The organism is Pseudoduganella sp. LjRoot289, assembly GCF_964252925.1.
In the GTDB taxonomy this organism is placed as follows: Bacteria; Pseudomonadota; Gammaproteobacteria; order Burkholderiales; family Burkholderiaceae_D; genus Rugamonas.
On record NZ_CAXUPN020000001.1, the window covers coordinates 6070282 to 6127952 of the forward strand.

At 65.9% G+C, this 57671-nt stretch carries 37 protein-coding genes and 4 tRNA genes (2 of these 41 only partly in view); 30 read left to right on the top strand and 11 right to left on the bottom strand.

Translation table 11 applies throughout. The features are described 5' to 3' along the window. The 4 genes from ACSQ8Y_RS26145 to ACSQ8Y_RS26160 all read left to right on the top strand — a co-directional run. Window positions 1-1251 carry the end of an indolepyruvate ferredoxin oxidoreductase family protein gene (locus tag ACSQ8Y_RS26145; RefSeq protein ID WP_436269321.1) on the top strand. Its footprint begins 2310 nt before the window's first position, so the window shows 1251 of its 3561 coding nt (coding positions 2311-3561); its start codon lies beyond the left edge, outside the window; the stop codon is at window positions 1249-1251. A 107-nt stretch (window positions 1252-1358) separates the two neighbouring features. Next, on the top strand, window positions 1359-2975 hold the full coding sequence (locus ACSQ8Y_RS26150) for a S41 family peptidase (RefSeq protein WP_436269322.1): 1617 nt from the start codon (window positions 1359-1361) through the stop codon (window positions 2973-2975). Window positions 2976-3067: 92 nt separating this feature from the next. After that, a complete protein-coding gene (locus ACSQ8Y_RS26155) occupies window positions 3068-4867 on the top strand; it encodes a M14 family zinc carboxypeptidase (protein ID WP_436269323.1) in 1800 nt (599 codons plus the stop codon). Between the two features lie 65 nt (window positions 4868-4932). Beyond that, the gene (locus ACSQ8Y_RS26160; protein ID WP_436269324.1) at window positions 4933-6252 is read left to right on the top strand and encodes a homoserine dehydrogenase; all 1320 of its coding nucleotides are present in this window, start codon (window positions 4933-4935) and stop codon (window positions 6250-6252) included. Between the two features lie 31 nt (window positions 6253-6283). On the opposite strand, the gene ACSQ8Y_RS26165 is transcribed toward ACSQ8Y_RS26160, so the two are convergent. From ACSQ8Y_RS26165 to ACSQ8Y_RS26185, 5 genes are all read right to left on the bottom strand, one after another. Then, a complete protein-coding gene (locus ACSQ8Y_RS26165; RefSeq protein WP_436269325.1) occupies window positions 6284-6580 on the bottom strand; it encodes a type II toxin-antitoxin system RelE/ParE family toxin in 297 nt (98 codons plus the stop codon). Beyond that, on the bottom strand, window positions 6570-6776 hold the full coding sequence (locus tag ACSQ8Y_RS26170; protein ID WP_436269326.1) for a CopG family ribbon-helix-helix protein: 207 nt from the start codon (window positions 6774-6776) through the stop codon (window positions 6570-6572). The genes ACSQ8Y_RS26165 and ACSQ8Y_RS26170 overlap by 11 nt, the downstream gene beginning before the upstream one ends. Before the next feature lie 80 nt (window positions 6777-6856). Beyond that, the gene (ttcA, locus tag ACSQ8Y_RS26175) at window positions 6857-7774 is read right to left on the bottom strand and encodes a tRNA 2-thiocytidine(32) synthetase TtcA (RefSeq protein WP_436269327.1); all 918 of its coding nucleotides are present in this window, start codon (window positions 7772-7774) and stop codon (window positions 6857-6859) included. Then, entirely contained in the window at window positions 7774-8172 is a 399-nt protein-coding gene (locus ACSQ8Y_RS26180) for a dihydroneopterin aldolase (protein WP_436269328.1), read from the bottom strand. The genes ttcA and ACSQ8Y_RS26180 overlap by 1 nt, the downstream gene beginning before the upstream one ends. Window positions 8173-8202: 30 nt before the next feature. Further along, complete coding sequence (locus ACSQ8Y_RS26185) at window positions 8203-8979, bottom strand: SDR family oxidoreductase (RefSeq protein WP_436269329.1); 777 nt, start codon at window positions 8977-8979, stop codon at window positions 8203-8205. A gap of 42 nt (window positions 8980-9021) precedes the next feature. Here ACSQ8Y_RS26185 and ACSQ8Y_RS26190 point away from each other — a divergent pair, with 42 nt between their 5' ends. Then, window positions 9022-10176 carry a class I SAM-dependent methyltransferase gene (locus tag ACSQ8Y_RS26190; protein WP_436269330.1) on the top strand — a complete coding sequence of 385 codons (1155 nt, stop codon included), beginning with the start codon at window positions 9022-9024 and terminating at the stop codon, window positions 10174-10176. A 132-nt stretch (window positions 10177-10308) separates the two neighbouring features. Further along, window positions 10309-11289 carry a J domain-containing protein gene (locus ACSQ8Y_RS26195; RefSeq protein WP_436269331.1) on the top strand — a complete coding sequence of 327 codons (981 nt, stop codon included), beginning with the start codon at window positions 10309-10311 and terminating at the stop codon, window positions 11287-11289. Between the two features lie 18 nt (window positions 11290-11307). Here ACSQ8Y_RS26195 and ACSQ8Y_RS26200 read toward each other — a convergent pair whose 3' ends face one another. Further along, window positions 11308-11805 carry a chemotaxis protein CheW gene (locus ACSQ8Y_RS26200; protein WP_436269332.1) on the bottom strand — a complete coding sequence of 166 codons (498 nt, stop codon included), beginning with the start codon at window positions 11803-11805 and terminating at the stop codon, window positions 11308-11310. Window positions 11806-12013: 208 nt separating this feature from the next. Between ACSQ8Y_RS26200 and ACSQ8Y_RS26205 the strand changes: the two genes are divergently transcribed. The 3 genes from ACSQ8Y_RS26205 (at window position 12014) to ACSQ8Y_RS26215 (ending at window position 17071) form a co-directional block, all read left to right on the top strand. After that, complete coding sequence (locus ACSQ8Y_RS26205) at window positions 12014-13600, top strand: DUF3369 domain-containing protein (protein ID WP_436269333.1); 1587 nt, start codon at window positions 12014-12016, stop codon at window positions 13598-13600. Window positions 13601-13821: 221 nt separating this feature from the next. Then, window positions 13822-15462: a response regulator gene (locus ACSQ8Y_RS26210; protein ID WP_436269334.1), complete on the top strand. Its 1641-nt coding sequence runs from the start codon at window positions 13822-13824 to the stop codon at window positions 15460-15462. Window positions 15463-15532: 70 nt separating this feature from the next. After that, window positions 15533-17071 carry an HDOD domain-containing protein gene (locus tag ACSQ8Y_RS26215; protein WP_436269335.1) on the top strand — a complete coding sequence of 513 codons (1539 nt, stop codon included), beginning with the start codon at window positions 15533-15535 and terminating at the stop codon, window positions 17069-17071. A 62-nt stretch (window positions 17072-17133) separates the two neighbouring features. Here ACSQ8Y_RS26215 and ACSQ8Y_RS26220 read toward each other — a convergent pair whose 3' ends face one another. Further along, the gene (locus ACSQ8Y_RS26220; protein ID WP_436269336.1) at window positions 17134-20433 is read right to left on the bottom strand and encodes an EAL domain-containing protein; all 3300 of its coding nucleotides are present in this window, start codon (window positions 20431-20433) and stop codon (window positions 17134-17136) included. Window positions 20434-20675: 242 nt separating this feature from the next. Between ACSQ8Y_RS26220 and ACSQ8Y_RS26225 the strand changes: the two genes are divergently transcribed. The 13 genes from ACSQ8Y_RS26225 to rpoC all read left to right on the top strand — a co-directional run bounded on the left by ACSQ8Y_RS26225 (window position 20676) and on the right by rpoC (window position 34627). Further along, window positions 20676-20759 (top strand) — tRNA-Tyr (locus ACSQ8Y_RS26225). A 48-nt stretch (window positions 20760-20807) separates the two neighbouring features. After that, a tRNA-Gly gene (locus ACSQ8Y_RS26230) sits at window positions 20808-20881 on the top strand. A 38-nt stretch (window positions 20882-20919) separates the two neighbouring features. Continuing rightward, window positions 20920-20994 (top strand) — tRNA-Thr (locus ACSQ8Y_RS26235). Between the two features lie 79 nt (window positions 20995-21073). Further along, a complete protein-coding gene (gene tuf, locus ACSQ8Y_RS26240; protein ID WP_436269337.1) occupies window positions 21074-22264 on the top strand; it encodes an elongation factor Tu in 1191 nt (396 codons plus the stop codon). 74 nt (window positions 22265-22338) lie between these two features. Next, a tRNA-Trp gene (locus ACSQ8Y_RS26245) sits at window positions 22339-22414 on the top strand. Window positions 22415-22449: 35 nt separating this feature from the next. Continuing rightward, entirely contained in the window at window positions 22450-22833 is a 384-nt protein-coding gene (gene secE, locus ACSQ8Y_RS26250; RefSeq protein ID WP_436269338.1) for a preprotein translocase subunit SecE, read from the top strand. Next, window positions 22833-23441 carry a transcription termination/antitermination protein NusG gene (gene nusG, locus ACSQ8Y_RS26255; protein WP_436269339.1) on the top strand — a complete coding sequence of 203 codons (609 nt, stop codon included), beginning with the start codon at window positions 22833-22835 and terminating at the stop codon, window positions 23439-23441. The genes secE and nusG overlap by 1 nt, the downstream gene beginning before the upstream one ends. A 114-nt stretch (window positions 23442-23555) precedes the next feature. After that, window positions 23556-23987 (top strand): 50S ribosomal protein L11, encoded by a 432-nt coding sequence (rplK, locus tag ACSQ8Y_RS26260; protein ID WP_436269340.1) that lies wholly within the window; start codon window positions 23556-23558, stop codon window positions 23985-23987. Window positions 23988-23989: 2 nt separating this feature from the next. Continuing rightward, on the top strand, window positions 23990-24685 hold the full coding sequence (gene rplA, locus ACSQ8Y_RS26265; RefSeq protein ID WP_436269341.1) for a 50S ribosomal protein L1: 696 nt from the start codon (window positions 23990-23992) through the stop codon (window positions 24683-24685). Window positions 24686-24997: 312 nt separating this feature from the next. After that, entirely contained in the window at window positions 24998-25531 is a 534-nt protein-coding gene (gene rplJ / locus ACSQ8Y_RS26270; RefSeq protein ID WP_436269342.1) for a 50S ribosomal protein L10, read from the top strand. A 64-nt stretch (window positions 25532-25595) separates the two neighbouring features. After that, window positions 25596-25967 (top strand): 50S ribosomal protein L7/L12, encoded by a 372-nt coding sequence (gene rplL, locus ACSQ8Y_RS26275; protein ID WP_436269343.1) that lies wholly within the window; start codon window positions 25596-25598, stop codon window positions 25965-25967. A gap of 254 nt (window positions 25968-26221) precedes the next feature. Beyond that, window positions 26222-30331 (top strand): DNA-directed RNA polymerase subunit beta, encoded by a 4110-nt coding sequence (rpoB, locus tag ACSQ8Y_RS26280; protein ID WP_436269344.1) that lies wholly within the window; start codon window positions 26222-26224, stop codon window positions 30329-30331. Window positions 30332-30403: 72 nt separating this feature from the next. Beyond that, on the top strand, window positions 30404-34627 hold the full coding sequence (gene rpoC / locus ACSQ8Y_RS26285) for a DNA-directed RNA polymerase subunit beta' (RefSeq protein WP_436269345.1): 4224 nt from the start codon (window positions 30404-30406) through the stop codon (window positions 34625-34627). Window positions 34628-34690: 63 nt separating this feature from the next. On the opposite strand, the gene ACSQ8Y_RS26290 is transcribed toward rpoC, so the two are convergent. Further along, window positions 34691-34963, bottom strand: a complete 273-nt coding sequence (locus ACSQ8Y_RS26290) for a DUF4351 domain-containing protein (RefSeq protein ID WP_436269346.1) — start codon at window positions 34961-34963, stop codon at window positions 34691-34693. Window positions 34964-36027: 1064 nt separating this feature from the next. On the opposite strand from ACSQ8Y_RS26290, the gene ACSQ8Y_RS26295 reads away from it, so the two are divergent. The 6 genes from ACSQ8Y_RS26295 to ACSQ8Y_RS26320 all read left to right on the top strand — a co-directional run bounded on the left by ACSQ8Y_RS26295 (window position 36028) and on the right by ACSQ8Y_RS26320 (window position 45959). Beyond that, window positions 36028-36630 carry an ArsR family transcriptional regulator gene (locus tag ACSQ8Y_RS26295; protein WP_436269347.1) on the top strand — a complete coding sequence of 201 codons (603 nt, stop codon included), beginning with the start codon at window positions 36028-36030 and terminating at the stop codon, window positions 36628-36630. 1 nt (window position 36631) lies between these two features. After that, a complete protein-coding gene (locus ACSQ8Y_RS26300; protein WP_436269348.1) occupies window positions 36632-36952 on the top strand; it encodes an Mpo1-like protein in 321 nt (106 codons plus the stop codon). 124 nt (window positions 36953-37076) lie between these two features. Then, window positions 37077-41321 carry a response regulator gene (locus ACSQ8Y_RS26305; RefSeq protein ID WP_436269349.1) on the top strand — a complete coding sequence of 1415 codons (4245 nt, stop codon included), beginning with the start codon at window positions 37077-37079 and terminating at the stop codon, window positions 41319-41321. Next, window positions 41318-42172 (top strand): CheR family methyltransferase, encoded by an 855-nt coding sequence (locus ACSQ8Y_RS26310; RefSeq protein ID WP_436269350.1) that lies wholly within the window; start codon window positions 41318-41320, stop codon window positions 42170-42172. The genes ACSQ8Y_RS26305 and ACSQ8Y_RS26310 overlap by 4 nt, the downstream gene beginning before the upstream one ends. Continuing rightward, complete coding sequence (locus ACSQ8Y_RS26315; protein WP_436269351.1) at window positions 42169-42786, top strand: chemotaxis protein CheB; 618 nt, start codon at window positions 42169-42171, stop codon at window positions 42784-42786. Before ACSQ8Y_RS26310 ends, ACSQ8Y_RS26315 begins: the two co-directional genes overlap by 4 nt. Next, a complete protein-coding gene (locus ACSQ8Y_RS26320; protein ID WP_436269352.1) occupies window positions 42783-45959 on the top strand; it encodes a response regulator in 3177 nt (1058 codons plus the stop codon). Before ACSQ8Y_RS26315 ends, ACSQ8Y_RS26320 begins: the two co-directional genes overlap by 4 nt. A 13-nt stretch (window positions 45960-45972) precedes the next feature. On the opposite strand, the gene ACSQ8Y_RS26325 is transcribed toward ACSQ8Y_RS26320, so the two are convergent. From ACSQ8Y_RS26325 to ACSQ8Y_RS26335, 3 genes are all read right to left on the bottom strand, one after another. Beyond that, window positions 45973-47769 (bottom strand): DUF885 domain-containing protein, encoded by a 1797-nt coding sequence (locus ACSQ8Y_RS26325; protein ID WP_436269915.1) that lies wholly within the window; start codon window positions 47767-47769, stop codon window positions 45973-45975. Window positions 47770-48095: 326 nt separating this feature from the next. Further along, complete coding sequence (locus tag ACSQ8Y_RS26330; protein WP_436269353.1) at window positions 48096-49268, bottom strand: HPP family protein; 1173 nt, start codon at window positions 49266-49268, stop codon at window positions 48096-48098. After that, window positions 49268-49753: an Lrp/AsnC family transcriptional regulator gene (locus ACSQ8Y_RS26335; RefSeq protein WP_436269354.1), complete on the bottom strand. Its 486-nt coding sequence runs from the start codon at window positions 49751-49753 to the stop codon at window positions 49268-49270. The genes ACSQ8Y_RS26330 and ACSQ8Y_RS26335 overlap by 1 nt, the downstream gene beginning before the upstream one ends. Window positions 49754-49882: 129 nt before the next feature. Between ACSQ8Y_RS26335 and ACSQ8Y_RS26340 the strand changes: the two genes are divergently transcribed. Both ACSQ8Y_RS26340 and ACSQ8Y_RS26345 read left to right on the top strand, forming a co-directional pair. Further along, the gene (locus ACSQ8Y_RS26340; protein ID WP_436269355.1) at window positions 49883-51961 is read left to right on the top strand and encodes an aminotransferase class V-fold PLP-dependent enzyme; all 2079 of its coding nucleotides are present in this window, start codon (window positions 49883-49885) and stop codon (window positions 51959-51961) included. 160 nt (window positions 51962-52121) lie between these two features. Next, window positions 52122-57671, top strand: the 5' portion of a protein-coding gene (locus ACSQ8Y_RS26345; protein ID WP_436269356.1) for a GH36-type glycosyl hydrolase domain-containing protein. It continues 3192 nt past the right edge of the window; the window shows 5550 of its 8742 coding nt (coding positions 1-5550); the start codon lies at window positions 52122-52124; its stop codon lies beyond the right edge, outside the window.

A 57671-nucleotide genomic window follows, 5' to 3' on the forward strand; every position in this document is an offset into this window, starting at 1 on the left:
GCCGCCCACGTCGAAGGCAAGGGCGCGGTGGTGCTGGACATGAGCGGCCTGGCGCAGAAGGGCGGCCCCGTCATGTCGCACGTGCGCCTGGCGGACCGGCAGTCCGACCTGCACTCGACCCGCGTCGGCACCGGCGCGGCCAACCTGGTGATCGGCTGCGACCAGATCGTCACCGCCAGCCGCGACGCCCTGTCGCGCATGGGGGAAGGCCGCACCTGGGCCGCAGTCAACTCGACCGGCGCCACCACGGCGGCCTTCGTGAAGAACCCGGACTGGCAGTTCCCGGGCGCCACCTCGCAGGGCGAGATCATGCGCGCCTGCGGTAGCGACCGCGTCGAGTTCGTCGACGCCGGCCAGATCGCGACCGCGCTGATGGGCGATTCGATCGCCACCAATATGTTCATGCTGGGCTATGCCTTCCAGAAGGGCCAGGTTCCGCTGACGGAAGCGTCGCTGATGAAGGCGATCGAGCTGAACGGCGTATCGGTCGGCTTCAACAAGACCGCCTTCAACTGGGGCCGCACCGCCGCCCACGACCTGGCCATGGTGACCAGGCTGACCACGCCGGCCAAGGTGATCGAGTTCAAGCGCACCCAGTCGCTGGACGACATCGTCAATAAGCGCGTGGAGCTGCTGACGGCCTACCAGGACGCCGGCTACGCCAGCCAGTACAAGGCTTTCGTGGACCAGGTGCGTGGCGAAGAAGCGAAATTGGGCAACAAGCAGCTGCGCCTGACCGAAGCGGTCGCGCGCTACTTCTACAAGCTGATGGCCTACAAGGACGAGTACGAAGTGGCGCGCCTGTACACCGATCCGGCGTTCAAGGAAAAGGTGGCCGGCATGTTCGAAGGCGACTACCAGATCAAGTTCCACCTGGCGCCGCCGCTGCTGGCCAAGACCGACGCCGCAGGCCACCTGATCAAGCAGGAATTCGGCCCGTGGATGATGAAGGCGTTCGGCGTGCTGGCCAAGTTGAAAGGCCTGCGCGGCACCAGGCTCGACATCTTCGGCTACACCGCCGAGCGCAAGATGGAGCGCGCGCTGATCGCCGAGTACCGCCGGACGGTCGGCGGCCTGCTGGGCAAGCTGACGGCGGACAAGCTGGCGCAAGCCGTGGCCATCGCCAGCATTCCTGAAGACATCCGCGGCTATGGCCACGTGAAGGAGCGCCACCTGAAGGCGGCCAAGGCCAAGGAAGCCGGCCTGATGGCCGCTTTCCACGCCCCGGCAGCCGCCCACCACGCGGCCTGAGCGGAGCGGTGAAGGGGGATCATGCCGCATTGCGGCGCGATCCCCCTGCTTGCAATTGCTTGCAACTCGGCGTGCGGTGGACGTTTGTTGCCGTCTATAATCGCGGAATGACCTCATTTCCAGCCAAGGCCCTGGCCGTGATGCTGTTGGCCGGCTTGGCGGGCTGCGGCAGCGGCGAATACCAGCCTCAAGCAATACCGCCAGCCAACCCGGAACCGCCTGTCACGCCGGAACCGCCGGCGACGCCGCCCATCGCGCCGCCGGTGACCCCTCCCGTCACCCCTCCCGTCACCCCTCCCGTCACTCCGCCGGTCACGCCCCCCAAGCCGCAGTTCCCGCCCATGGTGCTGTTGTGGAACCATTGCGCGAAACCGCGTTCCGGGCTCGACCCCAATGGCTATCCCCATCCGGATGTGCAGGGCACGCTCGACGACGAGCGCAACTTCCTGCGCAACTGGATCGACGAGCTCTACCTCTGGTACAAGGAGGTGCCGGCCGACCTGGTCGCGGCCGACTACAGCAATCCTGTGGACTACTTCAACCTGCTGAAGACGCCGTTGCTGACGCCGGGCGGGCGGCCCAAGGACCGCTTCCACTTCAGCTACCCGTCGGACCAGTACGCGGAAATGGCCAAGGGCTTGAACCTGGGTTATGGCGCGGCCTGGGCGCAGAACAGCGGCGGCGGCGCGCCGCGCATCTGGCGCCTGACCGGTGTGGAGGCGGGATCGGTGGCCGACCAGGCCGGCCTGCGGCGCGGCGACCAGCTGCTGACGGCCGATGGCGAGGACTTCGTCAGCGGCACCGGCGCGGCACTGGTGGCCAAGCTGAACGCCGCCCTGTTCCCGGTGAAAGAGGGGGAACAGCATCGCTTCACGCTGCAGCGCGGCGCTGCCGTGCTCGACGTCACGCTGACCTCGGGCAAGGTCGCCACGTCGCCGGTGCGCGCGGTGCAGGTGCTGGATACGCCCGCCGGCAAGGTCGGCTACCTGGTCTTCAACGAGCACATCGCCACGTCGGAAAACCTGCTGATCAAGGCCGTCACGCAGTTCAAGCAGGCCGGCGTGTCCGACCTGGTGCTCGACATGCGCTACAACGGGGGCGGCCAGCTGAGCATCGCCGCTGAACTGGCTTACATGATAGCCGGCCCGGCCAGGACCGCCGGCAAGACCTTCGAGCTGACCGTCGGCAACGACAAGCTCAAGCCGAAAGCGCCGAACCCGTTCCGCGCCACGGCGCTGGGCTACCCGGCGCCCGATCCGGCCAAGCCCGGCCAGGCGCTGCCCTCGCTGGACCTGAAGCGCGTCGCCATCCTGACGGGCCCGGGCACCTGCTCGGCCAGCGAGTCGGTCATCAACGGCCTGCGCGGCGTGGACGTGGAAGTCAGCCTGATCGGCGGCACCACTTGCGGCAAACCCTACGCGTTCACGCCGCAGCCGAACTGCGGCGTCACCTACTTCTCCATCCAGTACCAGGGTGTCAACGACAAGGGCTTCGGCGACTACGCCGACGGCTTCGCCCCGACCTGCCGCGTGGCCGACGACTTCAGCCATGCGCTGGGCGACCCGGCGGAGTCGCAGCTGTCGGCCGCGCTGCACTACCGCGCGACGGGCAGCTGTCCGGCGCCGCCGCGGGGCGGCCGCGTCAAGGCCGGCGGCGCAGAGCCGGCCGCTGCCACCATGGTGCCGGTGCGTCCGCTCGGCAAGGAGATCTCCATCCTCGATTAAGTGGATGGCGGCAGCAGCTTCCTTCCCTGTGCAGGCCCGGCTCGCACTATAATTTCCGGCTGCCATACCACTCAACTGCCGGAGCCCGATCCATGAAGCGTAATGCCCTCCTGTTAGCCCTGTCCGCCGCGATGTGCCTCGCGTATCCGCAAGCCTTCGCCGCCAAGCCTGCCGCCCCGGCGGCGTCCAGACTCGATGCGCTGCTCACCGTGGCGGAGCGCTCCGGCTTCCGGCAGACCGGCCGCTACGACGAAGTACAGCAGCTGTGCAAAGCCTTCCAGCAAGCCTACCCGAAGCAGGTGCGCTGCTTTGAATTCGGCCGCACGCCGGAAGGCCGGCCCATGCTGGCGCTGGCCGTCTCGCGCACCGGCGCGCTGAGCGCCGAGCAGGCCAGGCAGCGCGGCCTGCCGGTGCTGCTGGTGCAGGGCGGCATCCACGCCGGCGAGATCGACGGCAAGGATGCCGGCTTCCTGGCGCTGCGCGAAGCGCTCGAAGGCAAGGCCGCGCCGGGCGCGCTGGACAAGCAGGTGCTGCTGTTCGTGCCGGTGTTCAACGTCGACGGCCACGAGCGCTTCGGCCAGTGGAACCGTCCCAACCAGCGCGGCCCGGTCGAGATGGGCTGGCGCACCACCGCGCAGAACACCAATCTGAACCGCGACTACGTGAAGGCCGACGCGCCGGAAATGCAGGCCATGCTGGCGCTGGTGAACGCCTGGGACCCGCTGGCCTATATCGACCTGCACGTGACCGACGGCGCCAAGTTCCAGCCGGACGTGTCGATCCAGGTCGAGCCTGTCCACGGCGGCGACGCGGCGCTGATGCAGGCCGGCGTGGCGCTGCGCGACGCCGTCATGGACGACCTGCGCAAGGAGGGTTCCGATCCCAAGCACTTCTACATCTCCTTCGCCAAGACCGACGATCCGCAGTCCGGCTTCGAGGACAGCATGGCGCCGCCGCGCTTCTCGACCGGCTACTTCCCGATGCGCAACCGCTTCGCGATGCTGGTGGAAACCCACTCGTGGAAAGACTACCCGACGCGGGTGCGCATCACGCGCAACACCATCGTCTCGCTGCTGTCGCAGGTGGCCGAACACGGCGCCGCTTGGCGCAAACTGACGGCGGAAGCGGACGCGCGCGCGCTGAACCTGGGCAATCAGCTGGTGCCGCTCAGCTACCGCACCACGGACCGCACCCGCATGATCCAGTTCGCCGGCTACGAATACACGCGCACGCCGTCCGACGTGTCCGGCGCGCTGTGGACGCGCTACGACGAGAGCAAGCCGCAGATGTGGACCGTGCCGCTGCGCGAAGAGGTGGTGCCCAACCTGCAGGTGGCGGCGCCGGCCGGCGGCTACCTGGTGCCGGCCGCGCAGGCGGCCATGGTGGCGGCCAAGTTGCGCCAGCACGGCATCGTCTACAAGGTGCTGGACGCGGAGCTGGGCAAGGTGGAGGTGGAAGTCTTCCGCGCCGAGCAGGCCAAGTTCGGCGTGCAATCGTTCGAGGGCCACCAGGCGCTGGCGGTGCAGGGCGCGTGGCAGAAGGACGCGCGCGCCGTCGGCCGCGGCGCCTTGTTCGTGCCGATTGCGCAGCCGAAAGCGCGCCTGGTGATGACGATGCTCGAGCCGCTTGGCGCGGATTCGCTGCTGGCCTGGGGCGCATTCAACAACGCCTTCGAGCGCAAGGAATACATGGAGGAGTACGTGGCCGAGGAAGTGGCGCGCGAGCAGCTGAAAGACCCGGCGGTGGCGGCCGAGTTCGAACGCAGGCTGGCAAGCGACCCTGCCTTCGCCGCCAGTGCGGAGCAGCGCCTGGAATTTTTCGCGCGCCGCCACCCTTCATGGGACGAGCGCTTCAAGCTCTACCCGGTGATGCGCAGCGCGGTGCCGCGCTGAGCCGGCGCGGTGGGTAGCCGCCGGGTTTCATTTATAATAAGTTTTCAATTGAACAAGACTTGTATATGCAACCCATCAAAGTTGGCTTGTTAGGCGTCGGCGTGGTCGGCTCGGGCACCTTCAACGTGCTCAAGCGCAATCAGCAGGAAATCAGCGGGCGCGCCGGGCGCGGCATCGAAATCGTGATGGCCTCCGCGCGCGACACCGAGCGCGCGCGCGGCATCGTCGGGCCGGACGTGGAGGTGGTGTCCGACCCGCTGCTGGTGGTCGACCATCCCGACATCGAGATCGTGGTCGAAGTGATCGGCGGATGCACCGTCGCCAAGGACCTGGTGCTGCGCGCCATCGCCAACGGCAAGCACGTGGTGACGGCCAACAAGGCCTTGCTGGCGCAGCACGGCAGCGAGATCTTCGCCGCCGCCCACCAGCGCGGCGTGGCGGTCGCGTTCGAAGGCGCGGTCGCGGTCAGCATCCCCATCATCAAGGCACTGCGCGAAGGCCTGTCGGCCAACCGCATCGAATGGGTGGCCGGCATCATCAACGGCACCACCAACTTCATCCTGTCCGAGATGCGCGACAAGGGCCTGGCCTTCGACGCCGTGCTGAAGGAAGCGCAGCGCCTGGGCTACGCCGAGGCCGACCCCACCTTCGACATCGAAGGCGTGGACGCCGCGCACAAGGCCACCATCCTGGCCGCCATCGCCTTCGGCATCCCGGTGCAGTTCGACAAGGCGCACGTGGAAGGCATCACGGCGCTGGAGGCGGAAGACATCGCCAACGCCGAAAGCCTGGGCTACCGTATCAAGCTGCTGGGCATCGCCAAGCGCCGCGACAAGGAGGGGGAACCGCAGGGCATCGAGTTGCGCGTGCACCCGGCGCTGGTGCCGGCGCGGTGCCTCATCGCCAACGTCGAAGGGTCGATGAACGCCATCATGGTGAAGAGCGACGCGGCCGGCGTCACCATGTACTACGGCGCGGGCGCCGGTTCCGAGCAGACCGCGTCGGCCGTGATCGCCGACCTGATCGACATCACGCGCCTGGCCACGGCCGACCCGGCGCACCGCGTGCCCTACCTGGCCTTCCAGCCGGGCGCCATGGCGAGCACGCCCATCCTGGCGATGGACGAGATCCGCACCTGCTACTACCTGCGCTTGCGCGTGCGCGACGAGCCGGGCGTGCTGGCCGACATCACGCGCCTGATCGCCGCCCACGGCGTGTCGGTCGACGCCATGCAGCAGCGCCCGCGCGCCGACGCGCAAGCCGGCATCATCCTGCTGACGCACGAATGCCGCGAGCGCGACCTGCTGGCCGCGCTGGCACAAATCGAAGCCCTGCCGGCCGTGCTGGCGCCGGTGACGAAACTGCGGGTGGAAAATCTGGCCTGAAAGTAAGCAGGCGCTCGTGCCTGTCTCAAGCTTAAGGGCGACGGTGAGGAGCGGCGGCCCTGGCAACGTGCCATATTTGCAGTATCTCGACTCCTGCTTCCGCCAGCCGGTAGCTCAGCACGTAGTTGCGGTGAACGACGAGCTCCCGCACGCCATGGTTGGCTGGTTTGCCGAGCTTGGGGAAATATACGAGTTGCTGAGTTTTGCGGTCGACCGCTGCTGCGAACTTTGCCGCAGCGGCGGGATCGTCCGTGGCGATACGGTCAAGGATCTGCGTCAGATCTTCAAGTGCGGAGGCGGACCATGCGATTTCGAGCTTATGCGCCATAGCGGGCGAACACCGCGCGCACTTCGGCTGTCGATGCAAACTCTCCGCGATCGGCCGCTTCGATGGCTTTCAGCAGGGCGCGCTGCTGCGGGAGACGCCAGTCCAGATATTCGCGTAGCGCTTCAGTCCGGATGTCCTCGGCGGACTGGCCTGTCAATGCAGCCAGTTGTGCCAGATCTTCAGTCAGTTTGTCCATGATTTACTCCTAGAGTATTTCATTGTACGCCGGGATTTGCGGAGGGATTTGTGGCGGCGCAAGGCGCCGCCACGGGATAGTTACAGCTGCTGCAGCGGGATGGTGCCGGGCATGGTGGCCGGCGTCGAGCAGGGCTCTTCGTCGAAGGCGATATCGCCCAGCGGGTTGGCCAGGCCGTCGGCCTTGATGTCGGCGAAGCCGAACAGGTCGCGGTCCATCAGGTGCGAGGGCACCACCGTCGACAGGGCCGAGAAGATGTTCTCCACGCGGCCCGGGTGCTTCTTCTCCCATTCGCGCATCAGATGCTTGATCTGCTTGCGCTGCAGGTTTTCCTGCGAACCGCACAGGTCGCACGGAATGATGGGGAAGCCCTTCACTTCGGCGTAGCGCTCGCTGTCGGCTTCCTTCACGTAGGCCATCGGGCGTATCACCATGTGCTTGCCGTCGTCCGACACCAGCTTGGCCGGCATGCCCTTGAGCTTGCCGCCGAAGAACATATTGAGGAAGAAGGTTTCCAGGATGTCGTCGCGGTGGTGGCCGAGGGCGATCTTGTTGCAGCCCAGCTCGTCGGCCACGCGGTACAGGATGCCGCGCCGCAGGCGCGAGCACAGCGAGCAGGTGGTCTTGCCTTCCGGGATCAGGCGCTTGACGATGCTGTAGGTGTCCTGGTTCTCGATGTGGAAGGGCACGCCCAGCTTGGTCAGGTAGGCCGGCAGGATGTCGGCCGGGAAGTTGGGCTGCTTCTGGTCCAGGTTGACCGCGATGAGCTCGAAGTTGATCGGCGCGCGCTCGCGCAAGGTCATCAGGATGTCGAGCAGCGCATAGCTGTCCTTGCCGCCGGACAGGCAGACCATGATCTTGTCGCCGTCCTCGATCATGTTGAAGTCGCCGATGGCCTGGCCCACCAGGCGGCACAGGCGCTTGTGCAGCTTGTTGTTCTCCAGCGCGGTCTTCTCCATAGACTTGGCGCTCGGGGTGTCTTCTAGTACGGCATTCATTACACGTTATCCTTGATCTGGAACACTTCCACGCCCACGCCTTCGCAATCGGGATAGACGTCCGGCTTCATGGTCGACACGCGCACGGCGCGCACGCGCGGGTGCGTCAGCATGGCGCGCACCACGTCGTCGCACAGCGTTTCCTGCAGGTGCACATGGCCCTCGGCCATGCGGCGCGCGATGGTGTCGCGCATGAAGTCGTAGTCCACCACTTCGTGCAGCTCGTCGGCGCTCGGGGTCGACACCGCCAGCGGGATGTACAGGTCCACATTGATCAGGACGCGCTGTTCGCCCTTCTTCTCGAAATCGTGCACGCCGATGTTGATCAGCACTTCGTAGTTGCGCAGGAACAGGCGGCGGCAGTCTTGAAGCCGGGGGTGGGTCAGGGCGGACAGCATGGTTGAACTTTCAGTAAGATGTCAGAAAAATTATTTGGCGAGGAACATCACGTCGCGCGGCGAGGCCGTCAGATGCTGGCCGCCGTCGACCAGCAAGGTGGTGCCGGTCAGCGCGCGCGCGCCGGCCGCGTACAGCACGGCGGCAACGATGTCCTCCGGGGTGCTGGAACGGCCCAGCGGGGTTTGCGTATGCGCCTTGGCGAAGCCGTCTTCGCTTTGCTCGCCGGATACCAGGGTGATGCCGGGCGCGATGCCGACCACGCGCAATTTCGGCGCCAGTTCCTGGGCCAGCAAGGTCGTGGCCGTGTGCAGGGCGGCCTTGGACAGCGTGTAGGACAGGAAGTCGGGATTGAGATTGTACAGTTTTTGGTCGAGCAGATTCAAAACCACGGCCTGCGCGCCGTCCGGCGTGGCCGCGTGCAGCGCCTGCGCCAGCACGATGGGGGCGGCCACGTTGGCCGCCATGTGCGCCTCCAGCCGCGCCAGGGTGAAGTCGGCCGCGCTGTCGTAGTCGAACAGCGAGGCGTTGTTGACCACGCAGCCCACCGGCCCCAGCGCGGCGGCCGCCTGCGGCAGCAGCAGGCGCACGGCGGCCTCGTCTGCCAGGTCGCAGGGCAGGGCGACCGCGCGCCGGCCCATGGCGCCGATCTCCGCCACCACCTGCCGCGCCGCGTCGGCCGAGCGGCCGTAGTGCACGGCCACGTCCCAGCCGGCTTGCGCCATGCCGAGCGCGATGGCGCGGCCGATGCGGCGTCCGGCGCCGGTCACCAGCGCGACCTTGGCCGCCGTGTTGTCTGCCTGTGTCATGGATTTTTCCGTCGAATTCGTCGAATTGTTTAAAATGCCGGGATGTCCCTACCCGCACCTTCTAGCGACGCGCTGGCCGCGTCCCACGCCCTGCAGCACCTGATCGCCGCCGAAATCGAGCGCGCGTCGGGCGCCATTTCCTTCGCCCGCTACATGGAGCTGGCGCTGTACGCGCCCGATCTCGGCTATTACAGCGGCGGTGCCGCCAAGCTGGGCAAGGATGGCGATTTTACAACCGCCCCCGAGCTGACGCCGCTGTTCGGCGCCGCACTGGCCCACGTGGCAGCCGCTATTATCGCTCAAAGCGCGCCGCGCATCCTCGAGTTCGGCGCCGGCACCGGCAAGCTGGCCCTGGACATCCTGACCGAATTGCGCGCCGCCGGCATCGCGCTCGAGCAGTACGCCATCGTCGAATTGTCGGGCGAGTTGCGCGCGCGCCAGCAGGCGCTGCTGCGCGATTTTCCGCAAGTGGTGTGGCTGGACGGCTTTCCCGACGCATGGGACGGCGTGGTGTTCGGCAACGAGGTGCTGGATGCGATGCCGGTGCACCTGGTGCGCAAGACCGCCGCCGGCTGGCGCGAACTGCACGTCACCGTCACGCGGGGCGAGTTCGCCTACGAAGAGCACGCGCTGGACGGGGAACTGCAGCGGCAGCTGGCCCGCCAGATCCATCCGGACGACGAGGCCGAACTGCCGCCAGGCTACGAAACCGAACTGCACGGCACCGCCTGCGGCTTCATGGCCACGCTGGCGCGCATGCTGGCCAAGGGCCGGGGCGCGGCCATCCTGCTCGACTACGGCTTCCCCGGCCACGAGTACTACCTGGGCCAGCGCGACCAGGGCACCTTGATGTGCCACTACCGCCACCATGCCCACGCCGAGCCGTTCTACCTGCCCGGCCTGCAGGACATCACCGCCCACGTCGACTTCACGGCCATGGCGCTGGCGGCCCAGGACGCGGGCGCGGCCGTGCTGGCGTATATGAACCAGGCCGCCTTCCTGCTCGGCGCCGGCATCGGCGAGCTGCTGCTGCGCACGGATCCGGTCGACGCCATGGCGTATTTGCCACAGGCCAATGCGTTGCAGAAACTCCTGTCGCCGGCCGAGATGGGCGAGCTGTTCAAGGTTTTAATTGTAGGCAATAACGTCGACTTGCCGGCGGCCTTGGCCGCGGCCGACCGCAGCCACCGGCTGTGATTGCGTGAATAGCAAGCCTTTCCTGCGCGTGTTCGGTGCGATCCGCGTCCCGGAATCAGCTATGATGATCGATTCACGTGGCCTAAGCGCGGTTCCCCGTCGCGGCGCGCTTGTCGAAAAGTTAATGGAACGATGGGAAAGATACACACTCATTATGACAACCTGAAGGTGGCGCGCATGGCGCCGCAGGAAGTCATACGTGCCGCCTACAAGGCGCTCAGCCAGAAGTACCACCCCGACAAGAATCCCGGCGACGAGAAGGCCGCGCGCATCATGGCCATCCTCAACAGTGCGTACGGCACGCTGGCCGATCCGCAGCGCCGCAAGGAGCACGACGAGTGGATTGCCGCCGAGGAGTGGGAGATCGAGTGGCTGGAAAGCACGCGCCACGAGGACGGCCACCGGCCGGCCCGGCAGGGCAGCCCGGAGCACGCGTGGCCGGAACACGTGGACCAGCCGCGCGCGGTGCGCTCGGCCTGGCGCCGCAACTGGAAATGGGGCGTGGCCATGGGAGTCAGCCTGATCGTCGGCTGGGCCGGCGGCGTGGTGTCGGCCGGCCAGCCGCGCCTGCAGGCGGTGCTGGCCGCCGCGCTCGGCAACAAGAGCGAACTGAGCGCCAGCGTGGCCACTGTCGCCACGGAGGCGCCGCGCGCGGCCGGCAAGGCCGAGGCCAAGGGCGACCCGCTGGCCGACAGCTGGGCCGTGGCCAAGCCCTACGCGCCCGACAACGGCGCCGCGCGCGCGCCGCTGATCAAGGTGGTGGCCTTGTCGCAAGTGGTGCTGCCGGGCACGGCAGCGGACTGCGACAGCGAAGCCCAGGTGCTGGCGGCGCCGAACGGCGAACCGTGGCCGGCGCAGTCGGGCTATATCGAGGGCTTCCCGATCGGCAACAAGGGCGAGGACATGCAGCTGACCCTGGACAACGCCAATAACGCCTCGGCCGTGTTCATCAAGGTGTACGACCTGGACCGCAAGTCGAATGTGCGCTATGCCTACGTGCTGGCGCACGACACGCTGGTGGTCGACAAGCTGGTCGGCGGCAAATACGAAATCCGCTACCAGAACGTCGACCTCGGCGCCGACAAGGCCGGCTGCCGCCGCCGCGCGCCCTAGGGCGGGCGGCCTTGCCGGTCAGCCTTGCGCCGCCTCGATCAAGCCCATTTCCGCGCTCGACATCAGCTTGTCGATGTCGACCAGGATCAGCATGCGCTCGTCGATGGTGCCCAGGCCGACCACGTACTCGGTGCTGAACGCGGTGCCCATTTCCGGCGCCGGCTTGACCTGTTCCGGCATCAGGGTGGTCACGTCCGACACGCTGTCGACCACCATGCCCACCACGCGGCCGTTGATGTTGAGGATGATGACGACGGTGAAGTCGTCGTACACCGGCTCGCCCAGGTTGAACTTGATGCGCATGTCCACCACCGGGATGATGATGCCGCGCAGGTTGATCACGCCCTTGATGAATTCGGGCGCGCTGGCGATGCGGGTGACCGCCTCGTAGCCGCGGATTTCCTGCACCTTCAGGATGTCGATGCCGTACTCCTCCTTGCCCAGCTTGAAGGCGAGGAATTCGCGCCCGGCGATGTCGCTGCTGCTCGGGGTGCGCTTGCCTGCTGAGTCGTCCATGGTGTCTCCTTTCACTGCGTCAGCCCCCAGCCTACCCGGTTTTGCGCGTCCCTGCCCGATTTTGGCCGTCCGCGGCGATTGTTGCCAGGATGTGGCGGCCCTGCGTGGCAGGGGTTGTCAGGCTATTAAATTCTGATTATGCTGGGAACCAGACACTAAGCGCCGGGAGAGCGTATCCGCGCGACCATCGCGCGACCTGGGAGACGGCATGACCGATTCAACGATTACAGACGACAACTGGCTGCTCGACGAGGACGACGAGCCGCCAGCGGCCGGGCTGCCCGCCCCGGACCAGCGCCTGTGGCGCGTGCTGATCGTCGACGACGACGTCGATGTGCACGCGGTCACCCGCCTGGCGCTGCGCAACGTCAGCTTCAAGGGCCGCGAACTGGAGCTGTTCTCCGCCTACAGCGGACGCGAAGCGTTCGACATCCTGCGCGACACGCCGGACATTGCGCTGGTGCTGCTGGACGTGGTGATGGAAACCGACGACGCCGGCCTGCTGCTGGCGCGCCGCATCCGCGAGGAACTGCACAACGCCATCGTGCGCGTGGTGCTGCGCACCGGCCAGCCGGGCCAGGCGCCCGAGCAGCGCGTCATCATCGAATACGACATCAACGACTACAAGGCCAAGACCGAGCTGACCACGCAGAAGCTGTTTACCACGGTGATCTCGGCGCTGCGCGCCTATGAGAGCCTGAACATGCTCGAGCGCAGCCGCATCGGCCTGGGCAAGATCCTGGCCGGCGCCACCAATCTGTACCAGATCCATTCGCTGCGCGAGTTCGCCTCCGGCGTGCTGAACCAGGTCTCGGCCATCCTCGACGTGGGCGCGGACGGCGTGCTGTGCCTGATGCAGGGCGACACCGGCCCGGCCACCGTGGTGGCCGCCACCGGCAGCTACGCGGCGCTGGCCGACAACGAGCGCATGCCGACCACGCACCCGCTGTGGCCGGCCATCGCCAAGGCCTTTTCCGAAAAGAAGAGCCAGTTCGAGCATCCTGCCAACGTGCTGTTCATCCACACCCAGGAGCGCGAAGTGGCCATCTCGGTCACGCCGCCGTGGCCGCTGGCCCAGATCCAGCGCGACTTGCTGGAGGTGTTCTGCCAGCGCATCGCCGCCGCGTTCGACAACCTGTACATGTTCGGCCAGCTGCGCAAGGCGCAGGAAGCGACCGTGGTGGCGCTGGCCGACCTGGCCGAGTTCCGCGACAGCGGCACCGGCGGCCATGTGCGCCGGGTGCAGGCGCTGTCCTCGGCCATCGCCGCGCGCATGAAGGAGCGCGGCGTATACGAGGACGAGCTGACCCCGCAGCTGCTCGACATGATAGGCCTGGCCAGCATCCTGCACGACGTGGGCAAGGTCGCCACGCCGGACTATATCCTGCTCAAGCCCGGCATCCACACCCCCGACGAGCGCACCCAGATGCAGACCCACGCCCAGGTCGGCCGCACGATACTGGAGCGTGCCGCCAGCATGGTCGACGGCCCCAGCTACCTGCACTTCGGCGCCGAGATCGCCGGCTGCCACCACGAGCATTTCGACGGCCAGGGTTATCCGAACGGCCTGAAGGGACTGGCCATTCCGCTTTCGGCGCGCATCGTGGCGGTGGTCGATGTGTTCGATTCGCTGCTGCACGAGCGTCCGTACAAGGAGCCGTGGCCCTATCCGGAAGTGATGACCTACATCAAGGACCGCAGCGGCGCCCAGTTCGACCCCGAAGTGGTGCTGGCGCTGCTGGACGTCATCGAGCGCGATCCGGAACTGGGCCAGCAGCCCAAGACCGCCACGTAGTGTCATCCCGCATCGGCGGACCGCCGCTGCGGGATGCCGCCCGCTGTGGCGCCGCAGCCCCGGTTTGAGGCCGGATTCTCTCCAAATCCCACCAATTCTCCTTGCTTTCCGCGCCGCCGTAATATACTGGGTGCAAAGGCGGCCGGCTGCCGCACATCCGTGCGCCGGCGCCATCACGTGCGCCCCGCCCATGCGCAGACGGATATCGGAAGCAGAAGAATATGAAGCAACTCAAGGGCCTGGGTGCGTTGATCATCGAGCCCCATCCGGGCATGCGCGCCAGCCTGCACAATATGCTCAACCTCTGCGGCGTCAGCCGCATCGAGGACGCGAGCAGTTCCGGCCACGCGATCCGCATGCTGGCCAGCAAAACCTACGACCTGGTGCTGTGCGAGTACAGCCTGGACGGCGGCCAGGACGGCCAGCAGATGCTGGAGGACTTGCGCCACCACCGCCTGATCCGTCCCGCCACGCTGTTCTTCATGGTCACCGGCGAGGGCAATTTCAGCAAGGTGGTCAGCGCCGCCGAGCTGCAGCCGAACGACTACATCCTGAAACCGTTCACCGCCGACAGCATGCTCGAACGCATCGCGCGCGCCTTCGACAAGCGCAGCGCGCTGGCCGGCATCCACCAGCTGCTGGCCTATGGCGACCAGCGCGGCGCCATCGCCGCCTGCCTGGACGGCGAGCAGGCCCAGCCGCGCTACGCCAGCGACTTCCAGCGCCTGCGCGCCGAGCTGCACATGGAACTGGGCGAGCCGGAAGTGGCCGAACCCATCTACGCCGAGCTGTACGCCAGCAAGAGCATCCACTGGGCCCGCCTGGGGCAGGCCAAGTGCCTGTTCCTGCGCGGCGAGCTGGCCCAGTCGCAAGCCATGCTGGAGGACTTGCTGGACAAGAACAAGCGCTTCCTGGACGCCTACGACTGGCTGGCGCGCACGCACGAGGTGGAAAGCGACTGGAGCCGCGCGCAGGCGGTGCTGAGCGAGGCGGTGGAACTGTCGCCGCACGCGGTGCGGCGCTTGCGGCGCCTGGGCGAGGTGGCGCTGGAGGCGGGCGACCTGGACGCGGCCGAGAAGGCCTACAAGCAGGTGGTCAGCAAGGCGCGCTATTCCGAGTTCCGCGACCCCGAGGACCACGCGCGGCTGGTGTCGGCGCTGGTGCGCAAGGGCGACCCGGTGCAGGCCGCCGCCGTCATCCGCGACCTCGACAAGTCGCTGGCCGGGGCGCGCAACACGGCCGTGTGCAGCGCCGTCTCCTCGGCCATGCTGCACGAGTACACCGGCAACGAGGCGCGGCTGGAGGAATCGATCAATTTCGCGCTGGCCGGCTGCCGCCGCGCCAGCGGGCTGTCGAACGAGCTCAAGCTCGACCTGGCGCGCACCTGCCTGGAGGGCGGCAAGCCGGAGCAGGCCGCCGAGGTGCTGCGCGAGGTGATGCGCAACGCCGGCAGCGCGGCCGCCATGAACAAGGCCATGCGCGTGCTGGAGGACGCCGGCCAGGGCGAACTGGCGGCGCAACTGGCCAGCGAGAGCCGCCAGGAAGTGGTCGACATGGTGGCGGTGGGCGCGGCGCGCGCCAAGGAAGGCGATTACCGCGGCGCGGTGGAGCTGATGATGGAGGCGGTGGCCAAGCTGCCCGACAACGGCCAGGTGGTGTTCAACGCGGCCGTGGCGGTGCTCAAGTGCCTGGAGAACACCGGCTGGGACGAGGCCATGGGGCAGGACGCGCTGGACCTGATCGCCAGCGTGCGGCGGCTGGACCCGGTCAATCCGAAACTGGGCGCCTTGTCGTCCCTGCACCAGGACATATTGAGGAAATACAACATCCGCGCCGACCGCTGGCGCGAAACGGCGATATAGCACCGGGGGCCGCGCTGCGCCGGCCCGCGCGGCGCTACAATAGCTAGTCTCTATCCTTGGGCCCAATGCCATGCCCCATGCGTCCCCTCCCGCCCATGCCGAAGCGCGCCCCGTGCGCGGCCCGCTGCTGAAAAAACTGTGCAGCGACGAGGGGGTGTTCGCGCTCGGCGTGTCGGTGGCGCGGGTGGTGCAACTGGTCGACTCGGACGATGGCGGCACCCAGGACCTGGCCTACTATGTGCTGTCGGACGCGGCGCTGACGCAGAAGGTGCTGCGCATCGCCAACACGCCGCGCTACCGGGCCGCCGGCGGCATCGCCGTCACCACCATTTCGCGCGCCATCTCCCTGCTCGGCTTCGACAATGTGAAGACCACCGCGCTGGCCATGCTGCTGGTCGACACGCTGTCCAACAGCAAGCACGCGCAAAGCGTGCGGGTGGAGCTGGAGGCCGCGCTGTGCGCCAGCCTGATCGGGCGCGAAATGGCGCGCCTGAGCGCCTACCAGGGCGCCGAGGAGGCGTCCATCGGCGCGCTGTTCAAGAACATCGGTCCGCTGCTGATCGCCTCCCAGCAGCACGAGCGCTACCGCGAAATCAACGCGCTGGTGGCGGGCGGCGCGCACAACGCCAGCCAGGCCTCGCAAATGATCTTGGGCAGCACCTACGACACGCTGTCGGCGGCCATCCTCAACGAATGGAAGATCCCCGAAGTCATCGTGCGCTCGATCGGCGCCCTGCCGGCGGCGCCGGCCCAGAAGCCGCCGCCGAACCGGCAGGACTGGGTGCGCCTGGTGGTGTCCTTCAGCATGGACGCGGCGCGCGCGCTGGTGCGGCCGGGCGGCCTGTCGGCCGACGTGCTGAAGGCGCTGTTCGAGCGCTACGGCGCGGCGCTGGGGCTGGAACGCAAGCGGCTCGAGGAGATGCTGGCCGAGGTGCGCATCGAGATGGACCAGTTGCTCGACACGCTGCAGCTGCAGCCGGCCCCGGCGCCGGCCGAGGACAGCGCGGAAGGCCTGCCCAATGTGCTGCTGCTGGCCACCATGGACGCCGGCGGCAGCCTGCCCGAGGGCCAGCACGCCAGCGGCAAGCCCTACAACGCGCGCGAGCAGTTGCTGGCGGGCGTGCAGGAAGTGGCGCAGATGCGCGCGGCGGGGCGCTGCAAGGTCAACGAGGTGATCCAGGCGGTGCTGGAGACGCTGTACCGCAGCATGGGCTTCCGCTACGCCACGGTGTGCCTGCGCGATACGCGCACGGGCACCTTCCGGGCCCGCATCGCCTTCGGCGAAAAGCACGCCGCGCGCATGGCCGGCTTCACCTTTCCGATGGCGGCGGGGCAGGACTTGTTCCACTTGGCGATGCAGAACGACGCCGACCTGATGATCGCCGACGCCGGCACACCCAAGATCCGCGATCTGCTGCCCGAGTGGCACCGCAAGCTGCTGCCGGACGCGCGCAGCTTCATCGTGCTGCCGCTGGTGGTGCAGGGCGTGCAGCTGGGCCTGTTCTACGCCGACCGCAGCGAACCGGCGCCCGAAGGCGTGCCGCCCGACGAGACTTCCCTGATCCGCGCCCTCAAAGGGCAAGTGCTGGTGGCGCTGACGCCAACGTAGGGCGGGTTAGCGGGGCGCGCGCCGTGCGTAACCCGCCATGAGCCGCCGGCGGCGCTGGCGGGTTACGCGGCTGCGCCGCTAACCCGCCCTACGCCGCCGTCCCCGTCCATGGCCGCTGCGCGCGCCAGCGCTTCGAACTGGGCGATCGGCGCGGGCTTGGCGAACAGATAGCCTTGCGCCTCTTCGCAGCCTTTGCTGCCCAGGAATGCGCGCTGCGCCGCCGTCTCCACGCCTTCGGCGATCACCGCCAGCCCCAGCGAATGCGCCAGCGCGATGGTGGCGGCGACGATCACCGCGTCGTTCGGATCGGTCTCGATGTCTTTCACGAAACCGCGGTCGATCTTGATCCGGTCCAGCTCGAACAACTTGAGGTAGCTGAGCGAGGAGTAGCCGGTGCCGAAGTCGTCGATCGCCACCTTCAGCCCGCGCTTGCGCAGTTCGCGCAGCAGCTCGCGGCTGCGTTCGGGATCCTGCATGGCGGCCGATTCGGTGATCTCCAGTTCCAGCAGCGCCGGGTCGATGGCGCTTTCGGCCAGCAGTTTGTCGAGCAGAGGCAGCAGCGCGTTGCCGTGGCACTGGCGCGCCGACAGGTTGACCGCCAGCCGCAAATGGCCCAGCCCTTCGGTGCGCCAGCGCTGCAGCAGCTGCACCGCGCTGCGCAGCACCCAGTCGCCCAGCGGCAGGATCAGGCCGGACTCCTCGGCGATGGGGATGAAGCGGTCCGGCCCCACCATCAGCAATTCCGGGTGGTGCCAGCGCAGCAGCGCCTCGGCGCCGATGATGCGCCCGCTGGCCAGCTCCACCTGCGCTTGCAGATAGAGCTCGAACTCGTTCTGCTCGAGCGCCTGCCACAGCCGGTTTTCCAGCAGCAGGCGCTCGTGGGTGGCCGCGTTCATGGCCGGCGAGAAGAACTGGAAATTGCCCCGGCCGTGGCTCTTGGCGGCGTACATCGCGGTGTCGGCGTGGCGCAGCAGCGTGGCGCCGTCGTCGCCGTCGGAGGGGAACATGGCGACCCCCACGCTGGCGCCGCTGTGGATGGTTTTGCCCTGCAGCAGGAAGGGCGTGCTCAGCGCATCGACGATGCGCACCGCGACCTGGCTGGCCGATTCGGGCGTGACGCCGCCGCCGGCGAGGATGATGAACTCGTCGCCGCCGAGGCGGGCGATGGTGTCGATTTCGCGCAGCAGTTCGCGCAGCCGGTTGGCCACGGCGATCAGCAGCAGGTCGCCGGTCTGGTGGCCGTGCGTGTCGTTGATTTTCTTGAAGTGGTCGAGATCGATGAACATCACCGCCCCCTCGCTGTGGCTGCGGCGCGCTTGCGCCAGCAGCTGGTCCAGCCGCAGGTTCAGCGACAATCGGTTGTCCAGCCCCGTCAGCGGGTCGTGGTGGGCCAGGCGGTAGATGCGCTCCTGCGAACGCTGCTGCTCGGTCAGGTCGTGCAGGATGGCGACGAAGAGGTGCTCGTCCGGCAGCTCGACCTCGCTCACCGACACCGCCAGCGGGAAGGCGCTGCCGTCGCTGCGCCAGCCGGTCGCCTCGTGCTCGTGGCTGGCGCCGCTGGCGATGCCGCGCAGCAGCACGGCCGAGGTCTGGCCGTCGGCCAGCGGCAGCAGGTGCGCCAGCGGCAGGCCGGGCATCTGCTCCGGCGCGTAGCCGAACAATCGCCCGGCGGCGGCGTTGGCCGACACCAGCACGCCGTCGCTGCCGATGGTGAGGATGGCGTCGGCCGCCTTGTCGAGGATGGCCTGCAGGCGTGCCTCGCGCTCGCGCAGGCGGGCCGTGGCGTCCTTCACCTGGTCCTGGATCAGCGCGCGCTCGCCCGAAATCAGCAGCATCATGCCGCCCAGCAGCGCCGTCAGCAGCAGGCCGCAGGTGAGCACGGTCCAGCTCTGCCAGCCGCGCTGGGCCGCCGTGTAGTCCGGCGTGGCCGCCAGGGTCAGCATGTATTCGCGGCCGCCGAAGCGCAGCACGCGCTGCACCTCGTTGACGCGCGCGGCGGCGTTGGGCGCGCGCCGCAACTGGTCCTGCATGGTCAGCGGGCGGCTGCCGCTGATGTCCTGCAGGCGCACCTGGAAGGCGGGGAAGTTGACTTGGCCGACCGCGCGCCGGATGTAGGATTCGACCTGGATCGAAATGAGCAGCATGCCCAGCGGCGCGGCGCCGCTGGCCGGGCTGCGCACCGATTGCAGCAGGATCAGGCCCTTTTCGTCCTGGTGGCGGAACAGCGCGATCGGCGCGCTGGCCGAGGGCTGGCCGCTGCGCAAGGCCTGCCGCACGGCGCCCGCGCGCACCGGCTCGCTGAGGAAGTCGATGCCGAGATAGCGCCGGCTGGTGGACGGCTCGATGAAGGTCGACACCACGTACTCGCTGCGCGCGGCGGCGCGCGCCATGCGCTGGCCGACGCCTTCGCGGATCTCGAATTGCGGATCGATATGCTGCTTGCCCCACTGCTCGTAGGCGGCGCGCTGTTCATGGCCGAGCGGCTTGAGCCAGCTCATCGACAGCAGCTCGGGGCGCTTGTCCAGGTAGCCCGAGGCCAGGTTGGCGAAATCGTCTGCGCTGAGCGCGCGGCGTGGATCGTTGAGGGCCTTGGACATGGCGTAGATGAAGCGTTCGTGCTCGCTGAACTGGGCTTGCAGCAAGTCGCCCAGCTGCTGTGACTTGAGGCGGAAGGTCTGCATCTGCTGCGCGTTCTCCCAGTGCTCGACCTGGAAGTAGATGCCCACGAACACGGCGCAGGAGAGCAGCAGCGGCAAGCCCACCAGCCAGCGGCGGCGGCGCCACAAGGGCCGCGGGCGGCCGATGGCGATCCACGTCAGCGGCGCGGCCAGCAGGATGCCGGTGGTGTCGCCCAGCCACCAGGTGAACCAGTTGATGCCCAGCGCGTGCGCCGGCAAGGTGCCCAGCAGGCCGCTGCAACTGATGGCCACGCTGCTGCTGACCACGGCCAGCAGCGGCGTCAGCAGCATGAAGCTGAGCACGTCGCGTCCCATGCCGATGGCCGGCTGCATCAGGCGCCGCAGCACGTGCATCGCGACATAGGCTTGCAGGGTGGCGCCGGTGCCGGACGCCAGCGCGGCCAGGAATTGCTGCGGGGAAGGCAGGGCGGCCACGGCGAGCTGCCCGAGCGGCATCAGGTTGACCGCCACCGCGCCCAGCATGACCGCCGGCAGCAGGCGCGGCCCGTAGCTGAAGACGGCGGCCAGGGCAATGCCGGCCGGCAGGAACAGCGGCGAGGCGTAGGACTCGCCCAGCGCCATTTCCAGACCCAGGCGCCCGGTGGCCAGGTAGACCAGCGCCAGGGCGGCGTTGGCCAGCAGCGTGGCGCGCCAGCGGCGCGGGGAGTTGGTTCTTGTCTGCAAAATCCGTTGCTCCGATCCTGATCGATACATGCCCACCCACATGCTCGCCTACCCGCCTCCGCGTGTCGAATCTATAAGAAATCATTCAACTTAAAAACAACACTTGCACATTTACATTCATGTGTTTAAAATCTCGCCCCGAAGCAGACGAAACATCGCAGCTTGCAGAGAATGAAGTTAAAAAATTCTGCGGACGGCGTTGACAAGTTGAAGAAGTTGCTTCATACTCTGCGGTTCCTCGCGGAGGGGTGGCCGAGTGGTTAAAGGCGACAGACTGTAAATCTGTTCTTTCGAGTACGCTGGTTCGAATCCAGCCCCCTCCACCAAGTTTTTGCAAAAAAACCGGGTGATAGCAGTGAAGTGAACTAATCCTCGCGGGTGTAGCTCAATGGTAGAGCAGAAGCCTTCCAAGCTTACGACGAGGGTTCGATTCCCTTCACCCGCTCCAGTTAGCTTGCATCAATGTGGTACATCGCAACAAATAAAGCCCTTTTAGCTCAGTGGTAGAGCACTCCCTTGGTAAGGGAGAGGCCACGTGTTCAATCCACGTAAAGGGCACCAGAATTCGCAGTATCAGCAGTAATTCCACAGACAGTCGGGCGCGTGCCCTGCAATCTCATCAAATTGTTAGGAGTCTATAATGGCAAAAGGTAAATTCGAACGGACCAAGCCGCACGTCAACGTCGGCACCATCGGCCACGTCGATCACGGTAAAACCACCCTGACCGCTGCGATTGCAACCGTTCTGTCGAAGAAATTCGGCGGCGAAGCTAAAGCTTACGACCAGATCGACGCTGCACCGGAAGAAAAAGCACGCGGCATCACCATCAACACCGCGCACGTTGAGTACGAAACCGCTGCCCGCCACTACGCTCACGTAGATTGCCCAGGCCACGCCGACTACATCAAGAACATGATCACCGGCGCAGCGCAGATGGACGGCGCGATCCTGGTTTGCTCCGCAGCTGACGGCCCTATGCCACAGACCCGCGAGCACATCCTGCTGGCCCGTCAGGTTGGCGTTCCATACATCGTCGTGTTCCTGAACAAGTGCGACCTGGTGGACGACGAAGAGCTGCTGGAACTGGTTGAAATGGAAGTGCGCGAGTTGCTGTCGAAGTACGACTTCCCAGGCGACGACCTGCCTATCATCAAGGGTTCGGCACGCAAAGCGCTGGACGGCGACACCGGTCCCCTGGGCGAAGTGGCCATCATGGCCCTGGCCGACGCACTGGACAGCTACATCCCTACGCCAGAGCGCGCAGTGGACGGCGCCTTCCTGATGCCAGTGGAAGACGTGTTCTCGATCTCGGGCCGCGGCACCGTGGTAACCGGTCGTGTAGAGCGCGGCGTGGTGAAAGTCGGCGAAGAAATCGAAATCGTCGGCATCACCGACACCGTCAAGACCACTTGCACCGGCGTGGAAATGTTCCGCAAGCTGCTGGACCAGGGTCAAGCCGGCGACAACGTTGGTCTGCTGCTGCGCGGCACCAAGCGTGAAGACGTGCAGCGTGGTCAGGTTCTGGCGAAGCCAGGCTCGATCAAGCCGCATAACCACTTCACCGGCGAGATCTATGTTCTGTCGAAAGACGAAGGCGGCCGTCATACTCCGTTCTTCAACAACTATCGTCCACAGTTCTACTTCCGTACGACTGACGTGACCGGTTCGATCGAACTGCCAGCGGACAAAGAAATGGTTATGCCAGGCGACAACGTGTCGATCACCGTCAAGCTGATCAACCCGATCGCCATGGAAGAAGGTCTGCGTTTTGCAATCCGCGAAGGCGGCCGTACTGTCGGCGCCGGCGTGGTAGCCAAGATCCTGGCCTAAGAATTCGCGCCAAGAACTAGCGCCCGACTGCAGTCGGGTGCTATAATTGCGGATTCACTGATCAAGTTTTACGTAGGGGCGTAGCTCAATTGGCAGAGCGTCGGTCTCCAAAACCGAAGGTTGGGGGTTCGAGGCCCTCCGCCCCTGCCACCGAATCTGGTGCAGGGCACCGAAAGTAAAATAGAATGTCTAATCAATCCGTGCAAACCGTTAGCACGTCAAACGACAAGATCAAAGTCGTGCTGGCAGTGGTTGCAGCGATTGCAGGCGTAGTCGGGTTCTTTTACCTGGCAGGTCAACCATCCCTGGTGCGGGCAGCTGCGCTTGTGGGTGGTTTGCTTATTTCCGCCGGCATTGCTTACACCTCCACTTCTGGCCGCGAGTTCCTGAATTTCGCCAAAGAAGCTGTCCGCGAAACCAAAAAAGTCGTTTGGCCTACGCGCAAAGAAGCGACGCAAATCACGATGATCGTGTTCGCGTTCGTATTGGTAATGGCTGTGTTCCTGTGGGGCACGGATAAGTTGCTAGAGTTCCTGTTGTACGACGTGATTCTGGGTTGGAAACAATAATGAGCGAAAATGTGCAAGATGACGCGCCGGAAGTTCCGGCGCAAGACGCTGGCGCAGCACTGAGCGTACCGGTCAGCAACAAGCGCTGGTACGTCGTGCATGCTTATTCCGGCATGGAGAAAAGCGTGCAGCGCGCGCTGACCGAGCGCGTCGAGCGCGCCGGCATGCAGGACCAGTTCGGCCAGATCCTGGTGCCCACCGAAGAAGTGGTGGAAGTCAAGAACGGCCAGAAGTCCGTCACCGAACGCCGTTTCTTCCCTGGCTACGTGCTGGTGGAAATGGAAATGACCGACGAAACCTGGCACCTGGTGAAAAACACCAGCAAGGTGACCGGCTTCATCGGCGGCAAATCGAACAAGCCGACCCCGATTCCTGCGCGCGAGATCGACAAGATCATGCAGCAAATGCAGGAAGGCGTGGAAAAGCCGCGTCCGAAAGTGCTGTACGAAGTGGGCGAGCAAGTCCGCATCAAGGATGGCCCGTTCACCGACTTCAACGGCAACGTCGAAGAAGTCAACTACGAAAAATCCAAAGTGCGCGTCTCGGTCACCATCTTCGGCCGCGCGACCCCGGTGGAACTCGAGTTCGGCCAGGTCGAAAAAGTTTAAGTTTCGTTGTAAGCGCCCCTCGGAGCGCGGCTCCGGCCACATCCGACAAGAGGAGCCCTGCCAGGAAGTACCGGCGGGGCGCTACTACTCAATGCTAAGATAGGAAGTGCCCAAATGGCAAAGAAAATCATTGGCTTTATCAAGCTGCAAGTGCCAGCCGGTAAAGCAAACCCATCCCCTCCGATCGGCCCAGCGCTGGGTCAGCGCGGTCTGAACATCATGGAATTCTGCAAAGCGTTCAACGCGCAGACCCAAGGTATGGAACCAGGCATGCCGATCCCGGTCGTGATCACCGCATTCGCCGACAAGTCCTTCACCTTCGTGATGAAGACCCCCCCAGCGACGTACCTGATCAAGAAGCACTCGGGCGTTGTTAAAGGTTCGCCGAAGCCACATACCGACAAAGTCGGTAAGCTGACCCGCGCCCAGGCTGAAGAAATCGCAAAACTGAAGACCCCGGACCTGACCGCAGCCGACATGGACGCAGCAGTGCGCACCATCGCCGGTTCCGCACGTTCGATGGGCATCACGGTAGAGGGCATCTAATCATGGCAAAACTGTCCAAACGCGCTCAAGCCATCAAGGCTAAAGTAGACCGTACCAAAGTGTACGCTTTCGACAACGCAGTCAGCCTGATCAAAGAACTGGCTACCGCCAAGTTCAACGAATCGATCGACGTGTCGGTACAGCTGGGTGTGGATCCTAAGAAATCCGACCAGGTTGTGCGCGGTTCCGTCGTGCTGCCAGCCGGCACCGGCAAGACCGTACGCGTGGCCGTGTTCGCTTCGGGCGACAAGGCTGAAGCCGCTAAAGCAGCCGGCGCCGACGTCGTCGGTATGGAAGACCTGGCCGAGCGCGTCAAAGCCGGCGACATGCCTTTCGACATCGTCATCGCTTCGCCAGACACCATGCGTATCGTTGGTACCCTGGGCCAGATCCTGGGCCCACGCGGCCTGATGCCTAACCCGAAGGTCGGCACTGTTACCCCTGACGTCGCTACCGCCGTGAAAAACGCGAAAGCCGGCCAGGTTCAGTACCGTACCGACAAGGCAGGTATCATCCACGCGACCATCGGCCGCAAGTCCTTCGACGACGCCGATCTGAAGCGCAACCTGGTTGCCCTGATCGACGCGCTGAACAAGGCCAAGCCTGCTTCGTCGAAAGGCGTGTACCTGCGCAAAGTAGCGATCTCGTCGACCATGGGCGCCGGCGTCCGTGTTGACCACGCTACCCTGGCAGCGTAATTCTGTCTGTCGTTCCCGTGCAAACGGGAATCCATGCTGAGTATGGATACCCGCTTGCGCGAGTATGACAGCGGGCAAGAATTAAGTCCCGGTGTAAGCCGGGCGCATCTTTGGGCTGGCGACGCAAGTCGCCAGGCAATCAAAGACCGTTGGGGTGGGGGCAGCAGGCAGGCTCCCGCTTAATCGCCTTCAGGCGCCCAACGCAGATGGTGTACCCGATCAAGTTTTGCAGTCCATAGGACTCCTAACCTCGGACGCCGTTGTTCGAACCGATGCGGGGGATTATCCGCGCATCATTTAAGGAGGTTGACCGTGGGTCTCAATCTGAATGACAAAAAGGCCGTCGTTGCCGAAGTTTCCGCAAAAGTAGCAACTGCGCAAACCGTGGTCGTGGCCGAGTACCGTGGCATCCAGGTTGCTCACTTGACGCAACTTCGTGCTAAAGCGCGTACCCAAGGCGTATACCTGCGCGTGTTGAAAAACACCCTGGCCCGCCGTGCAGTAGAAGGTACGCAGTTCGCCGCTCTGGCCGACAGCATGACCGGCCCGCTGATCTACTCGATCTCGGACGACGCCGTTGCAGCAGCGAAAGTCATCAACGACTTCGCTAAAACCAACGACAAACTGGTCATCATCGCCGGTAACTACGCAGGTAAACAGCTGGATAAAGCTGCTGTTACCGCGTTGGCGAGCATTCCTAGCCGTGAAGTCCTCATCTCGCAGCTGTTGGGCGTTATGCTGGCACCGGTTTCGGGCTTTGCACGTGGTCTGGCTGCTCTGGCAGCGAAAAAGAGCGAAGGTTCGGAAGCTGCTCCTGCAGCAGCCGAAGAAACCGCAGCCGCTTGATAGCAGCTGGTTCTTTTTCTCAAGTAAACAATTCTGTAGCATACATATAAATTAGGAGTTTCAAATGGCAATTTCCAAAGACGACATCCTGGCAGCAGTTAGCGAAATGTCCGTAATGGACCTGAACGATCTGGTCAAAGCTTTCGAAGAAAAATTCGGCGTATCCGCTGCTGCTATGGCTGCTCCTGCAGCTGGCGGCGCAGCTGCTGCTGTTGCTGAAGAGCAAACCGAATTCAACCTGGTTCTGACCGAAATCGGCGCGAACAAAGTTGGCGTGATCAAAGTTGTGCGCGAAATCACCGGTCTGGGCCTGAAAGAAGCTAAAGACGTAGTGGACGGCGCACCTAAGACCGTTAAAGAAGCGCTGTCGAAAGCTGACGCTGAAGCCGGCAAGAAGAAGCTGGAAGAAGCTGGCGCCAAGGCCGAACTGAAGTAATCTAGTTGTACTGGCGAGTGTTATCGCCGCGAGTCAAAGTGAGGCATTCCTTTCGAAAGGAAGGAATGCCGGCTTTGGCTCCTTTGTCGTCTTTGTCGTATTTGTAGCGCGTAGTTGCCGCATCCTGGCGCCGCAGTTTGATCATATCGACCTGAAATGATAGAGGCTTGAGGTTTCGTCTGTGTGACGTTCGTTCCGCAGCGCACCTTGCAAAACCTGAATTTTCTATCCTTTCTGTCACTCACGGAGTGTCCATGCACTACTCATTTACTGAGAAGAAACGCATTCGCAAGTCATTCGCGAAGCGCGCCAACGTCCACAACGTTCCGTTCCTGCTGGCTACCCAGCTCGAGTCCTACCACAACTTCCTGCAAGAAGACATCGCACCGTCGACGCGCAAGAATGACGGCCTGCAGTCGGCCTTCACCTCCATTTTCCCTATCGTTTCGCACAATGGCTTCGCGCGTCTCGAGTTCCTGTCGTACGTGCTGGGCGACCCCGCCTTCGACGTCAAGGAATGCCAGCTGCGCGGCCTGACGTTCGCGTCGCCGCTGCGCGCCAAGGTACGCCTGGTGATCCTGGACAAGGAATCGCCGACCAAGCCTGTCGTCAAGGAAATGAAGGAACAGGAAGTCTACATGGGCGAACTGCCCCTGATGACCACCACCGGTTCGTTCGTGATCAACGGTACTGAGCGCGTTATCGTTTCGCAGCTGCACCGCTCCCCGGGCGTGTTCTTCGAGCACGACCGCGGCAAGACCCACTCGTCCGGCAAACTGCTGTTCTCGGCCCGCATCATTCCTTACCGCGGCTCGTGGCTGGACTTCGAGTTCGACCCGAAAGACATCCTGTTCTTCCGCGTCGACCGCCGCCGCAAGATGCCGGTGACGATACTGCTGAAGGCCATCGGCATGTCGCCGGAACAGATCCTGGCGAACTTCTTCGTCTTCGACAACTTCCACCTGCGCTCCGAAGGCGCCGAGATGGAATTCGTGGCCGAACGCCTGCGCGGCGAAGTCGCGCGCTTCGACATCGTCGATCCGAAGACCGGCAAGGCGCTGGTGATGAAGGACAAGCGTATCAATGCCAAGCATGTGCGCGACATCGAGACCGCCGGCCTGAAGCACATCTCCGTGCCGGAAGACTACCTGCTGGGCCGCGTGCTGGCGAAGAACATCGTGGACCCGGAGACCGGCGAAGTGGTGGCCAACGCCAACGACGAACTGACCGAAGACGTGCTGGCACGCCTGCGCGAAGCTTCGATCAGCGACATCCAGACCCTGTACACCAACGACCTGGACCAGGGCGCCTACATCTCGCAGACCCTGCGCATCGACGACACGATGGACCAGACCGCCGCCCGCATCGCGATCTACCGCATGATGCGTCCAGGCGAACCGCCGACCGAAGAGTCGGTGGAAGCGCTGTTCAACGGCCTGTTCTACAGCCCTGACCGCTACGACCTGTCGGCCGTCGGCCGCATGAAGTTCAACCGCCGCATCGGCCGCGACGAACTGACCGGCATGATGACCCTGTCGAACGAAGACGTGCTGGCCGTGATCAAGATCCTGGTCGAGCTGCGCAATGGCCGCGGCGAAGTCGACGATATCGATCACCTGGGCAACCGCCGCGTACGCTGCGTGGGCGAACTGGCCGAAAACCAGTTCCGCGCCGGCCTGGTGCGCGTCGAGCGCGCCGTCAAGGAACGCCTCGGCCAAGCCGAAGCGGACAACCTGATGCCGCACGACCTGATCAACTCGAAGCCGATTTCGGCCGCCATCCGCGAGTTCTTCGGTTCGTCCCAGCTGTCGCAGTTCATGGACCAGACCAACCCGCTGTCGGAAATCACCCACAAGCGCCGCGTCTCCGCGCTGGGACCGGGCGGTCTGACCCGCGAACGCGCCGGCTTCGAGGTGCGCGACGTGCACCCGACCCACTACGGCCGCGTGTGCCCGATCGAAACGCCTGAAGGCCCGAACATCGGCCTGATCAACTCGCTGGCACTGTACGCCCGCCTGAACGAATACGGCTTCCTGGAAACCCCGTACCGCAAGGTCGAAGGCTCCATGGTGACCGACAAGATCGACTACCTGTCCGCCATTGAAGAAGGCCGCTACATCATCGCCCAGGCGAATGCGACCATCAGCAAGGAAGGCAAGCTCTCCGACGAACTGGTGTCGGCCCGTGAAGCCGGCGAGACCATCCTGGTGTCGCCGGAGCGCATCCAGTACATGGACGTGGCGCCGGGCCAGATCGTGTCGGTCGCCGCGTCGCTGATTCCCTTCCTGGAACACGATGACGCGAACCGCGCGCTGATGGGTGCCAACATGCAGCGCCAGGCCGTGCCTTGCCTGCGTCCTGAAAAGGCGCTGGTCGGTACCGGCATCGAACGCACCGTGGCAGTCGACTCGGGCACCACCGTGCAAGCACTGCGCGGCGGCCTGGTGGACTACATCGATGCGGGCCGCGTGGTGATCCGCGTCAACGACGAAGAGGCGACGGCCGGCGAAGTCGGTGTGGACATCTACAACCTGATCAAGTACACCCGTTCCAACCAGAACACCAACATCAACCAGCGTCCCATCGTGCAGGTTGGCGACCGCGTGGCCAAGGGCGACGTGATCGCCGACGGCGCATCGACCGACCTGGGCGAGCTGGCGCTGGGCCAGAACATGACCGTGGCCTTCATGCCATGGAATGGTCTGAACTTCGAGGATTCGATCCTGATCTCGGAAAACGTCGTCAAGGACGACCGTTACACCTCGATCCACATCGAAGAGCTGTCCGTGGTCGCGCGCGACACGAAACTGGGCGCGGAAGAAATCACCCGCGACATCTCGAACCTGGCTGAGAACCAGCTGGCCCGTCTGGATGAGTCCGGTATCGTCTACATTGGCGCGGAAGTGACCGCCGGCGACACCCTGGTCGGTAAAGTGACGCCGAAAGGCGAAACCCAGCTGACGCCGGAAGAGAAGCTGCTGCGCGCCATCTTCGGCGAAAAAGCGTCGGACGTGAAAGACACCTCGCTGCGCGTGCCTTCGGGCATGGTCGGCACCGTGATCGACGTCCAGGTGTTCACCCGCGAAGGCATCGTGCGCGACAAGCGCGCCCAGCAGATCATCGACGATGAACTGAAGCGTTTCCGCCTGGACCTGAACGACCAGATGCGTATCGTCGAGGGCGACGCCTTCCAGCGTCTGGAGAAGATGCTGATCGGCCTGGTGGTCAACGGCGGTCCGAAGAAGCTGGCCAAGGGCGCCAAGATCACCAAGGACTACCTGGACGATCTGGACAAGTACCACTGGTTCGACATCCGCCCGGCGGACGACGCTGCCGCCACCGCGCTGGAAGCCATCAAGGAATCCATCAACGAGAAGCGCCACCAGTTCGACCTGGCCTTCGAAGAGAAGCGCAAGAAGCTGACGCAAGGCGACGAGCTGCAGCCTGGCGTGCAGAAGATGGTCAAGGTTTACCTGGCCGTGAAACGCCGCCTGCAGTCGGGCGACAAGATGGCGGGCCGCCACGGTAACAAGGGCGTGGTTTCGCGCATCGTGCCGGTGGAAGACATGCCTTACATGGCCGACGGCACGCCGGCCGACGTGGTGCTGAACCCGCTGGGCGTTCCGTCCCGCATGAACGTGGGTCAGATCCTGGAAACCCACTTGGGCTGGGCAGCCAAGGGCCTGGGTATCCGCATCGGCGAAATGCTGGCGCAGCAGATCAAAGTGGAAGAGATGCGCAAGTATCTGACCACCGTGTACAACGAGTCGGGCCGTCCGGAAGACATCGATCAATTCGACGACGAAGAGATCATGAAGCTGGCGCACAACCTGAAAAAAGGTGTGCCGTTCGCGACCCCGGTGTTCGACGGCGCGCACGAGTCGGAAATCCGCCGCATGCTGGACCTGGCTTACCCGGACGACGTCGCCGCCAAACTGGGCATGACGCCGTCGAAGAACCAGGTCACGATGTACGACGGCCGCACCGGCGAAGCGTTCGAGCGCAAGGTCACCGTCGGCGTGATGCACATGCTGAAACTGCACCACCTGGTCGACGACAAGATGCATGCGCGTTCGACCGGTCCATACTCGCTGGTGACGCAGCAGCCACTGGGCGGTAAAGCCCAGTTCGGCGGCCAGCGCTTCGGTGAGATGGAGGTGTGGGCACTGGAAGCGTACGGCGCGTCCTACGTGCTGCAAGAGATGCTGACTGTGAAGTCGGATGACGTGAACGGCCGTACCAAGGTGTACGAGAACCTGGTCAAAGGCGACCACGTGATCGACGCGGGTATGCCGGAATCGTTCAACGTGCTGGTGAAAGAGATTCGTTCCCTGGGTATCGATATCGACCTGGAACGCAACTAAGACACTGGCGCCGCCGGGCGGCGGAAACCCGCCGCCCGGCAGCTTTAAGAATTCAATCACCTGGAGTGATACATGAAAGCTCTGCTCGATCTATTCAAGCAAGTTCAGCAAAACGAGACGTTCGACGCGATCAAGATCGGTCTGGCCTCGCCTGAAAAAATCCGTTCGTGGTCCTACGGCGAAGTCAAAAAGCCGGAAACCATCAACTACCGTACCTTCAAGCCAGAGCGCGACGGCCTGTTCTGCGCCAAGATCTTTGGCCCGATCAAGGACTACGAATGCCTGTGCGGCAAGTACAAGCGCCTGAAGCACCGCGGCGTGATCTGCGAAAAGTGCGGCGTTGAAGTCACGCTGGCCAAGGTGCGCCGCGAGCGCATGGGCCACATCGAACTGGCCTCGCCGACCGCGCACATCTGGTTCCTGAAGTCGCTGCCGTCGCGCCTGGGCATGGTCCTGGACATGACCTTGCGCGACATCGAACGCGTGCTGTACTTCGAAGCGTACGTCGTGACCGATCCCGGCATGACCCCGCTGAAGAAGTGCCAGATCATGTCGGAAGACGACTACGCCGCCAAGTACGAAGAGTACGGCGACGACTTCACCGCCTTCATGGGCGCCGAAGGTATCCGTGAACTGCTGCGCTCGATCGACATCCACCGCGATGCCGAGACGCTGCGCGTGGAACTGAAGGAATCGAAGTCCGAAGCGAAGATCAAGAAGTACGCCAAGCGCCTGAAAGTGCTGGAAGCGTTCCAGCGTTCGGGCATCAAGCCGGACTGGATGATCATGGAAGTGCTGCCGGTGCTGCCGCCGGAACTGCGCCCGCTGGTCCCGCTGGACGGCGGCCGCTTCGCGACCTCGGATCTGAACGATCTGTATCGCCGCGTGATCAACCGCAACAACCGCCTGAAACGCCTGATGGAGCTGCGCGCGCCGGAGATCATCACGCGCAACGAAAAGCGCATGCTGCAGGAAGCGGTCGACTCGCTGCTGGACAACGGCCGTCGCGGCAAAGCGATGACCGGCGCCAACAAGCGTCCGCTGAAATCGCTGGCCGAGATGATCAAGGGCAAGGGCGGCCGTTTCCGTCAGAACTTGCTGGGCAAGCGCGTCGACTACTCGGGCCGTTCGGTCATCGTGGTGGGTCCGCAGCTGAAACTGCACCAGTGCGGTTTGCCGAAGCTGATGGCGCTGGAACTGTTCAAGCCCTTCATCTTCAACAAGCTCGAACTGATGGGCCTGGCTACCACGATCAAGGCCGCTAAAAAGCTGGTCGAGATCCAGGAGCCGGTCGTGTGGGACATCCTGGAAGAAGTCATCCGCGAACACCCGATCATGCTGAACCGTGCGCCTACGCTGCACCGTCTGGGCATCCAGGCTTTCGAGCCGGTCCTGATCGAAGGCAAGGCCATCCAGCTGCACCCACTCGTCTGCGCGGCGTTCAACGCCGACTTCGACGGTGACCAGATGGCTGTCCACGTGCCGCTGTCGATCGAGGCGCAGATGGAAGCGCGCACGCTGATGCTGGCGTCGAACAACATCCTGTTCCCGTCCAACGGCGAGCCGTCCATCGTTCCTTCGCAGGATATCGTGCTGGGTCTGTACTACGCGACCCGCGAAGCGATCAACGCCAAGGGCGAGGGCATGCTGTTCCCGGACGTGTCCGAAGTGATACGCGCCTACGACAACAAGGAAGTCGAACTGACGACCCGCATCACCGTGCGTATCGTCGAGAATCCCAAGGACGCGGAAACCGGCGAGTTCGTGCGCACCCTGACCCGTTACGAAACGACGGTCGGCCGCGCCATCCTGTCCGAGATCCTGCCGAAGGGCCTGCCATTCTCCGTGCTGAACCGCGCGCTGAAGAAGAAGGAAATCTCGAAGCTGATCAACACCTCGTTCCGCAAGTGCGGCCTGCGCGCCACCGTGGTCTTCGCCGACCAGCTGATGCAGTCGGGCTTCCGCCTGGCGACTCGCGCCGGTATTTCGATTTGCGTGGACGACATGCTGGTACCGCCGCAAAAAGTCACCCTGATTTCGGCTGCGGAGCAGGAAGTCAAACAGATCGAGCAGCAGTACGCTTCGGGTCTGGTGACGGCCGGCGAGCGTTACAACAAGGTCGTCGACATCTGGGGCAAGACCTCCGATGAAGTCGGCAAGGCCATGATGGACCAGCTGAAGGTGGAAGACGTCGTCAAGCGCGACGGCACCACCACCACCCAGGAATCGTTCAACGCGATTTACATGATGGCCGACTCCGGCGCCCGCGGTTCCGCGGCCCAGATTCGCCAGCTGGCGGGTATGCGTGGTCTGATGGCGAAACCGGACGGTTCGATTATCGAAACGCCGATTACCGCGAACTTCCGCGAAGGCCTGAACGTGTTGCAGTACTTCATCTCGACCCACGGCGCTCGTAAAGGTCTGGCCGATACGGCACTGAAGACCGCGAACTCGGGTTACCTGACCCGCCGCCTGGTCGACGTGACCCAGGATCTGGTTGTGATCGAGGACGATTGCGGCACCTCCAACGGCACGCTGATGAAGGCGATGGTCGAAGGCGGTGAAGTCATCGAAGCGCTGCGCGACCGTATCCTCGGCCGCGTCGCTGGCACCGACATCGTCAATCCTGAAACGCAGGAAACCCTGTTCGAAGCCGGCACGCTGCTGGACGAAGACATGGTCGAAGAAGTCGAACGCATGGGTATCGACGAAGTCAAAGTTCGTACCCCGCTGACTTGCGACACGCGCTTCGGCCTGTGCGCCAAGTGCTATGGCCGCGATCTGGGCCGCGGCATGCTGGTCAACTCCGGCGAAGCGGTCGGCGTTGTGGCGGCACAGTCGATCGGTGAGCCGGGTACCCAGCTGACCATGCGTACCTTCCACATCGGTGGTGCGGCGTCGCGTGCGGCAGTGGCATCGTCGGTGGAAGCGAAGTCGAACGGTATCATCCGTTTCACCTCGACCATGCGTTACGTCACCAACGGCAAGGGCGCGCAAATCGTCATTTCCCGTTCGGGCGAAGTGCTGATCACCGACGACCACGGCCGTGAGCGCGAGCGTCACAAGGTGCCGTACGGCGCGACCCTGATCGTCAAGGACGGCATGGTCATCAAGGCCGGTACGGCCCTGGCGACCTGGGATCCGCTGACCCGTCCTATCATCACCGAGTACGCCGGTACGGTGCGCTTCGAGAATGTCGAAGAAGGCGTGACCGTGGCCCGTCAGGTGGACGAAGTGACCGGTCTGGCCACCCTGGTGGTGATCGATGCCAAGCGTCGCGGTTCGCTGACCAAAACGCTGCGTCCGCAGGTCAAGCTGCTGAACGAAGACGGCAACGAAGTGAAGATCGCCGGCACCGAACACGCCGTGGCGATCGGCTTCCAGGTTGGCGCGCTGATCATGGTGAAAGACGGCCAGGCAGTATCGGTGGGTGAAGTGCTGGCACGTATCCCGACCGAATCGCAGAAAACCCGCGATATTACCGGTGGTCTGCCGCGTGTTGCCGAGCTGTTCGAAGCACGTTCGCCGAAAGACGCGGGCATGCTGGCCGAAGTCACCGGTACCGTTGCGTTTGGTAAAGAGACCAAGGGCAAGCAGCGTCTGGAAATCACCGACATGGACGGCAACAAGCACGAGTTCCTGATTACCAAGGACAAGCAAGTGCTGGTGCACGACGGCCAGGTGGTGAACAAGGGCGAGATGATCGTGGACGGCCCGGCCGATCCGCAAGACATCCTGCGTCTGCTGGGTATCGAAGCGCTGGCGCGTTACATCGTCGACGAAGTGCAGGACGTGTACCGTCTGCAGGGCGTGAAGATTAACGACAAGCACATCGAAGTGATCGTGCGCCAGATGCTGCGCCGCGTTCAGATCGTCAACGCCGGCGACACCGACTACATCGTCGGCGAGCAGGTTGAGCGTTCGGAACTGCTGGATGAGAATGACCGCATGAACGCGGCTCAGAAGATTCCTGCGACCTACGAAAACGTACTGCTGGGTATTACCAAGGCATCGCTGTCGACCGATTCGTTCATTTCGGCCGCATCGTTCCAGGAAACCACCCGCGTGCTGACGGAAGCGGCCATCATGGGCAAGCGCGACGGTCTGCGCGGCCTGAAGGAAAACGTCATCGTCGGCCGCCTGATCCCGGGCGGCACCGGCCTGGCCTTCCACCGCGCCCGCCGCGAGAAGGAAGTGTGGGAAGCGGAAGAGCGCAAAGCGCTGCTGGACGCCGAACGCGCGGCCATCGTCGCCGAGCTGCCGGAAGAAGTTCCGCACCACAGCGACGAAGCGTAAGCTTCACGTTGCACAGAAAAACGGCACCCTCGGGTGCCGTTTTTTTTGCGTGTGGCCGACCTGTCAGGCGTCGCGCTGCGGCGTGGCCGGTGCGGAGAGGATGTCGTCCAGCGAGTTCGCGTCCAGAACGGCATCTGCCCACGCCGATAATTGGCCAGTATTTGCTTTGGCCAGGCGTTGCTGGACGGTGTCGGGCAGCGCGCCAAAGCGTTTGCGTAGCAGGCGCTCTATCAGTTCGGCTTGGCCCCGTTGCCGGCCTTGCTCTACCCCTTGCTCCAGTCCTTCTTGCTTGCCCTTTGCGGCGGCTTCACGTTCAAATGGAAGCAAATATTCCATGGTGTGCTCCTTTTGCAGCTGATTTATTTCCTGCTACGGGCCGTGCCTGACGCGCAAATAGAAGGGGCCGCTCGCAAGCGGCCCCCTTACTGCTGTGATGTGTCCGCCCGGTAGCTTGAGTCGATCCGGAACAGCAACACCTCACAACTACAGAATCGCACATTTCCGGCGAATGTAAAGGCGGATTTACAGGGCACTGAACGCGACCATCATCTCAGCTTTGAGGGAGACATCGGCGATGTTGAACGGCGGAACGATAACCTCGTTTGCCTGAATGATACGCGGCAGTTCCTGCGGCCAAGGATAAGGTCTTTGATAACATCTCAATAGAGTACCCGATCATGGTGATCATTTTTAACCCAACTATTGTTTGAGCCGGCGGTAATAATCGACTTACAACGTCCAGTCCATGTCCCAGATCAGGCAGACGGATTTGGATGGGTTTAATTCTCGTTCGATTAAATAACGCCGTCTATAGCGATATGTCTGGTTTTTCGAAAATGTTCGGTTAACATGGACTCGATTAATTGTCTTGGTGATTTGTGTTCGACGTCGAGTGCCCGTCTCTGGGAGCAATGCAGTCCGAAATTCTCAGTGTGGAGGTCTCCTCCAGGGCAATTCGAATAACCGCTAATTTGTCATTCCCGCCTTCGCGGGAATGACAGTATTTCGAGGTGCCCTACAGTTCGTATCGGCGGACCACCCGATAAGCAGGGAATCCTGTAGCGCCTGCAAACGTGCTGTCTATGGATTCCCGCATGCGCGGGAATGACGGTGTTGACTCCGGTGACATGGGCACTGAGACTTCGATGCCAGGTAATAGCACCCGCCATGCAATTCTTTCTTATAGCTATTCGGCAACATAATAACTTGGGGTGATCTGCAGCGGAGCCTGGACGGCGGCGGCCGCTGAGGGTAGGGAAGCCCGAAAGCTTGGACCGCGCTGGCTGGCCCTGGGGTGCGTCAAGCCTACGCCACATCGTCTACGATGGAATGCGGCTTCCCGGCATGCGGCCAGCGATTGCTATGCCAGATCCTGGCGTATCCGTGCTAAGATTTGGTCCATGATCGCCCAAGCCCTCTTCACCCCCGCCCAGCAAAAGCTGCTGGGCCTGATGTTCGTGCGCGTCAATGATGGTTTCCACTTGAATGAAATCATGCGCCTGACGGGATTGGGCAGCGCGTCCGCCCAGCGCGAATTGCGCCGCCTCCACGACTCGGGTTTGATCGTCTCCGAACGCATCGGCAATGTGCGCCGCTTCCGTCCGAATAAGGAAAGCCTGGTGTACGCGGAATTATCCAGCCTGGTACGCAAAACCTTCGGCCTCGTCAGCGTGCTCAATTCCGCCCTGTCTCCGCTGGGCGATGTGTTGAATGTGGCTTTCGTGTATGGCGCCACCGCCAAGGAGCAGGAAGCCAGCGAAGATAAAATCGAATTGTTGCTCATCGGCGATAACACCAGCTATGGCGAATTGTTATCCCGCTTGCCGGTGGCGGAGCGCATCCTGCGCCGCAAAATCAACCCCAATCTTTATACCCTGCCGGACTTCCGGCGCCGCCTGCGCGAGCGCCAGCAATTCCTGGTGCATGTGCTGCAGGAACCCAAGGTATTCGTCTGGGGTGATGAGACCGATTTGAATTACGCCAGCCGCGTCGAGGAGAGTTGAAATGGATAAGGCGAATGCAGCAGCACGTTTCCGGAGTTTCAAGGAATTCTATCCGTTCTACCTGCAGGAGCATGCCAATTCAACCTGCCGCCGCCTGCATTTCATCGGCTCCAGCATTATCATCCTGCTGATCATCGCCGCCGTGGTGCGCGGCACTTATAGCCTGCTGTGGTATATCCCGCTGGCCGGCTACGGCTTCGCCTGGGCCGGCCATTTCTTTTTCGAGCATAACCGTCCGGCCACCTTCAAATATCCCTTCTATAGCCTGCTGGGCGATTGGGTGATGTACCGCGACATGCTGACGGGCCGCGTCCCTTTCTGAGTGTTTTAACATGGTGTGGCGCACGCGCCGCAGCGTGGGCGGCGGAATTTTGCTTTCCTCTTGACACTATGTAGGCACTCGCCGATCCTAGCTTTAGTGCGCGCAGCTATCGGATCGGGAGACCATGAAGGCCCTGTTTTACCCAGCCATCAAACTGATGGGCAGGCTGCGCTACGCGCACAAGTTTCTATTGTTGGGCCTGCTCGCGCTGGTGGCCGTCGTTGTGCTGCAGGTCAGTCTCTACCACGCGATGGACCAGGTGGTCGAGCCGTCCCGGGATGAGTTGCGCGGGCTGGAGGCGCTGGTGCGGCTCAACCGCGCCGTCCAGCTGGTGCAGCACGACCGAGGCTTGTCGGCCGGCTTGCTTGGTGGCATTACATCGCTGGCCGGGCGCCAGCAGGCCAAGGCGGTCGAGGTGGACAACGCCTTCCTGCGCCTGGGCGAGGCGCTGCCGCCGGAGGTGGCCGCCACGGCCCGCTGGCGCGAAATAAGCGCCGACTGGCGTGCGCTGCGCCAGTTCGGCCTGGAGTGGACGCAGCAAACCAACACCCTGCGCCACGAACAGCTGATAGCCAAAATGCTGGTGCTCGCTTCAGACGTGGCCGACGCCAGCGCGCTGACGCTCGATCCCGGCATCGGCAGCTTCTATATGATGGACAACCTGGTCAAGCTGCCATTCTTCACCGAGCGGCTGGGCCAGACGCGCGCCACCGGCGCCGCCATCCTGGCCCGCAAAACCGTCACCGACGCGGAAAAACTGCAGATGGCCGGCCTGCTGGGGCATACCCGCATCGCCCGCGACCTGCAGGCCGCCAACCTGGCGAAAGTGCTTCACTACAACCCGGAACTGCGCGCCACCCTGGGCAGCCAGGACCAAGGCGTGGAGGCCGGCATGCGTGTCGCGCTTGCCATGGTGGAGGACGACATCATCGGCGCGGCTTTCGGCACCAGCTCCGAAGCCTATATCGAGCAGTTCACCAATCTGATCGACCAGATCTACGCGGCCGGCAACGACGTGCTGGCGCCGGCCCTGCGCGGCCAGATCGAGCGCCGCATCGCCGCGGCGCGCAGCCGCCTGGCCTGGACCTTGGTGCTCAGCGTGCTGGCCTGCGCGCTGTTCGCCTACCTGGCCCTGGGCGCTTATCTGGCGCTGACGGGGCAGATCCAGCACGTGCTGAGTACGCTGCGCACGCTCAGCGACGACAGCGCGGGGCGGGCCCAGCTGGTGGAAGCCATCGCCTCGGGCGACCTGAGCCGGGAGGTGCCCGATCCGCCGCCGCTGGACTTGGGGACGCTGGAGGTGCGGCGCGACGAGATCGGTGCGCTGGTGGGCGCCATCGCGGCCATGAGCGCTGCCCAGCAAAGCCTGGGCCGCTGCTTCGCCCGCATGGCGCGCACCCTGCGCCTGCACCGCGACGAGGAGCGCCTGCAGGACTGGGCCAAGAGCGGCATCAACGCCCTGAACATCGAACTGCGCGGCGACCGCGAACTGGACGCGCTGACGCAGGCCGTGGTCAGCTTCCTGACGCGCCACGTGGGCGGCGCGGTCGGCGCGCTGTATCTGCACGACGCCGGGCGCCGCTGGCTGGACCTGGCCGCGAGCCATGCCTACATGCCGGGCACGGCGCCGCGCGCCGGCTTCGCGCTGGGCGAGGGCTGGGCCGGCTGCGCGGCGCGCGCGGGCCGCATCGAACTGCTGGCGCCGGTGCCGGGCGGCTACCTGGACGTCGCTTCCGCGCTCGGCCAGGCGGCCCCGGCCGCCGTGGTGGCGGTGCCGCTGCTGCACAACGGCGAACTGATGGGACTGGTGGAGATCGGCAGCTTCGGCGCCTTCGACGCCGAGCGCCTGGACTGGCTGCGCCAGGCGGCCGAGGCGGTCGCGGTGGCGATCGGCGTCGAGCGCGCCCGCCGCCGCGTCGCCATCTTGCTGGAGCAAACCCAGGTGCAGACCGAGGAGCTGATGGTGCAGCAGGAGGAGCTGCAGCAGTCGAACGAGGAACTGGAGGAGCGCGCCCGGCTGCTGGAACAGCAGCGCGAGCTGATACGGCAGAAGAGCGCCGAAAGCGAGCAGGCCAGCCGCGCGCTGCGCCGCAAGGCGGACGAGCTGGAGCGCACCAGCGCCTACAAATCCGAGTTCCTGGCCAATATGTCGCACGAACTGCGCACGCCGCTGAACAGCATGCTCATCCTGTCAAGCTTGCTGCAGCAGAACAAGGAAGGCAAACTGAGCGGCAAGCAGGTCGAGTACGCGGCCACCATCAACAGCGCCGGCAAGGACTTGCTCAACCTGATCAACGACATCCTCGACCTGTCCAAGATCGAAGCCGGGCGCGTCGAGCTGGCGCTGGGCGACGTGGTGCTGGCCGACATGGCCGAGCAACTGCGCGGCCTGTTCCAGCCGCTGGCCGAACACCAGGGCCTGGCCTTCAGCGTCGACCTGGGGCCCGGCGTGCCGCGCGCGCTGCGCACCGACGACCAGCGCCTGCAGCAGATCCTGAAGAACCTGCTGGCCAACGCGCTCAAGTTCACCACGCACGGCCGGGTGGCCCTCAGCGTGCGCGCTGCCGCGTCCGGCGAGCACGGCCTGCAAGGCGCGGCGCTGGCCTTCGCCGTCAGCGACACCGGCCTGGGCGTCGCGCCCGACCAGCAGGAGCGCATCTTCCACGCCTTCCAGCAGGCCGACGGCTCGACCAGCCGCAAGTTCGGCGGCACCGGCCTGGGCCTGTCGATTTCGCGCCAGCTGGCGCGCCGCATGGGGGGCGAAATTTCGCTCAGCAGCGCGCCCGGCGCGGGCAGCATCTTCACGCTGTTCCTGCCGCTGGACGCCAGCCTGGTGCTGGCCGCGCCGGGCCCGGCACCGGACCAGGTCAGCGCCCACGGCGCGGCGGCCGCTTACGCCGCCAGCCGGGCGTCCATCGGCTACGCGCCCGGCGGCGCTGCGCCCACTTTCGCGCCCGGCGGCGCGGCCCATGCCTATGCTCCCGGCTTGGCGGGCCACGCCGCCGGGCCGGCGATGCCGGCAGCGCCGCCGCCCAGTGCCAGGGCCGGCCACCGGCGCGTCGAGGTCATCCCGGCCGGCGACGCGCCAGCCGCGGCCAGCGCCGCCGCATCGCCATCCGCCCAGGGCGGCAGCATCCCGGCCATGGCGATCGCCGACGACCGCGAGCTGGCGCAAGCGGAACGGCGCTGCATCCTGATCGTCGAGGACGACCTGTCCTTCGCCGGCATCCTGCGCGACACGGTGCGCGAGCATGGTTTCCTTGCCATCGTCGCCTGCGACGGCGAGGACGGCCTGGCGCTGGCCGAGCGCTACCGCCCGAACGCCATCCTGCTCGACGTGATGCTGCCCCATATCGACGGCTGGGGCGTCATGCGCAGCATCAAGGACAATCCTGCCACCCGCCACATCCCGGTCCACTTCATCACCTGCCTGGAGGACCGCCAGAAGGCCATGGGCCTGGGCGCGATCGGCTTCATCACCAAGCCGGTCAGCGCCGTGCAGCTCGACGCCGTGCTGGACTCCATCGGCGCCGCCATCGCCCGCACCGACAAGCGTCTGCTGGTGGTGGAGGACGACGAGGTACAGGCCATGAGCGTGGCCGAACTGCTGCAGACCGATGGCCTGAACATCACTATCGCGCGCTCCGGCGGCGCCGCCCTGGCGCTGCTGGCGCAGGGGCACTACGACTGCATGGTGCTCGACCTGGGCCTGGCCGACATGTCCGGCTTCGACCTTCTGGACCAGCTGCAGGCCAGCGCCTGCGCGCCGCAGATGCCGGTGATCGTGCATTCCGGCCGCAGCCTGAGCGAGGTGGACGAGGCGGCGCTGCGCCGTTACACCGACAGCATCATCGTCAAGGGCGCCAAGAGCCCGGAGCGGCTGGTCGGCGAGGTGAGCCTGTTCCTGCACCTGGTGGAAAGCTCGCTGCCGCAGAGCCAGCAGAAAATGATACGGCGCGCGCTCGACAGGGAAGCCATGTTCGAGCAGCGCAAGGTGCTGCTGGTGGACGACGACATCCGCAATATTTTCTCGCTGTCCTCGGTGCTGGGGGAAAAAGGCATGCGCATCGTCGAGGCGGGCAATGGCGCCGAGGCGCTGGCGCAGCTGCAGGCGCATCCCGACATCGACATCGTGCTGATGGATATCATGATGCCCGGGATGGACGGCCTGGAAGCCGTGCGCCGCATCCGCCGCGAGCCGCGCTGGGCGCGCCTGCCGGTGATCGCCCTGACCGCCAAGGCCATGCTGGGCGACCAGAAGCAGTGCCTGGACGCCGGCGCCAGCGACTACCTGGCCAAGCCGGTAGACCTGGACAAACTGTTCTCGCTGATGCGGGTCTGGCTGTACCAGGCCGGGGAGGGCGGGTGAACGAGCAGGACATCGTGGCGCTGGAAATCGGCCTGCTGGTGGACGCGGTGAGGCAGGCGCACGGCTACGACTTCAGCGAATACGCCAACGCCTCGCTGACGCGCCGCATGCAGGCCTGGCTGGGCAAGTCCGGCTACCCCAGCTTCGGCGCCGCCACCTCGGCCCTGCTGCGCGACGTCCAGCTGTGCCGTGCGCTGGTGGAAGAGGTCACCGTCAACGTGTCCGATATGTTCCGCGACCCGGCCTTCTTCTTGGCGCTGCGCGAGGAGGTGGTGCCGCATCTGCGCACCTACCCGCACGCCAGGATCTGGGTGGCCGGCTGCGCCGGCGGCGAAGAGGTGCTGTCGCTGGCCATCCTGCTGCGCGAGGCGGGCGTGGGCGGGCAGTGCCGGATCTATGCGACCGACCTGAATGAATCGGTGCTCGAACGCGCGCGCCAGGGCATGTTCGAGCTGCGCGACATGCAGCGCTACACGCGCAACTACCAGCAGGCCGGCGGCAGCGCCGCCTTCTCCGACTACTACGTGGCGCGCTACGGACGCGCGCTGTTCGACCCTGCCCTGCTGCGCAACGTGGTGTTCGCGGCCCACAACCTGGCGACCGACGCCGACTTCAGCGAGATGCAACTGATCCTGTGCCGCAACGTGATGATCTATTTCAAGCCCGCGCTCAAGGAGCGTCTGCTGGCCCTGTTCGACGGCTGTCTCACGCCGGGCGGCTTCCTCTGCCTCGGCACCAAGGAAACGCTGGACCAGCGCGGCATCGCGCCGCGCTACCGCGAAGTGGCCGCGCCCAACCGCATCTACCGCAAACAATACGGCAGTGCCGTCCAGCCGGGGACAGCGCCATGAAACAGCACCGGCTGCGCTACCGCGCCGTGGTGCTGGGCGTTTCCATGGGCGGTGTCGACGCGCTCAAGCGCGTGCTGCCGCTGCTGCCGGCCGCCTTCCCGCTGCCGCTGCTGGTCGTCATCCACGTTTCGCCCGGTTCCGGCGACGGCCTGGCGCGGCTGCTCGACACCCTGTGCCAGTTGCGCGTGAAGGAAGCCGACGAGGGCGACCTGCCGCAGGCCGGCACGGTCTACATGGCGCCCGCCAACTACCACCTGCTGGTCGAGCGGGATGGCAGCCTGGGGCTGAGCACCGATCCCCCGGTCAGCTTCGCGCGGCCCTCGGTGGACGTGCTGTTCGAATCGGCCGCCGCCTGCCACGGCAAGGCGCTGGTGGGCGTGGTGCTGACCGGGGCCGGCGCGGACGGCGCCGCCGGCATAGCGCGGGTCGCCCGGCTGGGAGGCTACACCGTGGTGCAGGATCCGGCCGACGCGCAGATGGACCTGATGCCGCGCGCCGCGCTGGCGCGCTTGTGCCATCTATCGCCCTCGGCGCAGATCGGCCCCAACGCCATCGCGACGCTGGAGCAGTTGCCGCTGCTGCTGCAGCGCCTGGCCGGCCTGGAGGAAGCATGAACCGCCCGGCACCGGTCCCCGTCCTGCTGGTGGACGACAACGAGGACAACCTGCTGGCCTTGACCGCGCTGCTCGACGGCATCGAGGGGCTGGACCTGGTGGCCGTCACCAGCGGCGAGGAAGCCTTGCGCCAGCTGCTGCGGCGCGACTTCGGCCTGGTCCTGATGGACGTCCAGATGCCGGGCATGGACGGCTACGAGACGGCGACGCTGATGCGCGCCAATCCGAAGACCCGGCAGGTGCCCATCATGTTCGTCACGGCGCTGCTGAGCGGCAGCGACTTCGCCTTCCGCGGCTACCAGAGCGGGGCGGTGGACTACCTGGTCAAGCCGATCGAAGCGGTGCCGCTGCACGCCAAGGTCAGCGTGTTCGCCACGCTGTACCGGCAGCGCCTGGCCATCGCCGAATTCGAGCGCCATGTGCACCGGATGGAAAACGTCATGGCCGCGCGCCGCGTGAATCCGGGGAGCCGGCAACTGCGGCTGCTGCTGGTGGACGACCAGCCGGCCAACCTGCTGGCGCTGGAAGGCCTGCTGGCCGAGCTGGCCGACGTGCAGCTGGTGCGCGCCAGTTCCGGCCCGGAAGCCTTGCGGGCGGTGCTGCGCGCCGACTACGCGGCAGTGCTGCTGGACGTGCAGATGCCCGGCATGGACGGCTTCGAAACGGCCGAACTGCTGCGCGCCAATCCCAAGACCTGCACCCTGCCGGTGATCTTCGTCACCGCCGGCATGAAGGACCGCGCGGCCCAGTTCAAGGGCTACGAACTGGGCGCCGTGGACTACCTGATCAAACCGCTCGATCCGCACATCCTGGTGTCCAAGGCGCGCGTGTTCTGCGATCTGTACCGCCAGCGCATGGCGCTCGAGCAGCAAAGCGCGCACCTGGAGTCGCTGGTGGCCGAGCGCACCGAAGCGCTGCGCCGCAGCGCCGAGGAATTGTCCGACAGCCGCGAGCGCTACCGGCGCTTGCTGGGCGCGGTCACGCACCAGCTGTTCTCGCTGCGCCGCGACGGCAAACAGCTGCGCTCCTATGGCCACGGCTCCGGCTGCGAGGCCGTGACCGGCTATCCGCCGCAAGCGTTCCAGGACGACCCCACCCTGTGGCTCACCATCGTGCCCGAAGCGGAGCGCGCCATGGTGGCGGCGCGCGCGGCGGCCGCGCTGGACAACGGCGCCGTCAGCCAGCACGAGCACCGCATCCGCAGCTGCGACGGCCTGCCGCGCTGGGTGCGCTCGACCTTTGTGCGCGCCGGCACGGACGACGATCCCGTGTGCGACGTCTTGATCGAAGACATCGACCAGCGCCGCCGCGCCGAAGAGGACCGCGCCCGCCTGGTGGACCAGCTGGCGCTGGCCACGCGCGCCGCGCGGCTCGGCATCTGGGACTGGAACCTAGCCAGCAACGAGCTGGTGTGGGACGAGCGCATGTACGCGCTGTGCGGCGTGGCGCCCGGCGAACTGGGCGATGCGCACCAGACCTGGCTGGCCACCACCCATCCGGACGACCAGCCGCTGTGCCAGCGCGCCCGCCAGCGCGCGCTGATCGACGACCAGCCCTACGACATCGAATTCCGCGTCGTCCGTCCGGACGGCGCGGTGCGCTACATGAAGTCGGACGGCCAGGTGCTGCGCAACGCGCAGGGCCAGGCGGTGCGCATGACCGGCATCCATTACGACATCACAGAGCGCAAACAGGCCGAGGAAGAAATGCGGCGCCACCGCGACCATCTGCTGGAACTGGTGGACGAACGTACCGCCAGCCTGATCACCGCGCGCAACGCGGCCGAGACGGCCAATCAGGTCAAGTCCGAGTTCCTGGCCAAGATGAGCCACGAGCTGCGCACGCCGCTCAACGCGGTGATCGGCTTCTCACAGCTGATGTCGCGCTCCGGCACGCTGCTGCCGGACCAGCAGCGCAACCTGGAGATCATCCACCGCTCCGGCCACCACCTGCTCACCCTGATCAACGACGTGCTGGCGCTGTCCAAGATCGAAGCCGGCGGCACCCATCTGGAGGCGGCCGACACCGACCTGGCCGGCTTGCTCGACGAGGTCACCGAGATGCTGCGCATCCGCGCGCAGAACGCCGGGCTGGAGTTGGCGCTGGAGATGGACGGCGTGCCGGCGGCCGTCAAGGTGGACGCGGTCAAGCTGCGCCAGGTGCTCATCAACCTGCTCGGCAACGCGCTCAAGTTCACGCAGCAAGGGCGGGTGCTGCTGCAGGTCGGCGCCCAGTTGCCCAACGGGCCGGGAGCAGGGCAGGCGCGCGTGACCTTCGTCATCAGCGACACCGGCATCGGCATGGCGCCGGGCGACCTGCTGCGCATCTTCGAACCCTTCGTGCAGGTCGGCGCGCGCGCCAGCGAAGGCGGTACCGGGCTGGGCCTGGCGATCTCGCGCCAGTACGTCGAACTGCTGGGCGGGGTGCTGGAAGTGGAGTCGGAAATCGGACACGGCTCGGTGTTCCGCTTTGCGCTCACGCTGGCGCTGGCCGAGGCGCCGCGCCAGGCGCCGCGCAGCGCCGGCGCCGTGCTCGGGCTGGAGCCGCGGCACCGCGGCAAGCGCGTCCTGGTGGCGGACGACGACCGCGAAGCGCAGCTGCTGCTGGGCGAGCTGCTTGAGCCGCTGGGTTTTGTCGTGGCCTTCGCCGGCAACGGCGTGGAGGCGCTGGCGCGCGTGGCCAGTTTCGCGCCGCACCTGGTGCTGATGGACTGGCGCATGCCGGAGCTGGACGGCCTGGCGACGATCAGGCGCATCCGCAGCCAGCCGGAAGGCGGGCAGGTGCGCATCATCATGTGCACCGCCAGCGCGTTCGAGGAACAGTGCGCCTCTGCGCTGGCGGCGGGCGCCGACGCCTTCCTGCGCAAACCGCTCGATACGGAGGAACTGTACGGCCACATCGAGCGGCTGCTGGGGCTGCGCTTCCTGCGCACGGCCAGCCTGGCCGACGTGGCGGCCGACGACGCGGCGCCGGTGCTGAAGGAGGAGTTGGCGGCGTTGCCGGCCGAGGTGCAGCGCGCGCTGAAGCAAGGCTCGGTGGAGCTGGACCAGCAGCGCCTGGCCGTCGCGCTGGCCGCGGTCGAGTGCCGGCATCCGGACCTGGCCAGGCGATTGCGCCACATGACGCAATCGTTCCGCTACCGCGAGCTGTTCGCGTTGCTCGCGGACAGCTGACAGGGCCCCGCCCCTACCTCGCCTCGGCGATCCAGCGCTCCACGTTCGCTTCCAGCAGGCTGAGCGGCACGGTGCCGTCCCCCAGCACGACCGCGTGGAATTTCGGCAGGCTGAACTTGTCGCCCAGCGCCTCGGCCGCGCGCTGGCGCAATTCGACGATCTTGAGCGCGCCGATCTTGTAGCCCAGCGCCTGGCCCGGCCACGCCATGTAGCGCTCGGTCTCGCTCTTGGCCACCGCGTCGTAGCCCAGCGTGTCGCGCATGTATTGGATGGTCTGTTCGCGGGTCCAGCCTTTGGCGTGCAGGCCGGTGTCGACCACCAGGCGCGTGGCGCGCAGCAGCTCGTCGTTCAGATGGCCGAAGTACTGCGCCGGGTCGTCGAACAAGCCCATCTCCTTGCCCAGCGTTTCCGCGTACAGCGCCCAGCCTTCGGTGAAGGCATTGTTGCCGCCATACTTGCGGAACAGCGGCTGGTCCAGTTCCTGCGTCAGCGCGATATGGAAATGGTGGCCCGGTTTGCCTTCGTGCAGGAACAGCGTGTTCATGCCGGTGCTGCCATACTTGGCCGGATCGTTCACCACCGACCAGAACACGCCCGGCCGCGAACCGTCGCCGGCCGGCGCGGTATAGTGGTCGGCGGCGGTGGCGCGGCTCAGTTCCGGCTCAAGGCGCAGGTCCAGCTTGGCCTTGGGCACCAGCGTGAACATGGCCGGCAGCTTGGTGTCGAGCAGCTCGTTGAGCTTGCGGTACACGGCCTGCACCTCGTCCTCCGTCTTGAACGGGTAAAACTTCGGCTGCTCCGACACCCACACCGGAAGACCCGCCGCCGGGCCGTTATAGCCCAGCTTCGGTCCCAGCAGTTCGAACTGGCGCTGGATGCGCGCCACTTCCTTCAGGCCGATGGCGTGGATCGCCTCCGGCTGCAGCGCGGTGGTGGTGGACGCGGCCACGGCGGCCCGGTACCAGGCCTGGCCCTGCGGCAGTGCGCTCCAGCCGGAGCTGTCGCGGGCGGCCGGCAGGTATTCGGTCTCCATGAACGTCGCCAGGCGTTCCAGCGGCGGATTCAGCTTCGCGACCGCGTCCCGGTAGGCGGCTGTCAGGCGCTGCTTGTCCGCGTCCGCGAAGGCGGCCGGCAGCCTGGCGATGGCGGCGTAGTAGATGCTAGCTTCCGGCGTGGCGCTGGGCAGCTTCTTGAACTGCGGCAGGGCGGACGCCACCAGCGCCTTCGGCAGCACCACGCGCCGGCGCATGCCTTCGCGCATATTCAGCATGGCCTGGTCCACCCACGCAGGCAACTGCTGCAAGCGGCCCAGGTAAGCCTCGTATTGTTTCACGGTGACTATCGGCTGCGAGGCCTCGCCGCCGGCGAAGTTCGCCAGCGTCACCGGCATGCTGTCCATCTGGTTGAGCGGCAGCAGGTGCTCGGGGAAGGGCTCGAAGGACAGCGCGGTCTTCAGTTCGAAGGCCAGCACGTCGAGGTTGATGCGGTCGCCCTGGTTCAGCTGCGCGCGCGCTATGGTTTTCAGGCGCTTCAGGAAGCCCTTGTACAGCGCGAACTGCCTGGCGCGCACGGCCGGGTCTATGCTCATGCCGATCTGGTCGTCGAAGCGGTCGTCGCCGTTCTGCGTCGCGTTCACCGGCTCGTAGCGCGCCAGCGCGTCGTAGTAGGCATCGGCCAGCGCCATCAGCTGCTGTTTGGCCGGTGCCGCGCTGACGGCCGGCAGGTGCTCGCGGGGCGTCGCCGCGTATGCGGGCGAGAATGCCAGGGTGACGGCGGCAGCCGTGGCGGCCAGGTAGGTGCGGTGTTTCATCATATTCTCATATTCATGGTATATCTGGCCCCTTCTGGGGTCAGGCCTGCATTTGGCCCCTTCTGGGGTCAGGCCTGCATTCTTGCGGTGCTGGTTGGCAATTTGCGCTGCGTGGAGGAATGACGATCCATGCACACTCCCGGAGTTTGCCTGCAAATGGCCTGCGTTCATAGTGCTGCGGAATCACCGAGCCTTAGCAACTTTTGCTGCCGGTTCGACGCCTTGCCCGGGCAGCGTTTGAATTCCTCGGAAATTGCTGCACGAATGCAGGCCTGACCCCAGCTGAAAAACGCACGAATGCAGGCCTGACACCAGCGGTTGGGCAGTCAGGAGGCGAGGCGGGATTCGTAGAGGGCGGCGACGAGGTCGGACTGGGTGACGATGCCGGCGAAGCGCTGCTCGGCGTCGATCACCGGGATGTGGTGGAAGCCGGAGTCGGCCATCAGCGGCACCAGGTTGACGATGGGCGTGGTCAGCGTGGCCACGGCCGGCTTGGTGGTCATGATCTGGCCCACCACCTCGGCCTTTTCGCTGTGCGTGAGTCCGGTGCGCGACAGGAAGCGGCGCAGCTTGTGGCGCACGCTGCGCAAGTCGTCCAGGCCGCTGTGGTTGAGGAAGTCGCTCTGCGTGACCACGCCGATCACCCGCCGCGCCCGGTTCAGCACCGGCAGCGCCGCCACCTTGTGCGCCCGCATGTCGCCCCAGGCCACGTCCAGCGCGGTGCCGAACTCGGCCGTCGCCACATCCTTGGACATGATGTCGCCACAGGTGATCACGCCGAAGCGGCGCTGGTAGGCGCGCAACTCGGTTTGCAGGAAGATTTCCTCCAGGTCGTCGCGGCTGACGTCGAGCACCTGGTTGTATTGCTTCAGCACCGCGTCCAGGTCTTCCGGCTTGAAGCCGAGCCGCAAGGTCGGCACCGGATCCTGCGTGGCATGCGGGTTCGGGTGCGCGGGCTGCTGCTGGTGCGGATAGCGGCGTCCGGTCGCGTTGTTGTAGAGCATGGCCATCACCACCATCATCACGCTGTTGAGCAGCACCGGCACCAGCGGGAATTCGAAGCCGGCCGCGTGCAGCGCGGGGCCGCCCATCACCGCCGACAGCGCCACCGCGCCGCCGGGCGGATGCAGGCAGCGCAGCAAAAACATGGCGCCGATCGCCAGCGCCACCGCCAGCGCGGCGACCGCCACCGTGTCGCCCAGCCAGCGCACGCAAGCCACGCCGACCAGGCCGGACACCACGTTGCCGCCGACCACGGACCAGGGCTGGGCCAGGGGGCTGGCCGGCAGGCAGAACAGCAGCACGGCCGAGGCGCCCATGGAGCCGACCAGGAAGATGTGGGACGGTTCCTGCGGCAGCAGCCAAGCGCTCAGCAGGCCGGTGACCAGCAGCGCGAGGATGGCGCCGGCGCAGGCGCGGGCGCGCTCGCGGAAACTGGTGTGGCTGGCCGCCGGCAGCAGTGCGGCGAGGAAATTTGTCAATGTCGGCAATGAGTTCATCAGGTGGGCAGTCCGTGGGATACGAGGTGCAGAGGTAGTGCGGTGGTGAATTTTATCTGTTCCATGGAAAACGCGGAGGAAACCCCCGTCAGCTGTACGGCTTTGATGAGTTTTTTGTAGAAACGGTCATAGCCTTCAATGTCGGTGGTGACCACCTTCAGCAGGTAGTCGATGTCGCCGCTCATGCGGTGGAATTCCTGCACCTCGGGCAGCGCCTGCACGGCGGCCGCGAAGCGCGCCAGCCATCGCTCGTCGTGCTGGCTGGTGCGCACGCTGACGAAGACGGTCACGCCCAGCCCGGCCTTGCGCCGGTTGACGATGGCCACGCGTCCTTCGATATAGCCTTCCTCCTCCAGCCGCTTCAGGCGTTTCCAGCACGGGGTGCTGGACAGGCCGACCCGCGCCGCCAGGTCGGCGATGGACAGCGTGCCGTCGAGCTGCAGGGCGCCAAGTATGGCGTAATCGTAGCGGTCTAGTTGGTTCATTCTATTATTCATCATAATTTGGCATGGGCATGCCAAATTATGCGCCAAAGCAGGGCGGTTTTGGAATATATGATTCCTGGGCATTGCGTAAGCTGTTGAGTATTCGCAATCCGAAAAACCAGCCCAGCCATGACCCCCGACATCTACCTCGACGGCAACGCCACCAGCCCGGTCCTGCCGGCCGCCATCGCGGCCGCCGTGCGCGCCATGGAAACGTGCTACGGCAACCCCAGTAGCAGCCACAGCACCGGCTTGCAGGCCAGGGCCTTGCTCGAGAGCGCCCGCCGGCGCGCGCTGCGGGTGCTGGGCGTGGAGCAGGGCCGTTTGATGTTCAACAGCGGCGCCACCGAGGGCATCCAGACCGCCGTGCTGTCGGCGCTGTGCGCCTTGCGCGAGCGCCAGCTGGCCGGCGGCGCCATCGGTTCTCTGCTGGTGTACGGCGCCACCGAGCACAAGGCGGTGCCGGAAAGCCTGGCGCACTGGAACCGCCTGCTCGGTTTGAACCTGACGCTGAGCAAGCTGCCGGTGGACGCCGACGGCCGCCACGACCTGGCCGCGCTGCGCGCGCTGCTGCCGAACACGGCCATGCTGTGCACCATGGCGGCCAACAACGAAACCGGCGTGCTGTCGGACATCGCCGGCATCGAGGCCTTGCTGGAGGACGCCGGCAGCCGGGCCTACTGGCTGGTCGATTGCGTGCAGGCGCTGGGCAAGTTCCACCTGCGCCTGGCGCGCAGCCGCATCGACTACGCGCCGTTCTCCGGCCACAAGCTGTACGCGCCCAAGGGCATCGGCATGCTGTATGTGCGCGACGGCGTGCCGTTTACGCCGCTGATTGTCGGCGGCGGCCAGGAGTCGGCCCAGCGTTCGGGCACCGAGAACATGGCCGGCGTGGCCGCGCTGGACGCCGTGCTGGCCGCGCTGGAGCAGGGCGGCGTGTTCCGCAGCCATGACGAGCTGCATGCATTCCGCGAGCGCCTGGCGGCCAGCCTGCGCCGCGCCCTGCCGGGCGTGGTGTTCAACGCCGCCTTCGAGCATGCGCTGCCGACCACGCTGAATTTCTCCGTGCCCGGCCTGTCGAGCAAGGAATTGATGGATGTGTTCGACGCGGCCGGCGTGCGCGTCAGCTCGGGCAGCGCCTGCTCGGCGGCCAAGGCCGCGCCCAGTTATGTGCTGCAGGCGATGGGCGTGCCGGACTGGCGCGCCGCCAGCGCGATCCGCCTGTCCTTCGGCCCGCTGGTGGACGACGCCACCATCGCCCGCGCCTGCGAGCGCATCGAGCGCTGCGGCGCCGCGCTGCGCGCCAGCGGCCTGGTCGCGGCCGGCAGCGCCTTGCCGCCGCAACAAGGCGTGTTGCAGTTGGGCAGCGGCGCAGCCTGCAGCTGGCTGGTGCAGGACGCGGCCAGCCGCAGCTGCGTGGTGATCGATCCGCAGCCTGAATTCACCGAGCGCATCGCGGCCCACGTGCGCGGCCTCGGCTATCGCGTGCTGGCCGTGCTGGGCACCACGCCGGGCACCGGCCCGACCACCTTGTCGCGCGCATTGAACCTGGCGCAGGCGGCGGACGCGGGCGGCGACGCCTTCGGCTGGCCGGCCGGCGGCGAACTGCTGGCGCTGGGCGGCCAGGCGCTGCGCCGGGTGCTGTTCGGTTCGCACCAGGCCGCTTATCTGCTGGGCACGGCGGTCGGCGGCCAGCTGCCGCCGTCGGCCGTGCGCCACGCCTTCACCGGTGCGCTGCAGCCGCGGCAACTGGCCGGCGTCGTGCGCGACGACACCCTGCTGTGCGCCGCGCACGACGCCCAGCAGCCCTTCTGCACCAGCTTGCGCGCCTGCGCGGCGGAGACGCCGGCCGCCGAGGCGGGCCTGCATCTGGACGCGGCCGGCGTGCAGGCCTTGCTGCGCCGCCATCCGGACGCAGTGCTGGTCGATGTGCGCGAAGGCTATGAGTACCTTGCCGCTCTGCAAGCAGAGCAAAGCGTGCCGCCCGCGCTGCAGGGCGGCAACATCATCAGCGTGCCGCTGGGCCAGCTAGCCGGCCGCATCGCCGGCTGGCTGGACGCGCCGGTGCCGCTGGTGTTCTTCTGCCGCAGCGGCAACCGCAGCAGCAGGGCCGCGCTGTGCCTGCGCCGCCTCGGACACGCGCAGGCTTACGACTTGGCCGGCGGCATCGCGCTGGCCCCGCCGGCTTCCCTGCCGCTGGCGGCCTGAGCCGGAGCGCAGCGCTGCCGGGGGCAGGCGGCCTGCATCAGGGTTTATTGTCTAGCCCGCGTTATATGTACGTCAGCGCACAGTGAGCTGCCGTGCGCCTCCGTAACATTGCTTGGATCATACTTTGACAATGTCGTCAGGGTCGATTGCGAGGTCCAAGTTGAACGAACATCCCACACTGTTGCCAGGCACGACGTTAGGTTTCCGGGAGGCCAGTTCGGGCTCCCTGCAGGCCGGTGCGGAGGACGACGATTCCCCCTTGCGCGCCGAACTGTTCAGCGCGCAGCAAATGGCGGCCCACGGCAAGACGCTGGCTGAAACGCATGAACTGAGCAAGCGCGGCGGCCCGGACCGCCTGCTGGCGCGCCTGGCCGAGAACGCGGCCGTCATCGCCCAGACCTGCGACGAGCTGACCGCCGCCGTCAAGAGTTCGCGCCAGATCACGCCCGCCTCCGAATGGCTGCTGGACAATTCCTACCTGATCGAAGAACAGATCCGCACCGCGCGGCGCCACCTGCCGAAGAACTACAGCAAGGAGCTGCCGCGCCTGGCCAAGGGCGCGCCGGACGGCACGCCGCGCGTGTACCGCATCGCGCTCGAAATCATCGCCCACGGCGACGGCCGGGTCGACCCGGAAAGCCTGTGCCGCTTTGTCGACGCCTACCAGGAAGTGGCCACGCTCAAGCTGGGCGAGCTGTGGGCCATTCCCATCATGCTGCGCCTGGCGCTGATCGAGAACCTGCGCCGCGTGGCCGCGCGCGTGGCCGAGAACCGCATCCAGCGCGACCTGGCCAACAGCTGGGCCGACCGGATGGTGGAGATCGCCGACAAGAACCCGAGCGGCCTGATTTTGCTGGTGGCCGACATGGCCCGTTCCAACCCGCCCATCACCAGCGGCTTCGTGGCCGAGCTGGCGCGCCGCCTGCAAGGGCAGTCGGCCACGCTGACCCTGGCGCTGACGTGGATCACGCACCGCCTGGCCGAATCCGGCCAGACCATCGAACAGCAGATCCAGACCGAGATCCAGCAGCAGGCCGCCGAGCAGGTCTCGATCGCCAACAGCATCGGCAGCCTGCGCTTCCTCGGCACCATGGACTGGCAGGAGTTCGTCGAGACCATGAGCGCGGTCGAGCAGACCCTGCGCCTGGACCCGGCCGACATCTACGGCGAAATGGATTTCGCCACGCGCGACCAGTACCGCCACGTGATCGAGAAACTGGCGCGCCGCTCGCAGCACACCGAATCCGAAATCGCCGTGATGGCGCTGCAACTGGCCGGCGCCCGGCGCGACGGCCCCGATCCGCGCCAGGCCCACATCGGCTACTACCTGGTCGGGCGCGGCGTGCTGGCGCTGGAGCAGCAGGCCGGCGTGCGCCTGCCCCTGCTGGCGTCCCTGCAGCGCACCACGCGCGCCTCGCCGCTGACGTCCTACCTGGGGGCGATCGCCGGCATCACCGTGGTGCTCTCCGGCCTGCTGGTCGAGCGCGCCGGCGCGCAGGGCGTGGCCGGCTGGCCGCTGGCGCTGCTGGCCGTGCTGGCGGTGCTGTGCAGCAGCCAGCTGGCGCTGGCGCTGGTGAACTGGGTCGCCACCTTGCTGACGCGGCCGAACCCCTTGCCGCGCATGGACTACAAGCACGGCATCCCGTCGGACGCGCGCGCGCTGGTGGTGGTGCCCACGCTCCTCTACAGCAAGGAGAACGTGACGGAACTGTGCGAGCAGCTCGAAGTGCGCTTTCTCGCCAACCGCGACAGCAACCTGCGTTTCTGCCTGCTGACCGACTTCGGCGACGCCAGGGAAGAAGTGCTGCCGGCCGACGCGGCGCTGTTGCAGCTGGCGCAGGACAGCATCCGCCGCATGAACGAGCAGTACGCTTCGGGCGAGGACGCCACGCCGCGCGGCGCGGCGGCCACGGTCGGCCCGGCCGGCCATGCGCCCGCCGGGCCCTTCCTGCTGCTGCACCGGCCGCGCCTGTGGAACGCGTCCGAGAACGTGTGGATGGGGCGCGAGCGCAAGCGCGGCAAGCTGGAGGACCTGAACCGCTTCCTGCGCGGCGGCGCGCGCGACCGCTTCTCGCTGGTGGTGGGCGACACCAGCGACCTGGAGACGTTCAAATACATCATCACGCTCGACACCGACACCCAGCTGCCGCGCGACGCCGCGCGCCAGTTCGTCGCCACCATGCAGCACCCGCTGAACCGCCCGCACGTCGATGCGCGCCGCAACCGCGTGACCGAAGGCTACGGCATCCTGCAACCGCGGGTGGCGGTCAGCCTGCCGAGCGAGCAGGCCTCGCGCTATGAAAAGCTGTGCGGCGGCGAGCCTGGCATCGACCCCTACACCCGCACCGTGTCCGACGTCTACCAGGACGTGTTCTACGAGGGCTCCTTCATCGGCAAGGGCATCTACGACGTCGACGTGTTCGAGCAGGTGCTGGGCGGACGGCTGCCGGACAACCGCATCCTCAGCCACGATCTGCTGGAGGGCTGCTACCTGCGCGCCGGCCTGCTGAGCGACGCCCAGCTCTACGAACAATACCCGGCGCGCTACAGCGACGACATCAGCCGCCGCCAGCGCTGGACGCGCGGCGACTGGCAGCTGCTGTCCTGGCTGGTGGGCCGGGTGCCGCTGCGCGGCGGCCAGCGCGAGCGCAATCCGCTGTCGGCGCTGTCGCGCTGGAAGCTGTTCGACAACCTGCGCCGCAGCCTGGTGGCGCCGGTGCTGACGGTGTCGCTGCTGCTGGCCTGGAGCGCGCTGCCCCAGCCGTGGTTCTGGACCCTGGCCGTGCTGGCGGTGATCTTCGTGCCGCCGCTGGCCAGCGCGCTGTACGACCTGCTGCACAAGCCGCGCGACACGCTGTGGACGCAGCACGTCAACGCCAGCGCGCGCCGCAGCGGCATGCAGTTCTCGCACGCGCTGCTGACCTTGGTCTTCCTGCCCTACGAATCCTGGTTCGGCCTGGACGCCATCGCGCGCGCCCTGTGGCGCATGCTGGTGTCCAAGCGCCACCTGCTGCAATGGCGGCCGTTCGCTCTGTCGCAGGAGGGCAAAAATTCCGGCAACGAACTGGCCGACTACTGGCGCATGATGTGGGCCTCGCCGGCGCTGGCGCTGGCGGCCGGCGCCGCCTTGCTGGCCTGGCGCCCGCAAGCCGCCGCTGCGGCCTTGCTGTTCCTGGCCGGCTGGCTGGCCGCGCCCGTGGTGGCGTGGTGGATCAGCCAGCCGCTGCGGCGCGAACAGGCCGTGCTGAGCGACGAGCAGAACACCTTCCTGCACATGCTGGCGCGTAAAACCTGGGCCTATTTCGACGCCTTCGTCGGCCCCGCGGACAACTGGCTGCCGCCGGACAACATGCAGGAGCACCCGGTGCAGGTGATCGCGCACCGCACCTCGCCCACCAACATCGGCATGGCGCTGCTGGCCAATCTGAGCGCGCACGATTTCGGCTACATCTGCGGCGCGCAACTGGTGGCGCGCACGGCCGGCACCATGCATGCGATGAGCCAGCTGGAGCGCCACCAGGGCCACTTCTACAACTGGTACGACACGCTGACCATGAAGCCCTTGTACCCCATCTACATCTCGACGGTGGACAGCGGCAACCTGGCCGGCCATCTGCTCACCCTGCAGCAAGGCCTGCTGCAGCAACTGGACGCGCCCATCGTGGCGCCGCAGGTGGTGGACGGCATCGGCACCTCCATCCTGGTGCTGCTGGAAGCGGTGGCGCAGACCAACTCCCGCGTGCCGGAGCCGCTGCTGTTGCTGCAGAAGGAGACGGCGCCGCTGCGGCCCATGTTCCCGGCCAACCTGATGGAGCTGCGCGACTGGCTCAAGCGCGCGGCCGAGGCCAGCGCGCAGTACTGCCACGTCGACCGGCCGGCCGATCCCACGGTGGCGATGTGGGCCGCCGCGCTGGCCGCGCAGTGCCGGGCGGCGCTGGACGACCTGCTGATGCTGGCGCCCTGGGTGGAGGCCGGCGAGGTGTTCGACGCCAACCTGGTGCGCATCCCCACCTTGCGCGAACTGGCCCTGATGCCGCAGAACGCAGCCCAGGGCGGCTACACGGCGTCCGACCTCGCGCCCAACGAACGCGAACGCCAGCACATCCTGGCCGGCCTGGTCGGGCAGGGCAGCGGCCACGCCCGCGAGCGCATGGAGCAGCTGACGCGCCTGGCGCACCAGGCGCAGGAGTACGCCCAGATGGAATACGGTTTCCTGTACAACCCCACCACCAACCTGCTGGCGATCGGCTACAACGTCACCGAGCGCCGGCTGGACGCCAGCTGCTACGACTTGCTCGCCTCCGAAGTGCGGCTGGCCAGCTTCGTCGCCATCGCGCAGGGCCAGCTGCCGCAGGAGCACTGGTTCGCGCTGGGCCGCCAGCTGTGCATGCTGGGCGGGCAGCCGGTGCTGCTGTCGTGGAGCGGTTCCATGTTCGAGTACCTGATGCCGCTGCTGGTGATGCCGAACTACCCGAGCACGCTGCTGGACCAGACCTACCATTCGGTGATCGCCGCGCAGATCGACTACGGCAAGCAGCGCAGCGTGCCGTGGGGGATCTCCGAGTCGGGCTACAACACGGTGGACGCGGCGCTGAACTACCAGTACCGCGCTTTCGGGGTGCCGGGGCTGGGCCTGAAGCGCGGCCTGGCCGACGACCTGGTGGTCGCGCCCTACGCCAGCATGATGGGCCTGATGGTGCACCCGGAGGCGTCCACCGCCAACCTGCAGAAAATGGCGGGCATGGGCTTCATGGGCCGCTATGGTTTCTACGAGGCGATCGACTACACGGCCGCGCGCCTGCCGCGCGGCCAGACCCAGGCGGTGATCCGCTCCTTCATGGTGCACCACCAGGGCATGGGCCTGCTCTCGCTGAGCTATTTGCTGCACGACCGGCCGATGCAGCGCCGCTTCGAGGCCGACCCGCTGCTGCAATCGACCCTGCTGGTGCTGCAGGAGCGCAGCCCGCAGGCGGGCGCCTTCTATTCCAACACGGCCGAGCAGGCCGCCATCCGCAGCACGGCGCAGGAGCAGGCCATGCCGATGCGCGTGCTGACGCAGCAGAACACGCCGGTGCCGGAAACCCAGCTGCTGTCGAACGGCCGCTACCACGTGATGGTGACCAACGCCGGCGGCAGCTACAGCCGCTGGAAGGACCTGGCGGTGACGCGCTGGCGCGAGGACAGCACGCGCGACAACTGGGGCAACTTCTGCTACGTGCGCGACCTGGACGACGGCACCTACTGGTCGACCACCTACCAGCCGACCTTGGCCGAGCCGCGCAAGTACGAGGTGATTTTCTCCGAAGGCCGCGCCGAATTCCGGCGCAGCGACCGCGACCTGGAGCTGTACACCGAGATCGTGGTGTCGCCCGAGGACGACATCGAAATGCGGCGCACCCGCATCACCAACAAGTCCGAGCGCCGCCGCACCATCGAGGTGACCAGCTACGCCGAGGTGGTGATGGCGCCGGCCGCCGCCGACGCGGCGCACCCGGCCTTCTCCAAGCTGTTCGTGCAGACCGAGATCCTGCCGCAGGAGACGGCCATCCTGTGCACGCGCCGCCCGCGCGGCAAGGACGAGCACATGCCCTGGATGCTGCACCTGATGACCTTGCACGACGCGGCCATCAACAACGTCTCCTACGAAACGGACCGCTCGCGCTTCATCGGCCGCGGCAACACGGCGATGGCGCCGCGCGCCCTGCTGGAG

What these genes read in the sequence shown, in the direction of transcription:
- ACSQ8Y_RS26150 (WP_436269322.1), top strand. Translation starts at nt 1,359, where the DNA reads ATGACCTCATTTCCAGCCAAGGCCCTGGCCGTGATGCTGTTGGCCGGC.
- ACSQ8Y_RS26155 (WP_436269323.1), top strand. Translation starts at nt 3,068, where the DNA reads ATGAAGCGTAATGCCCTCCTGTTAGCCCTGTCCGCCGCGATGTGCCTC.
- ACSQ8Y_RS26160 (WP_436269324.1), top strand. Translation starts at nt 4,933, where the DNA reads ATGCAACCCATCAAAGTTGGCTTGTTAGGCGTCGGCGTGGTCGGCTCG.
- ACSQ8Y_RS26165 (WP_436269325.1), bottom strand. Translation starts at nt 6,580, where the DNA reads ATGGCGCATAAGCTCGAAATCGCATGGTCCGCCTCCGCACTTGAAGAT.
- ACSQ8Y_RS26170 (WP_436269326.1), bottom strand. Translation starts at nt 6,776, where the DNA reads ATGGACAAACTGACTGAAGATCTGGCACAACTGGCTGCATTGACAGGC.
- ttcA (WP_436269327.1), bottom strand. Translation starts at nt 7,774, where the DNA reads ATGAATGCCGTACTAGAAGACACCCCGAGCGCCAAGTCTATGGAGAAG.
- ACSQ8Y_RS26180 (WP_436269328.1), bottom strand. Translation starts at nt 8,172, where the DNA reads ATGCTGTCCGCCCTGACCCACCCCCGGCTTCAAGACTGCCGCCGCCTG.
- ACSQ8Y_RS26185 (WP_436269329.1), bottom strand. Translation starts at nt 8,979, where the DNA reads ATGACACAGGCAGACAACACGGCGGCCAAGGTCGCGCTGGTGACCGGC.
- ACSQ8Y_RS26190 (WP_436269330.1), top strand. Translation starts at nt 9,022, where the DNA reads ATGTCCCTACCCGCACCTTCTAGCGACGCGCTGGCCGCGTCCCACGCC.
- ACSQ8Y_RS26195 (WP_436269331.1), top strand. Translation starts at nt 10,309, where the DNA reads ATGGGAAAGATACACACTCATTATGACAACCTGAAGGTGGCGCGCATG.
- ACSQ8Y_RS26200 (WP_436269332.1), bottom strand. Translation starts at nt 11,805, where the DNA reads ATGGACGACTCAGCAGGCAAGCGCACCCCGAGCAGCAGCGACATCGCC.
- ACSQ8Y_RS26205 (WP_436269333.1), top strand. Translation starts at nt 12,014, where the DNA reads ATGACCGATTCAACGATTACAGACGACAACTGGCTGCTCGACGAGGAC.
- ACSQ8Y_RS26210 (WP_436269334.1), top strand. Translation starts at nt 13,822, where the DNA reads ATGAAGCAACTCAAGGGCCTGGGTGCGTTGATCATCGAGCCCCATCCG.
- ACSQ8Y_RS26215 (WP_436269335.1), top strand. Translation starts at nt 15,533, where the DNA reads ATGCCCCATGCGTCCCCTCCCGCCCATGCCGAAGCGCGCCCCGTGCGC.
- tuf (WP_436269337.1), top strand. Translation starts at nt 21,074, where the DNA reads ATGGCAAAAGGTAAATTCGAACGGACCAAGCCGCACGTCAACGTCGGC.
- secE (WP_436269338.1), top strand. Translation starts at nt 22,450, where the DNA reads ATGTCTAATCAATCCGTGCAAACCGTTAGCACGTCAAACGACAAGATC.
- nusG (WP_436269339.1), top strand. Translation starts at nt 22,833, where the DNA reads ATGAGCGAAAATGTGCAAGATGACGCGCCGGAAGTTCCGGCGCAAGAC.
- rplK (WP_436269340.1), top strand. Translation starts at nt 23,556, where the DNA reads ATGGCAAAGAAAATCATTGGCTTTATCAAGCTGCAAGTGCCAGCCGGT.
- rplA (WP_436269341.1), top strand. Translation starts at nt 23,990, where the DNA reads ATGGCAAAACTGTCCAAACGCGCTCAAGCCATCAAGGCTAAAGTAGAC.
- rplL (WP_436269343.1), top strand. Translation starts at nt 25,596, where the DNA reads ATGGCAATTTCCAAAGACGACATCCTGGCAGCAGTTAGCGAAATGTCC.
- rpoB (WP_436269344.1), top strand. Translation starts at nt 26,222, where the DNA reads ATGCACTACTCATTTACTGAGAAGAAACGCATTCGCAAGTCATTCGCG.
- rpoC (WP_436269345.1), top strand. Translation starts at nt 30,404, where the DNA reads ATGAAAGCTCTGCTCGATCTATTCAAGCAAGTTCAGCAAAACGAGACG.
- ACSQ8Y_RS26290 (WP_436269346.1), bottom strand. Translation starts at nt 34,963, where the DNA reads ATGGAATATTTGCTTCCATTTGAACGTGAAGCCGCCGCAAAGGGCAAG.
- ACSQ8Y_RS26295 (WP_436269347.1), top strand. Translation starts at nt 36,028, where the DNA reads ATGATCGCCCAAGCCCTCTTCACCCCCGCCCAGCAAAAGCTGCTGGGC.
- ACSQ8Y_RS26300 (WP_436269348.1), top strand. Translation starts at nt 36,632, where the DNA reads ATGGATAAGGCGAATGCAGCAGCACGTTTCCGGAGTTTCAAGGAATTC.
- ACSQ8Y_RS26305 (WP_436269349.1), top strand. Translation starts at nt 37,077, where the DNA reads ATGAAGGCCCTGTTTTACCCAGCCATCAAACTGATGGGCAGGCTGCGC.
- ACSQ8Y_RS26315 (WP_436269351.1), top strand. Translation starts at nt 42,169, where the DNA reads ATGAAACAGCACCGGCTGCGCTACCGCGCCGTGGTGCTGGGCGTTTCC.
- ACSQ8Y_RS26320 (WP_436269352.1), top strand. Translation starts at nt 42,783, where the DNA reads ATGAACCGCCCGGCACCGGTCCCCGTCCTGCTGGTGGACGACAACGAG.
- ACSQ8Y_RS26325 (WP_436269915.1), bottom strand. Translation starts at nt 47,769, where the DNA reads ATGAAACACCGCACCTACCTGGCCGCCACGGCTGCCGCCGTCACCCTG.
- ACSQ8Y_RS26330 (WP_436269353.1), bottom strand. Translation starts at nt 49,268, where the DNA reads ATGAACTCATTGCCGACATTGACAAATTTCCTCGCCGCACTGCTGCCG.
- ACSQ8Y_RS26335 (WP_436269354.1), bottom strand. Translation starts at nt 49,753, where the DNA reads ATGAACCAACTAGACCGCTACGATTACGCCATACTTGGCGCCCTGCAG.
- ACSQ8Y_RS26340 (WP_436269355.1), top strand. Translation starts at nt 49,883, where the DNA reads ATGACCCCCGACATCTACCTCGACGGCAACGCCACCAGCCCGGTCCTG.